The organism is Stenotrophomonas sp. P5_A9 (genome assembly GCF_056400525.1).
The window spans coordinates 1-53,174 of the sequence record NZ_JBFULC010000025.1 but is presented as its reverse complement, the minus strand read 5'-3'; the positions used below and the strand labels follow the sequence as shown (position 1 = coordinate 53,174).

Here is a 53,174-nt window from a genome sequence, read left to right as displayed (position 1 = left end):
CCCTCTATTCAGCCCTATCACCGTCGGTGACTACGACATGCCGGTTTCTTGGACGAGATCAGCGGCAGAAGAGCTAAAGAAACTTCAAGTGAGCTCCACCACTCGAGCTCGGATCCGAGCCCAAGCATCGAAACTGGATCAAGTTGTGCGCTACAGGGCCGGCGTCACGCCAAACACTTATTACTACACCTGTCGCACCGGGAAGCCCATCCTTGGCTACTGGCGATCGGGTGACCGGGTGCGCATCCTCACCGTTATGATGCCTCCGCCGTAGCAAGCACTGGGCCAAGTCAGAAAGATCGCGCTTCATCTTGAAGAGTCAGACTGAAGTGCCCAGTGACTGGATGCGAGCTTGAACTTCAAGCTTCGCAGATTGGAGGCTATGCGTTCCTGCGTTCCCGACGAAAAAGAGTCCACCCAAAATTCATTCCCGCCACGGCCGCCAAGATCGCAACGGCTCCGGCGACCTGCATTGTTCCCATCAGGTGGCCGTACGCCCAGGCATCGACAATGATGGCGACGATAGGATAGACGAACGAGAGAACACCCACCAGCGCGGTCGGTAGCTTCTGGAGCGCGCCATATAGCAGTGTGGACATCAGGCCGGTGTGGATGAAACCGATCGCTAGCAGTAGCCCCCAGACATGCGGCAGAGGTGCGCCGTCGGGCCAGGTCGCGAACGGCGCCAGCAGCACGCTGCCCACAATCATCTGGATGACGACGATCACGTGCGGCGGCACCTCCTTGAGGCGCTTGGTTATGGCCGCGGCGATGGCATAGAAGAACGCAGCCGCCAGCGCCAGGCCTATGCCAGCCAAGTAGCCCGGCGCGTGCGAGCCCGCCTGATGGCCACCGATGACGATGAGCACAACCCCGCCGAAGGCCACACTCAGCCATCCGATCTTGTTAGCCGTCGGCATTTCGCCGAAAAACAGCGCTCCGAGAGCCACCAGCATGAAGGGCTGCGTGTGATAGGTCACGGTGGCGACCGAGATGGAAGCGTGCGCGTATGCCGCAAACAGCAGGACCCAGTTGAGGATCAACGCGACGCCGCCTGCAGCCGCCAGCCCTACCTGCCTTCGATTCAATACGCCCCGGCGTAACAGACCTAAGCCGCCACAGGCCAGCAGCATGGCACCCGCTCCGAAAGCGCAGCGCCAAAATACGACGGAAGCGGGCGGCATCCTGGTTTCGAGCACGAACCAGCCGACCGTGCCGGAAATGACCATCGCGGTGGTCATTTCCAGGATTCCCCGACTTCGGATGTTCATTACCACGTCCTTTTAGGAAGAGGCCGTTCGACATATCGAACGATTGGCCGGTATGATGCCGATACCGATGCTTTTCGTCAAACCGAACGATCGTTCCACATGGAGAACGAAATGCCATCCTCTTCCATAACTGCCCCGCCCTCGCCGATCGGCCTGCTTTCAGCTTCGCTTAGACGGGAGCGCGAGCGCGTGGGTCTGTCCATTTCCGAGTTGGCCAAACGAGCCGGCATCGCCAAATCCACCCTGTCGCAGCTTGAGGCGGGAGTCGGCAACCCGAGCTTGGAGACCCTCTGGACCCTGGCGATGGCACTGGACGTCCAGGTGACCCGGTTGATCGCCCAACCTAAAAGCCACGTCCAAGTCATCCGCGCCAATGACGGTGCCACGGTGGCGTCGGAGCAGTCGCACTACACGGCCACCCTGCTGGCGGTCTGTCCGATGGGTGTGCAGCGCGATCTCTATCGGCTGGCGGTCGAACCTGGCGCACCTCGCCTGTCTGAACCGCATCCGCCGGGAACGATTGAACATGTCGTGCTATGTAGCGGACGTGCCCGGCTCGGACCAACCGAACAGCCCGTCGAACTGTCCGCAGGTGACTATGCGAGCTATTCAGCGGACCAGCCTCACATATTCGAAGCGATCGAGACCGGAACCACCGCCATTATGTTGATCGAGCACACGTGAGGCGCGACGCTGGTCTTAACGTTTTCCCGCGTCTACAGAAGCGCGAATGAGGCCGGCATCATCGCTCCCACATCTGCCAGAATCAGATCGTTGAGGGGCATTACTGGCCTGCACCCGGCACCATCCCCGGTACCAAGCAAAAGGAAGCTGCATGACCATCCATCAAGTGAACATCTGCGGATTCGCGCAGATGCTCCGCGCGCTCAAAGGCCAGCTGGACAAGGCCGAGGCCCATGCGCTGGCGCTCTGCTACGACCCGCGCAACCTGCTCGCAGCGCGTTTGGCGCCAGACATGCACACGCTTGCCAAGCAGATACAGTTCGCCTGCACCCAGGCGCGCGAAGCGGCGTGTCGACTCAGTGGACAGCCGCTGCTATCACTTCCTGCCCCCGTCGACATGGACCAGGCGCGTGCGCTGATCGACCAGACATTGCACCACCTGGCCGGCGTCGACGCGGACGTGATCAATGCCGGCGCCTCGCGCGATGTGGCCATCGAGCTGGCCGACGGCCTTGCCTTCGACATGAAAGGCAGCGAATACGCGGCGAACTGGGCCACCCCGCAGTTTTATTTCCACCTGATTACCGCTTACAGCATCCTGCGCCACAACGGCGTACCACTGGGAAAGGCTGATTACGTGCCGCACATGTTCGCCTGGCGGCGACAAGACGGTTGATCCGGAGCAGGCCGAATCTCAGACCGGCTGACACTCAACAGCCATAGATTTTCGTCCTCTCTTTCTCACCTGCCCCTCCACGCCCGATGACCGGCCCCTCGGCGCCGCCCTACTCTGGGCTAAGTCCTGACCTAGGCCCGCGCCTCGAACCATCCGGCTTCGCCCTCCGCTGCCGGCGTGCTCGGGCGCCAAATCGACGAGTACTTTGGCGGTCAGACACATTCGACGCACGGAGCCATATGTGTTCCGAATCGGGCAGCGTGGATGTCAGCGGCTGGCATCAACCATATCCCAGCTTGACGCGTGCGACCGCTACAGGGCTCAAACGGCCAGATGTACCTTAAGGCTCGCGTGACCACTTTGCCGCCCCTACGATTCAATCACTAGATCAAGGACCTTGGCTCATCAAGGAGTGTCGGATCCTGCGCCTTCGGCCATACCATCGCATTCGGGCGCCGCTACCAGTAGGGGGCCCGATCAGTAGGGGCCCGATGAAGGCTTGCCCTAATCACGGGTTCCTCCATCCCTTGATTACAAACACATGCCGGTGCACGCTCGCGATGGCGAACAGATTGCGGGTCGGAGAAGCGTTCGCTGTTGTCGGAGGGCATCGAAAAAGGACGAAGCGGAAACTCAATTAGAAGCTCGGCCCAGTAGCGTGGCTCGCGTAGAGGTCGCCAACGGGCAGCAAGACCTCGACATGCCGTTAACACATACATAACGATTGCGACTCATTCCCACATGGAGACGTGGCATGTCGACTGTTCCTACCCTTCCGACCGTTCCAGTATTTGCGCCCCCGCAGCCAGACCCCTACTTCGGCTTCGGCGGCGTCCAATACGCAATCGCGTTGAGCTCTCCTATCCTTCAGGAGGACACGCCCCCGCCCATCATCATCCGGGCTCACTTCGCAAATTCGGACGGGATCTGGGCGACCGAAGGCACGGATCAGCTCTATGAGCTCTGCAAAGTGATGAGCAACCGGCCTGGCGATTTCGTGCGCCAGCAAATTTTCCGCTACGGCGCCTACTGCGGCTGGCTCGGTGGGAACAGGGAATGGGCGCTCCCGGGTTCCACTCCAACCTCGCAAAATGGTGTCCCCATTCTCGATCCCGTGCAGGCCTGGGTCGAAGACGGGATGCGCTGGCCTCCCGCTTGGCGCGGCAACCTCTTCGACACCCCATTCCTCGCAATCCAGGGCGTGGCGCATTACATTGGAGTAAAGGAGAGCCGGACCGTCTCCCTCGCTGATCTCGGGCTCTTCAATCAAGTGACTGACTTCTCCCCGATCATGAACATCTTGCGTGATCACAACAACGGGGATGGAACCTATCAGTTCAACGAGGCCTTCTTCGAATACAACACTTTTGATCACGTCACCAATAACGTGCATGTTGCCAGCCTGATTGGACGGGTCGCGGGGACATTGACTGGAACCCTCACCATCACGGGGGGCACTTATGTCTTTGATGGAAACTATGGCCTCAACCCAGACACCTACGATGCCAACCCTTCGAATCGACCTCACTACCAAGAAGCCCTGACATCGTTCCTTCAGGCGATCAGTGATGCGGTAGGCACCACGAACTATCAGATCAACTTCACCGGCCGGAACACCGTTCACTTCCAGGGCAGCCGACCGTGAAGCCGGTATACGCTGCAGCACTACTCGTGGCCGTGTCGCTCTCCGCCTGTTCGCGTGAAGAATGCCCGGACTTGAGCAGCGAAGCACAACAGGAACAAGTCTACCGCTACGTTGTTGGAAACACGCTTCCAGCACTGAAGGACGTGACGCGTAATGATGTGAAGTTTATTGACTCTTCTCGCTACAACGCTGATAGCCGGATGTGGCGGTGGAACTTCCAAGCAAAAGGTCGGGAATACATCGCACTGATCGGTTGTGATGGGAGCGTTGAGCTATCGGTGGCGAAAGAATCACTGACCAGACAGGGCTTGTTCGCACCTAGGTGAACTCGTCTGCAACCAGAGGGACAATCCACCTCTGCCTGACTATCAAGGACGCCCGATGTTTCGCATCGGGCGTCTTCCATTCAGGGTTGATACGGCCCTGTCGCCACTCAGTGCCGCCCTCGCTTCGTCATCTAAAAAGCCGCATGGTCAGGGAACGGGCCTTCCGCACTCCGGAAGGCTTCCCTTCCGCCTCTGCCTGCGTCGTCTCCAGGCACGCTCGGCCAAGGCCGCAAGTCCCAGAAAGCAAGCAAACAGCAAGGCAACTTCAAGCAGGCTGAGAAGCAAGTTCATGTCCGGCGCCTTTGGCAAAAACTCGTCGATTGCGAGGTTCAAGGTGGTCGCGCACCTCGCACACGAGACCAAATGTATTTCAGTCACTCATCAGTAAAACGTGATTGCCATCACCTTTTACCGCATTAAGAACAGTTCTTGCGGGCCACACTGGGAGCCCTCACCCTCACGGCCGGCCGACTCAGCTTTCTTACCTTTGCGAACGTCTTGATACAGGTTAGCTCCAATACATATGAGCTGGCCTTGACTGGCCTATCCTTGAAGCAGTTCCGGACTTCTATCTCACTGGCGTACAGCTCCGGCGTTGTCCAGAATACGCGCTGCATGCGCTCGCTGACGTATCCAGGCAGTGACACGAAAGGAGCGGCGAGATGCGCACCCCATGGTGAACGTGTACGGAAGGGCCGCTTAGTGCTGGGCGAGCGCGTATTTCTTCTCGCCCGCCAGCACCGCCAGTCGCACCCGCTGGCCGTTGGTGTCCTGATCGGCCAGGCGGTTCTCCGGCGGCGGCAGTGGGCAGGTGGCGAAATCCGTATACGCGCAGGGCGGGTTGTAGGCGCGATTGAAATCCAGCGCGACCGTGCCGTCCGCCGCCACGGGGCCGGTGCGAAGATAGCGCCCGACCCCGTAGGTCTGCCGGCCGGTGGTCTTGTCCTGGAACATCAGGTTCAGGCTTTTCGCCGGATCACCCAGTGCTTCCAGCCGCCACTGGCGCCCTTCCTTCTCGAACATCACGTAACCGGGGTTCGGGGTCTCGGCGACGTGACCGATCACGCTCACGATAGGCAAGGTCTTGCCGGCCGGGTGCGGAACGAACCGTGCCTTCACACGCCAGCGCTCATCGGGCGGGAAGAAATCCAGTCCGGTGAACCGGAGCCGCGCCGGTGCATCGGCGTGGCGCACCCGCAAGGCCACGCGCTGGCCGCGCCTGATCACGGTGATCTGACCTTTGCCCTCGTCATAGGCCAGCTTGGTCCCACCTCCCTGTCCCTCAGGCTTCAGGCGCACCTCGCCCTGCACGGGTGTGCCGTCGGAAGTGACGCGCGCGCCTTCAACGGGCGTGAAGTACACGCCGTCCGGGCGCTGCTCCACTTGGCCCAGTCGATCCGGTGCGATGGCCAGCTGGAGGGTGTTGCCCTCGCCCGCGCCCACGCTTTGCGTTCCGGCTTCGATCCAGTGCAACCCGATCAGGCTGATCCAGCCATCGGCCTTGCCCAGGTCCGCCGCACGGCCTTTTACCCATGCGGCATGCTCGCCCGCGAAATCCGGCGCAGCGGGCGCGGTGCCCGACGCCTGCGCCTGCGCCGCGGTGGGGTCGCCCCGGGGGCTGCACGCAACCGCAGCCAAGGCCAGCAGCAGGCAGGTAACACGTGTGTAGGTCTTCATGCGGATCACCAGTTCTTGGAAATGCCAACGTGCAGGTAACGTCCGTAGGTTTCGTGCAACGCGCTCAGGTAATTGCCGAAGGCATTGAGTGGCGGTTCTTCGTCGAACAGGTTGCGTGCGCCCACTTCCACCGAGGTGCCTTTGAGGCGCCCTTCGTTGAAATCCTTCTTCACCGACAACGCCCAGCGCTGGGTGGCCTTGACGACGTAGGGCGTGCGGTCCGAATACGCGCCGGCCTTGACGCTGCCGATGTAATCGTCGCGCAGGCGGACCGTCCAGTCCTGCAGGTTCCACAGGAACGTGGCGCTGCCGCGCCATTCCGGCTTGGCGCCGTTGATGCCGATCTCGTTGGCCGCGCCCAGGTCGGGCGCGATGATGTTCAACTGCCCGTTCGCGATGGCGGCCGCCACCTGCTGGATCTCGGCCGGCTTCTGCTGGGTGTATTCTTTGAGCTGACTGACGCTGAGCAGGACCGCGAAGTTGCCCCACCCCGTGTCGCGCACGCGCCAGTTGAGGTTGTAGTCCACGCCAGAGGCCGTCAGCGGCCGGCGGTTCTGGTAGCGGTTGTAGATGTGGGTCACCACGCCCGCCGGTGCAAGCCCGGACCCTTCAAACAGCGCCGCGTCTTCGGCGGTCACCGCTGCACGCACCACGTTGGAATTGCTGCTGCCTTCCACCACGCGCAGGTAGGCGTCGTACAGCAGCTCCTCGCCCAGGGTGTTGATCGGATTCTCCACTTCCACCCGCCACGCATCCACGCTCAGGCTGACCGCGCCCAGCCGCTCTGGCAGGAACTGCGGCTCCAGCACCGCGCCCCATGACGACTGGCGGGTGGTCTCCGGCTTCACGTCATCGCCGTAGGAGGTAACCGCGCTCACCGACGGTTTGACCGGCGAACCGCTGCTGTAGGCATTCAAGCAGGCGGTGTAATCGGGCTGCGCCCCCCTGCTGATCAACGCATGACAGCGGATCGCATCGCTGTTGAAACCGAACCCGTAGGTCGGCGGCGAGTTCACCAGCTCCAGCCCCGGCGCGCGGAAGCCGCCGCTGACCGAGCCACGCAGCAGCACGCTGTCATTCACCTTCCAGGCCGCCGCCAGTTTCGGCTTGGCCACCTTCCCGGCATCGCTGTAGTCCTCCCACCGGCCCGCGATCTGGACATCCAGCGACTGGACCAGCGGCACCTCATGCGCAGGCGAGACCAGCGGCACCGCCAGTTCGATCAAGGCCGATTTAACGTTGCGGCTGCCGTGCACGTCCGGCCGCGGGCTATGCGTGAAGAAATTGCTGGCCGCAACGGTGCCGGTGTACCAGTCCGTGTACGGACGGCTGCCGTCGATGTTTTCGTCGCGATCATCGGTGCGGCTTTCATAGCGGTACTCGACACCCGCTGCCAGGCCGATGTCACCGGCGTACCAGCTGAGCAGATCCGGACGGTTGACCTTGAAGTCCCACAGGGCCAGCTCGGTCGTGCCTTCGCGGGTCGCCTCGCCAATGAACGCCGAGGTGTCGTACGGCGTGGCATCCCCCACCCGGATGCTAGCCGGATCACCGCCACTGAACGGGTTGTACGCACCGGCGTCGGTACGRTTCACCGCGGCGATGAAGGCGTCGGTCAGCCCGCCCTGCTGCGTGTCGGTGCTGCGGGCGCGCGAGTACAGCAGGGCCGTTTCCCAGTTCCAGCCGCCTTCGGTCCAACCGCGAAGGCCCAGCAGGGCCCGCGACTGATCGTTGTCCACCTTGACCCGGCGGATCCCCGAATCGGCGAACTGGTAGTTCAGCAGCCGGATCGCATCGGCACCGCGCAGGGACTGCGGCACCCAATACGCATCCGGCCGGATGTGCAGCAGGAACCCGTCCCCGCCGAAACCCGACTCGCTGCTCACCCAGGATTCGGAGGTGGCCCGGTAGTAGCCCAGCTCGCCGAACAACTGCATGCTGTCGGTGAGATCGAAGCGGCCACTGGCGAACACATTTCCCTTGCGGATGGACGGTGACGAGGTGATGCCCGGCTCGGCGGCCGAATCGTAGTGATAGCGGGTCGGCACCGTGCCGGAAATCAGCGTGCCGGTGGCCGGATCGACATGCCAGCTGCCGGTGCGCCGGCCATTGGCGTACGTATCGAAATGACCCCACGGCGTTCGCGTGCTGAAGCCGGCCGTGCCGTCGGGATCGGGCACGCTGGTGCCATCGCCCAGCGGCCGGCGACCATCGGTCGCGGTGAACCAGGCATCGGAATTGCGCTGCGCCGTGCGCCTGGAAACGCCATACAGCACCGAGATGTTGCCGCGGCCTTCGGCAAAGTCACTGCCGAAGTAGCCGTCCAGGGAGACATCTTCGCGGTGGCCGTCCGAGACCTTGCCGTAGTTCATCTTGATGCCACCCCCATTCTGCAGGTTGCTCGGCGTCACCAGATCGACCACGCCGGCCACGGCGTCGGACCCGTAGATCGAGGCCGCCCCGTCCAGCAGCAGGTTGACGCGCTCCAGGCCGAAGGTCGGAATCGCATTGGCGTTGTAGGTGGTGTCATCGCCGCTGTTACTGATCGGGTGCTGCACGGTGCGGCGGCCGTTGATCAGCAGCAGCGTGTACTTGGCGCCGAGGTTGCGCAGGTTGATCGAGCCCACGTCGCCGCGGGCGACATTGGAGTTCCGCCCTGCGTTGGTGGTGCCCTTTTCCGTGACAGCGACATCACCGAACTGCGGCAGGCTGCGGAACAACTCGTTGCCGTTGGTGGCCCCGGTGGCATCGATCTGTTCCCGGTCCACGGCCACCACCGGCAGCGCCGCCTGCGCGCCACCGCCGGCGATCTGCGAGCCGAGCACCGAGACCTTGTCCAACAGCCGGGTATCGGTACGCTGCCGTTCCGGATCAAGCGCCGCTTCTTCCGCCGCCTGCGCCCCGGGCGCCAGCAGCGTGCACAGGGCAAGCGCCAGACGGCCGCGACGCGGCAGCAGCCCCTGCACGTCGTACCACGGCTGCTTCACGCCCGGCTGCGAACGAAGAACGCGCGTCATTGAGTATTCCCATGTCGTTTTCTGAGGGCACGGCGGACCCGGGCGTTCCCGCCCACGGTGTCCCCGGGAGAATCGCGGCCCCAAGGCCGCGGCGCGCAGGCGCGCTTAGTCGTTCACTTCTGCATACGCGCCGCGGACGATGCGGCCTTCCAGCTTCTGCTCGTCCTTGACCAGGTTGTAGAGCGGACAGGTGGCTTCGACCGACTGTCGCAGCGCGTCGATGTCTTTTTCGGACGCCGGCGATTCAATCCGCACCTTGTAGCGGATGTCGCTGTAACGGGCCGGCGAGCGGACATTGCTGCCGAAGCGCGGGCTGAGCTGCCCATCAACGGTGAGTTCCAGCGCATCCAGCAGCACGTTTCGTCCCGCCGCCTGCACCTCGAAAATGTGGGTCAGGCAGGTGCCGGTCACGCCCAGCAGGTGTTCCTCCACCGTGGGTGCCAGCCCGTAGCCCAGCAGGCCGGTCGCGCTGTCGTGCAGTTGCTGGTGGTAGCCGTCCTTGCCCAAGAACACGCGACGCAGTCCGGTGCGCGGTTCGACATGGGCACGGGCCACCAGTGGTTCCGGCTCGGATGCTTTTTCCTTGCCGGCGGCCGGCTTGCCTTGCCTGGCGAGCACCGCCGGGCGCTTCTCCTCGGTGATGAAATCCCGCAGGCCTGGCGGAAGCTTTGGATCGCGCACCGGCGCACTATGGATGTACTCAACCTCGGCGTGGCTGACCTGCTGCGGCTTGGTCACCAGATCAATGGCCGAGGAATTGGCGTGCACCGCGCGCTTGAGCGTTTCGAGCTGCGCATCGGTGGCCGGCGAGTCGATGTAGGCCACGTAGGAGAGATTGTTGGGATACGTCAGGGTCTCGCTCTTGCGCTCGGGGATGCTGGTGAACACCACATCCAGCGCATCCAGTTGCACGCCCTGCACCGCCGCCTGCACGATGTACTCATCGGCCACCGAGCTGGCCAGCGTGCCGACCAGCGAATCCCAAGAACCGGCGCCTAGGTTGTAGCCGGCGTAATTGCGGCCACTGTCGCTGATGTACTGGAACTCGCCGGTGGACCCGATGCGCAGGCGGCGTACGCCGGAGCGGCTTTCGGCGGTGACCTTGGCATGGATCTTCGTGGGCGGCACCACCCGCGCCGACTGTGTCTGGATGGCAGCGCGCTTGGCCGTCAGATAATCGCGCAGTGGTGATGCCTTGTCCTGCGCCGCAGAGGTCAGCGGGGCCGCCAACAGTAGTGTGGCAGACAGGAGGGCGGCGACAACTTTGCGCGGCGGCGCATAACGGGCGATGGACATGGGGGGGTGGGCTCCAGAAGCGATCTGAACAAGAGCCCACTCTTTCATGTTCGAACCCCACGTTTAAATAACTGTTGGCAATTCCCATATTAGTGGGGGGGGGTGACAGGAACCATGGCCGACTGGCCCCTGCCCCAGTTCCGAGACGGCGTCGATTGCTGAGAATCGCTGTTCGATGCATCGCACCCATCGCTTAGGCAACTGCGCCCATCGAGCCAGCCCGAGGATGTTCGTCCACTCGATCCCTGGCGCGCGCTTGCAAGCGTCCGCGCCCATCCATCCAATTCGACCCCAGCTCGGACTCCATCGAGCGGGTGCAGCGGGGGGGGGGGCGGCGCGGCTATAGTTCAGCGCTTGCAGCCTAAGCGAGCCATCCGTGGTGACGCAAGGCCAAAGCGCGTTCCAGCAGGGCCTTCGGCATCGCGCTCACGGGAACCCTGAAATGCCGACGCTGGATGCGGGGGCGACCGGCTCTAAGCCAGACGACGAGATAACATTGACATTGGGATCTTGGCACACGCCTACCTGGTTGAACGGCTATGGTCCCGACAGATAAGGCTTGAGGGTGCTCTCGCACCACATTCTGAAGGTTGTGGGCGTGCTGTTCTGTGCTGTCCTCTCCACACCCAAATCAAGTCCCTCACTTTTTGCACGCGCCATCGAAGCCATCCCCTCTGCCATCGCGCGCGAGAAGCCAAAGCGTTCGAACTGGTCCTTGTAGCTGGCAAGGGAAATTTGTTCATAGGCTATGTGACGGCCGAGAACCTCGCTCATCACCCTTGCCATCTGATCGAATGAGATATTCTCAGGACCAAGCACGGGGACCTCGGCTTGGCCTTCCCAAGAATCATCGAGCAGCCACCTCGCCGCCACTGCCGCAATGTCGTCTGTCGAACAGGACGGCAGTTCAAGATCTCGGGGTATCGGTAGAGAGAAGACGCCCCTATCTCGTAGTGGTCGCCCCTGCATGAGCACGTTGTCCATGAATGAGGGCATCGCAAGCGCTCTCTGATGCACGCCCGTACTCGAAATAAGGTCATCCATGGCGAGCGATGCGCTCACATAGCCGGCATCGGCAGCTTGAGGCGTGTTTCGCCCCAAAGCGGTGACCTCCACCACCTGAGTGATGCCGGCCGCTTTGATTTCAGCTGCAGCAGGCCGGGTGAAGCCGACATAGGCTTCAATCACGCTTCCCGCCGCAGGATCCGCGGGGACCAGCCAAAACAGCTTTTGTGCCCCTCGAAATGCTCGCTGCACTGTAGGCGCGTCTGCATGGCTTCCTTGCACGACCTCAACTCGCGAGCGCACTCCGATCGGTAGTTTTGAAGGGTCGCGGACAATCACCCGCACGGGTGCCTCCGCTGCGAGCAGTCTAGGAATCAACCGGCTACCGATCTGACTGGTTGGTGCCGTTACAACAATCATCGGGCGCTCCTAACGAGGTGAACCAGGGAGCGAAGCGGCTGGTTGGCCGCTTCATGTGGAAGCAGCTTAGTCTTGTGTTTCGAACGAATCATTCTTTATAGTTCTAATTATTTGCGCGATCGTTCAGCCCGTGGATCCTCTCTCCGACCTGCTCTCCCTCTTGCATCCGGTCGCAACAGTCTCTTCTGGCTTTCGAGCCGGGGGAGCATGGTCAGTCAAGTTCTCGGATCAACATGGCCAGATCAAGTGTTACGCAATCCTCGAGGGAGCCTGCTGGATGGCCGTGGACGGGGTTAAAGAACCTTGGCGATTGGCAGAGGGTGATTCATTTGTGCTTCCCCGAGGTCGTCCGTTTCGGCTTGCGAGCGATCTCTCCTTACCCCCCATCGACTCATCCACGCTTTTTCCTCCGGCTAACCGAGGGGGCGCGGTAGTTTTGGCGGATGGCGCCGGGTTTTCCTTAGCTGGGGCCCGCTTTGCTGTAACTGGCAGTCAAGCTCCTTGGCTACTGGGCCTTCTTCCGCCGGCGATTCATCTGAGAGTCGCAGACGACCGGGCGGTCCTGCGGTGGGCGGTCGAACGCATGATGCAAGAAATGCGCGAATCGAAGCCAGGAGGAATGCTCCTGGCCCAAAATCTTGCCCAGACCATGCTCGTCCATGCCCTGCGGGCACATCTTAGTGAGGCAGGCGCTAGCGGGGCGGGTTTGCTGGCCGCGCTGGCTGACCCGCGGCTGAGCCGAGCGCTCCGGGCTATTCACGCTCACCCAGCGAGGAAATGGACGTTGCGCAGCCTTGCGGCCGAGGCCGGGATGTCCAGGACTGTCTTCGCCACCCAATTCCGGGCTGCAATGGGGGAGACCGCAATGCTGTATCTGACACGCTGGCGAATGGCTCTGGCCTGCGACCAGCTCGAGCACTCCAGGGAGTCGGTCGCTCAGGTGGGATCTTCGCTTGGATACGATTCAATTAGTGCGTTTTCGACTGCCTTTAAGCGCGTCTTAGGCATCTCTCCACTGAAATATAAGTCGGCCTTGAGCAAGCAGCCAAGGCTCGCCCCCTCAACCCACCCACCATGATGCTGCGCCTCCTTCGGTTTTCTCTCGGCTGTAGACTCTGCTGCCCACCCGTGCGTATAACTCAGAGCAAGCGCATCCAATGATGTGGCCCCTTGGGGATCGTGAAGGGCGCGAGGTGCCGCAAGCCAAGGCCCTAGCTGTCCGGTCGCGCCGGAGGAGCAGATCGGAGCCGGCGCCGACCAGGCCTCTGGACAGCGCTCGAACACAGCCCTCTCTCGCTCGTCGTGCGACTAGCCTTAACGGCCAGCATTTCCGGGGCGCGTTTCGCGTCGCTATGAGAAGACCCAGCGACACCGGGAGAAATAACCATGCCTAGACCTTCGCTCCAGGTGCACTGGGGAGAACGCTGCTATTTGCTTGGATCCTTTTGCCATTTAGGACCTGTCCTCAGGGTCATGAGGAAGGTTCAGCTAAGCGTACAAATCGTCAATAGTGGCTCCATCGCCCTGTCGGTAAAGGTGCCGCCCCCCGCGAAATGCTCGTCCTATCGTCATCCACCACTTCGATGCTGTCTAGTTTGAGCATCAACTGCCTGCTGTCCCTGCCCCGCCAGGAGTCCGGCGGAGAAGGTCGTGGCGTTCGTATTCCGGCGTGCGGAGGATGGGCGCAGCCTTGGCCAGGGCCCGACCGCGACAACGAATTTTCAGCGATATGCTAAGGGCTGCCATCAAGGCAGAGGCGGGTACGCCGATGAAGTGACTGTCAAAGGGCTATCCTATCAATGAGCGCAATGCAGGTAGACGAAGTCATCATGCCCAAACTACCATCTCGCATCCTCTTGGTTGAAGACGAGGACACGATCCGCGACCTCGCCGGCGAGTTCCTTACCGAATGGGGATATGAAGTGGCGACGGCGGCCAGTGCCGAGGACGCTCGGGAGAAGCTGCTGCTGGGACGCCCCTTCGATTTGCTTGTGGCCGACATATGGCTTCCAGGCATGAACGGCCGTGCTTTGGCCAATCACACCCTCGCCCTGCACCCCACGACACGGGTTCTCTTGATCACCGGCTACGCGGGTGGTGGTAATGAGCCATCTTCTCTAAGGAGAGCAGGTATTGAGCTGCTTGGAAAGCCGTTCACCATGAGAGAACTGCTCGTGCGTGTGCAGAGCATCCTATAGATGCAACCGTGTGTTTCCAGAATTGAGCAACCCGCGCGCGGGGGAGTGGCGCGCCCCCTCGTTGGATCCAGGCGGGGCATGATTTTTCAGAGACCTATGAACCGACTCGGATCCTCGCCGAGGGGTTCACGCACCGGCTACGGTAGGTCGCCTCAACTCAAGCACGCTTGGCAGCCTGTAAAAAGAAGCCGCCTTGGATCGCGCTGTCAATATTTCGGATAGACGGCCGATACTTAGAGTTCCACGTGAGATCTCCATAGTGGGGGAGCAGCCGCTGCTTACCTTTTGACAACGAATGAGACAGCCCCAGACCCGTCTTCTAGAGTGCTTTACTGTGGCCACGTCGGTCGGCATCTCGTTGCTGATAGCATTGGCATCCGTACAGGCGGTGCTCTACTACTACGACAGCGAAAGCGCCGAACGAGTCGCAGCGCGCGCGGTGGCTCAGATCGAGGCAATTGCTTCTAACAGCCAGGCAGCGGCACGGCTCGCCGCCAACGCGAGGGACATTTGCTCTCCGGACGATGTCGACAAGCTCAAGGAGATCACATTCCGCTCTGCCTACCTGAGCGATGTTGGCCGAGTAAAGAACGACCAAATCGTTTGTACGGCGCTATGGGGAGTCCTCGCCACCCCCATCCGACTTCCTCCGGCGAACTACCACCGCAAAAGTTTAAGGATTTGGCGTGCCGAAGAGGTCCTTGGATCCCGTTATCATCAGACCAACTTGGTACTCCGCGACGACCTACTTACTGTCAGCTCTCCCTCAGCGTTCGATGACATCGATCCCGTGCATCGCAGTTCGATCATGGTCTTTAGCCAGGACAAGAAACATGTCTTCAAGGCAATAGCAGCGCGGCGGATGACTGGCGGCTTCTCCGAAAGTGTCATTGTGAGGCAGTTGTGTAGCAACACTATCGCGGCCTGCGCGGCTGTGCGGCTTCCACGCAAAAGCCTTTGGCAGCTCAACGCTTGGCTGCTTGGATGTCTAGCGATTGGCGCTGCCGCAACGGGCTCCGCCGTTTCGATCCTGATTCTTAGGCGCCGACACGCCCCGAGGAACCTGGATGAGAAACTTGCGTCTGCACTTAGCAAGGGCCTTATCACCTTGGAGTACCAGCCCTTGTGCGATGGCATCACCGGCCGAGTCATGGGCTGGGAAGCTTTAAGCAGATGGACAACATCCTCGGGAGAAGTCATCTCCCCGGACATATTTGTACCCCTTGCGCAGATCCACGGCCTGAGCACGACGCTGGCGCGCTATGTTGTGCAGCGTGCACTGAGCGAGCTTCGTCCACGGTTGGAAGATCGCGACTACTACGTCTGCGTGAACGTTGAGCCGGAGGACATTGCCGACAACGACTTCCCCTCATACGTGGAGGATGTGGCCGCGCGCAAAGGCATCCGACCCTCTCAGCTGAAGTTCGAGGTGACCGAGCGCACAGACATCGTGCACCCTGACTTTCTGAAGAACATGCAATTTCTCCAGTCCAGAGGGTTCGCCTTCCTGATCGACGATTTTGGCACAGGTAACGCAAATTTCTCGCATCTTGCAAAGACCCGATTCGACGGCATCAAGATTGATCGGCTTTTCACCTCCGCCTTGGCAACGCCCTCACCACTTCGCTCTGTTCTCCCTGCGATCTACGAGCTCGCGATCACGCTGGACCTCGCAGTGACCGTAGAAGGAGTCGAATCCCAGGTGCAGCTTGAAGCAATTCGTCATATCGCTCCGAAAGCCACGGTCCAAGGCTGGCATCTTGGCCGCCCCAGTGCCGCTGAAGCGCTGGAACATTGATCATGCTCCGTCGTTCCTTCGCCCCAGGGACGGGTTTGCAGTGTGGCGGCTCATCGCCCCGCGCCGCGGGAGCCTGCGTTCTTACGTGAGCCGTTCGTACTTGTGGGCGCCTCCCCCGACGAGGCACTCCCCCTACCAAGCGGCGCGGACGCAGTGGCGAAAGGGTCTCGAATGCTGGCGCCCTCCGGTGCTCACATGCTTGTGACCATGCTCCAGCCAAACGCAGTGTCCGCGTTTGCTCACAACGTGGGCTACATCACCGCAGCGGCGGACGCTGAAACCAGAGAACAAGGGTGCTCCGCCTTGGAGCTGCGGCGACGGGGAAACGTAGCTTTTCCGTTGGCGAAGCGGCCGAGCCACACGCAGCTCTGGAAGGCTCGGACTCTAGGCTTCGTTGCCTTGGGGATATGGCGGTCGCTAGAGGTGCGTAGACGACCGCTCTTTACCAGCAACATGTCATCGTGAAAATATGGCCTTCTCTAGTCAGAAATGCCCTTATGCTCTCATCTGCCTTTGAGGCGAGATGAGGAAACCCGGGCTATAAAGCAAGCGGACCGACAGGCGCTCCAAAGTACTTGCCTTCGTACGACGCAACTGCTCGTCTCTGCGGCTTCGGACCATGCAGACTTCGACCTTTGGACCAATGGACCGGCCGTTGGGCAGGCGGAAACTGAGCCAGCGAACCTCCATCTGATTGCCACGGTTAACGCCATTTCTACTGTCCTTGCGATTCCTTACTACCCTGCGTCAGCCTTGGCCCATAAATCACCATTTGAGAGGGCGTTCGCCTGCAGCAGACTCTAACAAGTGGGGCATTGCAATAAGCTCAATCAGCCGTGAAGAGGCTGTGGGCGCTAATTTTCAGCGGATCAATTTTGGCGCACTGGGCAAAAATTAGACCGGGACGGAGGGGGTAAGGCCCGACGCTCACGGACAATTTTTACATTTTTCGGCTTGGTGCAAAATGTGACGCCCATCACCGCTTATAGCTAACCTGATTTATCGACCCTCCGGCACGGCCCGCTCCTGCCGGCGTCCCTTTTTGCTAGTAAAACAAGTCCATATCTTCAGCCCTCTGGCCCCAACCTTAGATGCATTAAGGCATAGATGACACTCCGCTACCGGCCGCCATGCGCTTAAAGCGAGACATGTGTCATGGCCCACATCTTGAGAAATTCCGGATCATATGGCGCTTAGCGATTCGAGGCCTATCCCGGTCCTGCGGGGTCACTTACTCTCGACGCCCCTAAAGTCGCAGCGCATGGAACTCAATACCATCGAGATGATTCATATCCCCACCCTCCTCGGATACAGTGCAGCCTTACTCGGGTCCATTGCTCTTCTAATGGTGGCCATACGTCCGCCGGGACGCCGGTTCGCATGGTTTGCCGCCCCTTTCGCCGCAGGTGCTTTGGGATGCATGTTCCTCGTGAGCCCGGCCTGCCTTCCTGAAAAGGCTGGACTACACTTCGGGGCGTTCTTTATTTCCTTAGCTTTCGCTTTCGGCTGGCAAGCTGTCCGTGCGTTCTTCGACCTGCCGGCACGATGGGTATCGCTCATCGCCCCGTCTACCGCGTGGTTGATCGCTGCTTTTCTCCTGTTTGATCCATACGGGCTTGAAGAGCTCAATGCGGCCGTACGAATTGGGTTGGTTGCTTTTTACTCCGGTCTCCCGGCGCGTCTGCTATTGCAGAAAGCAGATGAATCCTTACCCTCTAAGCTTCCCTTAGGCGTCATCTTTGCTGTCTCCGCTTTACTCGCGGGCATTACGCTGCCCTTTGTCACTTGGCTTCCCCAACCACTGGGCGCGGCCCAGCCGCAGGCCTGGGCTGTTGCGCTTTTTAACGGCCAGATCGTTCTCGAGGTACTCCTTGCGAGCGCGCTCATGGTGTCGATGAGCAAGGAGCGCGTATCGCGGGAATTCTATGAGGCCTCGATACGCGACCCCCTAACAACTCTGTACAACCGACGCTTCCTTGACCAAAGGAAAGTCTCTTGGCAGCGGAGTGATCGTCACGAAGCGCGGCAACGCGCTATCATCTATTTTGACATAGACCATTTCAAACAGATCAACGACAAGCACGGTCACGCACTGGGGGACGACGTTATCGTCATTGCCGCTCGTGTGGCCCAAAAAGCAGTGCGGAAGAAGGACTGGGTGTTTCGCATCGGGGGAGAAGAATTTCTCTGCGTCTTGCCTGACTGCAGTGCGCCAGAGGCTCTAGCCGCTGCGCAGCGCTTGCGCACAGGCTTTCAGGAGGCTGCCCTAACTGTTAACGGGCAGCGTATTGAGGCTACGTTGAGCGCTGGCATCGCCGTGGGTATCGCCGGACAAACGAACTTCGATGAACTGATCCTTGAGGCTGACCGTCATCTCTACATGGCCAAGCAGCAGGGACGAAATCGCGTCATTGCCTAGACTCTAGTCCGGAGATCGCAGTGTTGCTCTTCGTTCTGTTCGTACCCGCGCCAGCCTGACACGCGGATAAGTCAGTCGAGAGGCACACACCATGCTGCGTGACAACGCTACATCGTCGTCTACCGTCGCAGGCAATTTATGCTCGACGAACTGTTGGGCGGCGCGGCTGCGGCCAGCTTGGCTCTGGTCGCCAGTCCGACCGCAGCACCGCACAGCGCCGCCGGTCGGTTGCGAAGTTGATGTGGTCCAGCCCGTGAAGATTCTTTGTAACCACGTCGTCACACGCAGATACTACGCACGTGCCGGAGGTTTGAAGTTTGGCATTGAGGTCCCCTCCGTGTCCTCATAGCGACACCGTTCCTAGGAGCACACAGCAAGAGCCACCCTCAAGTATCTACGCCATGGCCAGGAAAGAACGCACGTAATTCCGCACCCGCGCGCCAGTTACCCCAACCTTCTCCCGTGTTCCCGTGCATTCGGCACYTCTCCTCGATATCGTCGACGGCAGACTGGGGATGAGAGCTGACTTAGACGTGGCATATCAGCGCCCGCTCTCCCCACGGCCATTTATGGGGAAGCTCTAGCAGCCTCAGAAGCTATATTTGACGTGAGTGTGCAGCCGGTTCAGATCGCCAGCCTCCCCATTCTCCAGACGGCGCTGGGCGTGACTCAGCTCTGCGCCGAGGTCCAGCTTCGGGAACGGCGAGTAAATCAGGTTGACGCGCCAGGACTGTGCGCGCTCGGTAACCAGCGCGCCGGTCCATTGCGCATCGTTGTCCAGCCAGGCACCGGAGTAGACGAGGTTGCCGCGCAGCTTGGGTGAGAAGGCGTGGCGCCACGCCACGAAGCCGCCATAGCCGTCCTGGGAATGCAGCTCCCCTTCGGCGTCCAGCACGCTGTCGGCACCGAGTGCGAAGCCGAGATAGCGACCAATGCCCTGGCCGCCGCTGACCATGTAGCGCAGGTCGTCATTGCTGCCGACGTTGACGCGCCCGGACAGGCTTGCCGCAATCCCGGTATCGGTACGGCCGTCGTAACGCAGGTTGCGCACCATGGCCGCCACCGTGACGTGGCCCCAGGCACCGCGCTGCGCCCAGCGGGCGGAGATGTCTGGCACCGTGTCATCGCCACTGTTGAGGCGGGTGCCGTTGCCCCGGTAGGTCGCCACCGTCGTTTGCGGATTCTCCAACGAGAACGACCACGGGCCGCGCGTGTAGCGAAGCTGCGCCTGACGGTTGAAGATGGTGCCCTCGGACGGACCGGTGAAGTCCACCGTGTCCGGCAGTGCCGCTACATCCTGGAAGTTGGACCAGGTCTGGCCAGCCAGCCAGTGGTTCCAGCTGACATAGGCCTGGCGCAGGGTCAGCGCGTAGGTGTTGGTGATCACTTCATTCCCGGCGAAGGCGTTGTTGCCGCCGCCATACATGTCTGCCTCGATATACGCTTTGAGCGTGTCGCCACGTTCGGTGACGGTGTCGGCGCCCAGCCAGAACCTGGAGAACTGGGCATGCACGTCGGTGTAGCTGGCGCTCTTGCCGTTTCCATCCCCGGCGACCGGGGTGGCGGCCGGGAAGTAGAACAGACGGCCGGCCGAGCCATCGGCGATGGCGCCGTCGCTGGTCCGCGTGGTCATGGCATCGAGTTTGATGAAGCCGCCTGCCGTGAAGCGGGTGCCGGGCATCGCCCCGGGCAGGATCGGCGTTGACGCTTGCGCGGGCGGTGTTGCAACGGCCACCGCGGGGGTGTTCTCGGCCGCTTTGGCATCGCGCTGTTGGTACACCTGCAGCAACCCTCGCATCTGCTGCATCTCCGCTTCCAGCTCGGCCATGCGCGCCTCCAGCGTGGCGGTATCCACGGCCTGCGCCAGCGCCGTCTGCGGTAGTGCGGACAAGGCCAGCCACAACGGCACCGAGGCCGCCGTTCTCCTCTTCATTCCAACCATGATTCCCCTCCCAGGGCATAGCGATGCCGTCACGGCCTGGGTGAACAGGCCGCGTGGCGTTGACGAACGGGGTGGAGCGTTCTAGATGAAGCGCATGGCGACGGTACCGATGCCGTCGCCGCGGACCAGGACGTTGTCGCCGGCCTGCACGGCAATTGCCGCAGTGATGGCGCCGGACAGCACGACCGCGCCCGCTTCCAGCGGCTGGCCATGTTCGGACAACATGTTGACCAGCATGGCCACTGCAGCGGCAGGGTCGCCGAGCACGGCCGCACCGGCCCCAACCTCGGCGACCTGGCCGTTCTTCTCCATCACCACCCCCAGCGTCTGCAGATCGAGCGTGGCCGGGTCCGTCGGGCGCGACCCCAGGACGTAGCGCGACGCCGAGGTGTTGTCGGCGATGACGCTGGGCAGGTCGAACCGGAAGTTCTCGTAGCGCGAGTCGATCAGCTCGATGGCCGGCACCACGTAGTCGGTGGCAGCGAGCACATTACTGGCGGTGCAGCCTGGGCCACGCAGTGCATCGCGCATCACGAAAGCGATCTCGGCCTCCACCTTGGGATGGATCAGCACGCGGGTGTCCACCGCCGCGCCATCATCGACGGCGTTATCGCTCCCGAGGAACCCGTAAATGGGCGTGTCCACGCCCATCTGCTGCATCTTCGCATGGGAGGTCAGGCCCATCTTCATGCCCACGATGCGTACCCCTTCGGCCTGCTTCAGCGCACACAGGCGTTGCTGGATCCGATAGGCGTCAGCCACATCCAGTCCGGGATAGGTGTCGGTCAGTTTGACCACCTCACGCACGTCGCGTTCGGCTTCGCGCAGCAGGCGGGCGCAACGATCAAGGATTTCGTTATCAAGGCTCATGCGGGTTCCTTCACTGCGGCCGCATCACGACGGCGCAGCATGTCCAGGGCGACGTCGACAATCATGTCTTCCTGGCCGCCGACCATGCGGCGCTTGCCCAGTTCAACCAGGATGTCGACGGTATTGATGCCAAAACGTTGCGAAGCGGCCTCGGCGTGGCGCAGGAAGCTGGAATAGACGCCGGCATAACCGAGCGCCAGCGTTTCACGGTCCACGCGCACCGGGCGGTCCTGAAGCGGTCGCACGATATCGTCGGCCGCGTCCATCAGGGCGTAAAGGTCGCAACCATGCACCCAGCCCAGGCGCTCGGCCGCTGCAATGAACACTTCAAGCGGCGCGTTGCCGGCACCGGCGCCCATGCCGGCCAGGCTCGCATCGATGCGGATCGCACCGGATTCTGCCGCGACGATGGAGTTGGCCACGCCCAGCGACAGGTTGTGGTGGGCATGGATACCGATCTCGGTGTCCGGCTTCAAGGCCTGGCGCAGGGCCTGCACCCGGTCACGCACGTCATTCATGCCCAGCGCACCACCGGAATCGACCACGTACACACAGGACGCGCCGTAGCCTTCCATCAGCAGCGCCTGCTCGGCAAGCGCGGCGGGGGCAATCATATGGCTCATCATGAGGAAGCCGACCGCATCCATCCCCAGGGCATTGGCTGCTTCAAGGTGCTGGCGCGAGATGTCCGCCTCGGTGCAGTGGGTGGCCACACGCACGATCCGTGCGCCCGCGGAATAGGCGTTCTTCAGGTCGTGCACGGTGCCGATGCCGGGCAGCAGCAGCGTGGCGATGCGCGCATGGCTGACCGACTCGGCCGCTGCTTCGATCCATTCCAGGTCGCTGTGCGCGCCGAAGCCGTAGTTGAACGAGGCGCCTTGCAGGCCGTCGCCGTGGGCCACCTCGATGGAGTCCACGCGCGCCTTGTCTAGTGCGCCTGCAATGGTGCGCACCTGCGGGAGGCTGTACTGGTGACGCACCGCATGCGAACCATCGCGCAGGGTGACATCGGAGATGTAGAGTTTGTGTTGGGTCATCGGAGTCTCCTCAGGCGCCTGCCGGCTGGGCCAGCAGCGATTCGGCCATGCGCTCGGCAGTGGCCAGTGCGGCCGAGGTCATGATGTCGAGGTTGCCGGCGTACGCTGGCAGGTAGTGAGCAGCGCCCTCCACTTCCAGGAAGATGGAGGTCTTCAAGCCCGTGGTGGGGCCGATGCCGGGGACGTTGAGCGGTTCGTCGATGACGTCGAACTGGACCTGCTGCTTGAGACGATACCCAGGCACATACGCAGCCACCCTCGCCACCATCTCGCTCACCGCGGCTTCGACCTTCGCCGTATCGACGGCCTCGGACAACACATACACGGTGTCGCGCATCAGCAGCGGAGGATCGGCCGGATTCAGCACGATGATCGCTTTGCCGGCGCGGGCGCCACCGACGCTCTCGATGGCGCGCGAGGTGGTTTCGGTGAACTCATCGATGTTGGCGCGGGTTCCCGGGCCTGCCGACCGGCTGGCAATGGACGCCACGATCTCGGCGTAGTGCACCTTGGCCACCGAGGCGACGGCGGCCACCATTGGGATGGTGGCCTGCCCACCGCAGGTGACCATGTTGACGTTCAGCGCGGCCAGGTTGGCCTCCAGGTTGACCGTGGGCACGCAGTACGGCCCGATGGCCGCAGGGGTCAGGTCGATGACCCGGATCGACGGCCGCGCCTGGCGCAGCAACGCATCATTGCGGACATGCGCCGACGCGGACGTGGCATCGAAAACGATGTCGATGTCGGCAAATACCTCCGATGCGATCAGCCCTTCTACGCCGGTGGCGATGGTCGGGACGCCGAGCCGGGCCGCACGGGCCAGGCCGTCGGAGGCGGGGTCGATGCCCACCAGCGCGCCCATTTCCAGGTGCCTGCCGTTGCGCATTACTTTGATCATCAGATCGGTGCCGATGTTGCCGGGACCGATGATGGCGACTTTCAGGGTCATACCGCACTCCTGTGGGGATACTTGGGGGGATGAAGCGGGATCAGGCAAAGTGCACGTCGGCGCTGCCCAGGGCGCCCATGCGTACGCGCATGTGGTCGCCGCGCTGCACCGGGATGAGTGGCACCAGGGCACCGGAAAGGATCACCTCGCCCGCCTTCAGCGAGGTGCCGAGGCGGCCGAGCGTATTGGCCAGCCACACCACACAGTTGATCGGCGACCCCAGCGCAGCCGCGCCGGCGCCGGTCGCGACGAGCTCACCGTTTTTTTCCACCACCATGCCCAGCGTGCCCAGGTCCAGGCCCTTGGGTGGCACGCGCTGGTCACCCAGGACGAAAGCGGCAGCGGAGGCGTTGTCGGCCACGGTGTCGGTGATGCCGATCTTCCAGTCCCGAATGCGCGAATCGACGATCTCGAAACACACCGAAACCGCCTCGGTAGCCGCGATCACTTCGTGATGGGTAATGCCAGGCCCGCACAGGTCGCGCTTGAGGTGGAAGGCGATCTCGCCCTCCGCGCGGGGTGCGATCAGACCATCAAGCGACAGCGTGCCGCCGTTGCGCACTTCCATGCGGTCGGTGAGGAAGCCAAAATCCGGCTGGTCCACCTTGAGCATGCGCTGCACTGCCGCGCTCGTTGCGCCGATCTTCTTGCCCACCACGCGCTCACCGTCGGCCACGCGCCGGGCGAGCAGGTTGCTGGAGATCGCGTAGGCGTCCTCGATACGCAGCCCGGCAATGCGCTCGCTGAGCGGGTCCAGGGGCGCGCCTTCTCGCAGCGCACGGTACAGCTGCGCGGCCTGCTCGCCGATGTCGGCCGGGGTCAGGGCGGCGCTCATGCGGATGCCCCGGTCGGGGAATCGCTCTTGAGTACATCGCCCACCGCGAAGCGCTGCGGCGGCACTTCATTGACCATCACACGGATGGTCTGCATCGGCGCGTCCAGCTGTTCATGTGCAGCGCGGGCTACCGCGCGGATGAAGGCCTGCACCTTCTGTTCGTCGCGCCCCTGCACCAGGGTTACTTGGATGATTGGCATGTCAGTCTCCAGGGTGAATCAAGTCAGTTCCGCGCCCTTGGTTTCAGGCAGGAACAGCAGCACGATCAGACCGGCTAGCGCGAAGAAGCCGGCGGTAGCGAGCAAGCCGCTGCCCACGCCATGCTGGTTGGCCAGGTAGCCGATCAGCGCCGGTGCGATCGCGGCGATGGCACGGCCGCCGTTGTAGACGAAGCCCTGCGCGGTGGCGCGGATGGACGTCGGGAACATTTCGGCGAACGTGGGGGCAAAGCCGCTGTAGAAGCCGGTGCCGAAATAGGCCACCACGATGCCGAATGCCATCAACAGCCCCGGCGTGTGGATCATCACGAACAACGGCACCGACAGCGCCGAGCCGGCGAAGAAGATCAGGAAGGCCTTCTTGCGCCCCAGCCGATCGGCGATGTAACCAAAGGTGACGTAGCCCAGCGCCGCACCCACCTGCATGATCACGATCCACACCGTGGACTTGACCAGGTCCAATCCCGGACCGCCCTCGGCGACCGGCGTGGCCAGGTAAGTCGGGATCCATGTGAAGAGGCCCCAGTAGCCGCACATGGCTGCCGTGGTGAACGCCAGGCCGATCAGCGTGTTGCGCCGATGGGCACTGAACAGGGCGCCCAAAGTCTCAGTGAAGCTCAACCGCCTGGTCTGGTTGACCCAGATCTCCGGCTCCTTGACATGGCGGCGCACGTAGAAGGCCAGCAGTGCCGGCAGCAGGCCGACCGCGAACACCCAGCGCCAGCCGTACATCGGCACCACCACAGCCGCGACGATGGCCGCCGCCGCATAGCCTGCCGCGAACGCGCTCTGGATCCACGCCATCACCTTGCCGCGGTGCTGGGCCGGCCAGGTTTCGCTGACCAGCGCCGAACCGGCCGACCATTCGCCGCCGACACCCAGGCCGACGATGACCCGGAACAGCATCAGCTGGCCAAGCGTGTCCGAGAGCCCACACAACGCAGTGCCGATCGAGTAACAGATGATGCTGAGGATCATCGACTTGGCGCGCCCCATGCGGTCGGCCAGGAACCCGAACAGCAACCCGCCGGCGGCGGTCGCCAGCAGGGTGGCCGACATCACCATTCCCGCGTCGGACTTGTCGAACCCCAGGTCGGCACTGACGTGCTTGATGACCATGGCGAACAGCATCAGATCCATGATGTCCAGCGCCCAGCCGAGATAGGCCGACCGGAAGGTGCCCCACTGCTGCTGGGTGGCGCCTTGCCACCAGCGTTTGTTGCTGGCGTCGCCTGATGGCGACGTGGACGTACTACTGGCCATTTGTTCCCCCTCCGGAATTTTTGGCGGTTGCGATGTATCGGCAATCGATACCGATGGGCGACTATAGACCACAATTTTGGGAAACGGAACATATACGATACGGCGGTATCGCTATACGATACGTCCACACTTCCGAAGGTTTACGCCCATGTCCGATCTCATCCTGCGCCTCCACGAAGACCGCCTGCCTGCGGGCTGCCCGCCGATCCACCTCCCGGCACTGCCGCGTGCGGTGTATGTGCGCTCGGGTGGGTTGGCCGTCGACGGGCACGATCAAGGACAGTGGCTCGGCGAAGGCCACGCCTCCGTCGCGCAGGAGGAGACCACCCTCATCAATGGCGCCGAAGAGACGGTCTTGTGGCGCTGGGAACTGAGCGATGCCGTGGCATCCGGCCCGGGCGCCCTGCCCTCTGCGCCCGCGGCCGCCAGCACGTTGAAGCTGGAAGCGCCGGTACAGTTGGACCCGCGCTTCAGCTGGCTGATGCGGTGCGACCGGGTCGAGTTCCCGCCGGCCGGGGTAGCGCTCACCCACGTGCATCAAGGGCCGGGAATTCGCATCTGCCTCAGCGGCGAGATCCATATCGAAACGCTCGGCCAAGCGCATGCCTATCCTGCCGGGGAAGCCTGGTTCGAACTGGGGCACGCCCCGGTGCTGGCGCCAACCACAGAGCGCGAACCGACCACCTTCATCCGCTGCTTCCTGCTTCCCCGTCAGGTGAAAGGCCGCAGTTCCATCCGCTACGTGCATGCCGCGGACGCCGCGGCCAAGAAGGTTCAGCAGTACCGGGTTTTCGCAGAGCGATACATCGACCTGCCGTGAGCCGGTTGACCGTGAGGTAATCTAGCGCCTGCCGCACGTCCCTCGAGTTCGCCAGAAGGTTCCCATGCCCCGCCAGACGCCCAGTGCCATCAAGGAAATCAACGCCAGCGACGGCGCGGACGTCATCGAATCGGGGGCGTCCGAGCTGGGCGCGGAACTCGGGCTTCCCACCGCCATCGTCTCGCTGAAAGTCATCGAGGCGCTGGCTGCCGCCCCTGCCGGGCTGGGCGTCACCCGTCTCGCCGAGATGCTCGGCATGCCTAAGGCCCGCATCCACCGCCACCTCAGCATGCTGCGCGAGCACGGCTATGTCGGCCAGGACCCGCGCACGAACCAGTATCGGGTCGGCTGGCAGATGTTCCTGCTYGGGCGTGCCTGCACCAGCCGCTTCGACGTGATGTCGCTGGCCAAGCCGGTGCTGGAGCGCCTGCGCGACCAGGTCGGGCAGACCGTGGTCATCGCCACCTACTCGGACAATGAGGTGGTGGTGATCGACTTCCTGCGCGGCACCGCGCCGGTGGAGATTAGCCTTCGGCCCGGGACGCGGTTCCATCTGAACACCGTCGCCCAGGGCAAGGTGGTACTGGCCTTCGCACCGGAGAGCGTTCGACAGCAGTTCCTGGATCAGCCGCTGCAGTCCTGCACGCCTCGAACCATCACCGATCCTGATCGACTGCGCGCCGAGATCGAGCTGGTGCGTCGCCGCGGCTGGGCCGACGCGCCGGAAGAGCTCTACATCGGCGTCAACGCGCTGGCCGCGCCACTGCTGCAGGCCAACGGCGAACTGTTCGGCACGGTGGCGATCATCGGTTCGATCCACTACCTGCCCGGAACGCCGGAGCCGGCGCATGTGCAGGCGTTGCTGGAGACCTCACGAAAGATCTCCGAACTCATGGGACTTCGCGGCCCGGCTCACTACTGACCCACAGAGTTCCGTGCATAGCTTGCCGATCCGGCGCCGCCTCTCCGGCTTGGAGCCATATCTGAGGGGCAAGGGAATCCCGACAGCGGCTAGCGACCCGGTGGCGCTGAGCGCGAGGACTTTAACCGCCTAGCAGCCTGTGCCGGGGGCATATCACGATACGGAACGAGGGCGGCTCCCCGGGCCAGCATTCTCACCAACAATGCGCCTCCCGAACGCAAGCGGAATCCTCTCAGCTGCGGGAGGGACCTTATCGGCTCAGGCGTCATGTCAACAGCCGCGCAGACCAGTAGCCTTTGAATCCAGCGTAGCGGCGCCGGAAGTATGGGTGCAGTGGACATGATAGAAATGAATTCGGCCAGGATGTCCGAACCTTCAAGCCCTGGCACTGTCCTTGTGTAAAGTGCCTCCCACTCCACCCACGATCTGGGTGCGCCAGTTGCGCCATAAAGCTTCGCAGCGGGCTCGGCCTCGACGAAGGCCGCGGCCTTCTCAGTCGGCGACAAGGCCCGAACATAGAGGTGGTACGCCTCGGTGAACCCGAATGTCGCGGTCGCCTGCACCCAGTCGAGCAACCGGGGGTCATTGGCGCGGTAGGAAACACCGCCCGGCGTGGTGCCCCGCACCCTGCCGTGAACGCGAACAACATGAGCGATCATCTCCTTTGCCACCGTGCGCGGCCCATACACAGTCACCATCGCAGCGAACCCGGTCCGGTGCAGCCGCAAAGCGGGGTCGCGCCGAAAGCCACTGTGATCCCAGACACCCGATCGAACAGACGGCTCGGCCAACTCGAGAATCACGGCCGCCACACCACCGATGTAAAGCGAAATAGGATTGGCGAATATGCGCCAAGAAACCCCGTCTGCGGGCGCAAGCGCCCGCTCACCCTCCGGTCGGCTGAAATCGAAGTCCAGTCCCGCAGGCGGGCGCATAAATCGCCTAACATTTCCCATCATCATCAATCCTCCTCAATGATTGTCAGGACCTCTTAGATCCCATATCAGAGTCGCAACTCGCGCCGCCGGATAAGAAGTGTTTACCAAGGTCTTTCCCACTTCCTTCAGGGCTACGCTCGCAAACAGACGTGATGCAAGCATGTCAGTATCGTCCGACGAGAAGCGTGAGGGCGCCCACATGGCACGAGTGGGGCGGCCGCGCACAGTCATTCGGCCGGCCTGCACATTCAGCTTCGCGCGCGGATAGGCGGCATCACAGTCGCATCGGTGGGGAAGCACCTTGGCGTTGCTGCCGGCTTTGCGCCGAGCAAGGTGAATAGCGCCCAAGTTCCGGGTGACTGGGAGATCGCTGCGCTGCTGGCCTCTCAGGACGATTTTTTCCGACGCACCCTGGTCGAGCGTCACCGGAATCTACCAATCAGACTGCGAATGGCAAACGTGGACCGAGGATTCTCAGTTCATCAACAGCCACACCCGAAGTCATCCGCTCGGCGCTCGCGCTGAGGTTTCTGTACCTGTTCCCCACCGGCGCCATCAACAGCGGTGAGCGCCTCGCTGCTCAAACGAATCAGTCGCGACAAGAGCCGGGACCGCCGTTTTCCTTGGGTGCGCCATCTCATTTACATCATCAGGGCCTTTCTGCGCCTGGGCTCACTGCCGGATGCAAACGCCGGCCCATATGGCTTATAACCAACGCCGGTCGCCACCATCTTAGCTGGCGCCGTGTCACACCCTACCGGGCAAGCGGTCGAAAAAAGAACGGTACACCGGAGTGCCGGGCTACCGGAGCAGCAAACCGGTCCCCATGGGCAACGCCGCCGTAGATCATTTGAGAACCTGCGCCTACGGTGACGTCCTGGAAATGGGCAGCCGGATGATCGATGCGGGCCACATCCTCGACCCCAACACTGCCCGGCTCTTGCTCGAACTGGCTGACGAATGCGCCGACAACTGGATGCGCAAGGACAGCGGCTTCTGGGAACTGGGCGACGCGCAGCACTACACGATGTCCAAGGTGGAATGCTGGATGGCGCTCCGCCGAGCCTGCGAACTCGCCGAAGCTGGCCACATCACCACTGCCCGTCTGCCGCGCTGGCAGCGCGAGAAGGAACGCATCCTGGACTGGATCGACGAGCACTGCTGGCATGAGGCAAAGCAGAGCTACGTGATGCATGCCGGCAGCGGCCGGCTGGACGCGAGCCTGATGCTGGCTTCGCGCTTCGGCTGGGCKAGGTGCGCCGGGAGCGTTTCACCGCTACTCGGGAGGCCATGCGGCGCGAACTGACGGATGAAAGCGGCGATCTGCTTTGGCGCTACAGCGGCATGCAGGACTGCGAAGGGACGTTCATCAGCTGCGCGTTCTGGATGGTGGAAGCTTACGGCCTGCTGGGCGAGACGGAAGAAGCCAATCGCTTGTTCGGCGCCCTGCTGGCCCGCGTCCAGAATGACCTGGGCCTTATGCCGGAGATGTGGAATCCCCAAGCCAACGGGGGGCTGGGCAACACGCCGCAGGGCCTGAGCCACTTGGCCTTGGTGCATGCTGCTGATGCGGTGGATGGCGAGTAGCGCCGCGCACCCACTTAGGCCGATGTTCCCCGGGGCGTTGAAAGGGCCGGCGCGAGAGTTGGCTCTATCCCAGGTTGCTACCGCTTCGGGTATGCACTGCCCCTGTTCGCACTCACCTAGCACCTATGCAGCCGTTGGTGGCTGGCCTCGCCCCGCCTCCTCTAGGTAAATTGCGAAGGGCCAGTCTCCCAGTTGCTGTGCCAACGAGAGGGCATCCCCTTCCTCCACATCCGCGCCATATCGAATGAGGACGGACGCAACAGATATCTTCGCGTCAATCTTCATCTCTTCTGCCATCACCAGCCAAACCAGAGGCGGCTCATCGCCTTCGTCTTCCGTGAAAGGATAGCTGTTAGGCCCTACACCTCGGCTTAGCAACGCTTCGACCAGCTCGATGTCGCCCTGAACACAGGCGTGATGCAACTGCGGGTAGGCCAAAGCCCTGCCGCGGTCAATGACGGCCTTCGGGAGCTGCTCGACCGCTTGGCACATTTGTCTAAAAGCTTCTCGAAACTCAGGGAGGGTCACATAGAGTTTGCCCCGCCCGTCAGCTATCGCCTTCGGCAGCAGTTCCATGGGTATCTCCTTTCAATCCCGGCTGGCGTGCTCGGACCCGCGCCCAACCATCCTATACCCACCGGCTTCCCAGTCACAGAAGTAGAGGCCAAGTCATCGTCGCTGCCATCTTGGCTGGCCAATGAACCAACATGAGGATTCACTAGGCACCGCGAAGCGCACGGACCACGCCTGGACGCGCTCAGTCCACCAATCCTTTGATGATCTCCAACCCGAACCGTCCGATCGCCGCAGCTGCCAGCTCTTCGTGGCACCTCTGATCCGCGAGCGGTCTGATATGCAGCTAGGCGCAACGCCGGCGAGGCGGTCCGGACCGGTGACCCGCCGCGGAATTCGAAAATTGCATCCTCATCCATCCTGCCACTGCCGGGCGCGGTGCCCAATTTATCCACCCTCGACTCGCATCCAGTGACGTATCGATGTGCCGTGCGAATATTCTCCTGGGCTCAATCTAGTATTGAGCGACTGAGTCCCGAGAACGCCTCGGCGGCAGCGCGCGCAATGCCCCCAGCCGAGCGCTAAAGCGTTTGGCTACCATAAACCGAGTATTGAGCCCTATGCCTGGGGCGCTCTTGTCAGTTCGAACATCCGCCCCACCGAAGCTATTTGAGCACTTTGGCGCTCTTCCCTACAGGCAGGTCTAGTGCAGGCCTGCCCTCCTCATCCCAATGCACTGGCTGCACGCGCGGCGAACGTTCGGGCGTACAACCCATTTCAGGGCCCGGATTGGCGTGATACACGATCCATGGCGTTCCGTCACTCATCTGGAAGAACCCGTTATGTCCCGGCGCATATACATTGCCGGCCGGGTTCTTCGCCAAGATAGGGTGCTTTTCCTTAGACCACGCTTTTGCATCCAAGGGGTCGGCGCCTGCTTTGGCGTGCAGCAGGCCAATGGCGTAATCATCGGACCAGCAGGCGCTGCCTGAGTAGGTCAAGAACAGGTCACCGTTAGGGCCCTCCAGGAATTCGGGACCTTCCAGGATCTGCCGTCCACCCTTCATCTCCCAAGTCTGGTCGGGGCGCGCGATGATGGTTTCCGCTCCAGTCAATGTCCAGGGATTGGACATGGCCACGATGGCCAGCACGCTGTCCGGGCCAACATAGGGGGAGTAAACGAAATAGCGCTTTCCCCCGGTGCTAAAGGTCGTGCCATCTATTCCAGGATGGGCAGTGGCCAGGCGGCCGCGGTCGCGCCATTCGCCGGTGGTGGGGTCCCCGCTGCTGTTCTCCAGCACGAACACGCCGCGGTGTGCGTCTTCCTGCCCTCCGGCAATGCCGCTGGCGGCGGCCGTGTAGTAGATGTACCACTTGCCCTCGATGCGGTGCAGTTCCGGGGCCCAGATCGAGGTGGCGTTGGGTCCGGTCGCCGGTGGCCGCCACACCGTGATTTCCTGTGCCGCATCAAGCTTGGCAAGATCGGTGGTGGCGCGGATCGCCAGCCGGTCGCCGTGTGTGCCCATGTAGTAGAAAATCTTGCCCTCGCGGGTGATCCAAGGGTCCGGCCCGGACAGCAGAAGTGGATTGTCCGTTGCCGGCGCKATGGCGGATACGCCGCCAGATGCCTGCAGGAGCGCCGTGACTACCAGCGCACGAAGCGTGCCATTGAACATCTTCCCCTCCCGTGGAATGCCGCGCTGACAGGCTTGCCAGCGCCGCACAACCAAATCATATAATCGGACAATAGGCAACACTCCGTCCGCCTTGAGGATTCGCCATGCAGCAGCGTCACACGGACAGCATCATTGGCATCAACTGGGGCAGCTCCAATCTGCGGGCCTACCTGATCGGGGCCGATGGACGAAGGCTGGACGCATACGAGATGCCCGTCGGAGTGGCACTGCTGCAGCGCGAAGGCATGGCCGCCGCCGCCGATGCGATCCGGGCACGGTGGCCCGACGCGGGCCATGCCTATGCCGCCGGCATGATCGGTTCCAACGTTGGTTGGATCGATGCCGGCTATGTGGATTGTCCTGCGGGCGTGGAGGCGGTCGCGCTAAGCCTAGTATCCGCCCGCATCGGTACGCTGGATGTGAGCATCGTGCCCGGCATGGCATGTGTGCGCCCCGTCGACGGTGCGCCCGATGTCCTGCGTGGTGAGGAGACCGAATTGCTGGGCTTGCTCAGTGGTGGAAACATCGGCCTTGATGCCATTGTCGCCCTGCCGGGTACGCACACGAAGTGGATACAGCTCATCGATGGGCGTGTGGACAGTTTCATGACCTCGATGTCGGGTGAACTGTTCGACCGTTTGGCCAGCGCCGGCCTGCTGGCATCCGTGCTTGAGGGGCCCGGCACACCCGGGGCGGCCTTTGCCGAAGGCGTGCGCGCGGCGGCAAACGGTCCGCTCGGGTTGGGCGCCCTGCTCTTCGGCGTTCGCGCGAAGATGATTCGGCGTGCGCTGCCTCGCGACCAGACCAGTTCGTACCTGCGCGGCCTGCTGGTCGGCGCGGAGATCGCCGACGCGCTGGCGCTGTTTCCTTCCCTGAGAGATGCGTCGGTGCCCTTGGTCGGTTCCGGTCCGGTCAACCTGCTCTACCAGGCGGCATTGGCCGAACTGGGCATCGCAGCGCGGCCGACCGCGTCACCGGACGCTGTGGTGCGCGGCTTTTCGGCCATCCATGCGATGACTGCCGCAACGCAGTGACGGTCCGCATTGAGCGCTTGTTGCGTCGCAACGTGCGTATTGTCTGATTATATGTTTTTGTACGCTCCACGACATCGAGAGGGGTCTTGAGCAATGCGTGCTGGCAAGGGGAAAACGGCAGGATTGATCGGCGTATTGGCACTTTCCGCAGCGGGTGTCGCCGAGGGCCAGGAGCGGACGGTGGTGGGCAAGTTGCCGGATGGAACCAAAGTGGAATCCATCTTGCTGCGCGATGGCAGCGGCATGCAGGCCCGGGTTCTGACCCTGGGCGCGGCACTGCATTCGCTGGAAGTCCCGGACCGCGATGGTGCGTTCGCCGACGTGCTGCTGGGCGACAAAGATCTGCAAGCCACGCTGGACAAACCGCAGTACTTCGGCACCATCGTCGGCCGGTTCGCCAACCGGATTGCCAAGGGCCGCTTCACCCTCGATGGGAAGACCTACCAGGTCCCCGTCAACAATGGTCCCAACAGCCTGCACGGTGGAAGCCGGGGATTCGACAAGGTGGTGTGGCAGGTCGTGGACGTCACACCGGACCACGCCACCTTGCGGCATGTCAGTCCCGATGGCGACATGGGCTTCCCCGGCACACTCACGGTCACCGCGACCTATGCCTTGAAGGGCAATGGCCGGCTGGAGATCGACTACAGCGCCACCACCGACGCGCCCACCATCGTCAATCTCAGCAACCACTCCTACTGGAATCTTTCCGGTGAGGGATCGGGCTCGGCGATGGGGCACGAGCTAACCATTCCGGCCAGCGCCTATACGCCGGTGGATGCGACGTTGATTCCCACTGGGGTGCTGCAGCCGGTGGCAGGGACCGCGTTCGATTTCCGCACGCCCAAGGCGATCGGTCGCGACCTGCGCCGGGGCGACGAACCGCAACTGCTGCACGGCCAGGGCTACGATCACAATTGGGTCATCAGCAAGGCGCCGGTGCGTGAACTGCGGGAAGTTGCCCGTGTCCACGACCCGCGCTCCGGTCGCGTGATGACGCTGCTCTCCACTCAGCCAGGGCTGCAGTTCTATTCGGGCAACTTCCTGGATGGCAGCACGGTGGGCAAGAGTAGCCGCGTGTATCGCCAAGGCGATGCGATCGCGCTGGAACCGCAGTTGTTCCCCGATACCCCGAATCAGCCGGCCTTCGGCTCGGCACGACTGGCGCCGGGTGAGACCTATCTGAACCGGATCGTCTACGACTTCACTACGGACCGCGCTGCCAACCAACGCCGCTGATCCCGCGCCCTGCGCACCTGCCGGTCTCTGTGCCGGCACCACCACCACGTAGCGCCCGCCTCCCGGTTTCCGCCAGGACGGGCAGCTCATGATCCAAGGAGATGCATCTGATGCGAAAGTGGCCTTCCCTCTTGCTGGCGACGTTGCTCGCCGTTGCGCCCATGGCGCATGCGACCGAAGCCGCACGCTGGACGCCGGCGCAGGCTGAAAGCTGGTATGCGAAGCAGGAATGGCTGGTGGGGGCGAACTACACCACCTCCAACGCCATCAACCAGCTGGAAATGTTCCAGGCCGACACTTTCGACCCGGAAGCCATCGACCGCGAGCTTCGTTGGGCGCACGAGCAGTTCGGCATGAACACCATGCGCGTGTACCTCCACGATCTGCTCTGGCAGCAGGACCCGCAGGGCTTCATCAAGCGCGTGGATACGTTCCTGAGCATCGCTGAAAAGCATGGCATCCGCCCGATGCTGGTGCTGTTCGACAGCTGCTGGGACCCGGACCCGAAGCTGGGCCCGCAGCACCGCCCCATTCCCGGCGTGCACAACTCCGGCTGGGTGCAGAGCCCGAGCCGCCACATGCTGGTGGACCCAGCCAACGACAAGCACTTCCGCGAGTACGTGGAAGGCGTGGTCGGCGCATTCGCCAAAGACAAGCGCGTGCTGGCCTGGGACCTGTGGAACGAGCCGGACAACCCCGGTGGCGGCAACTACATGGACAAGCAGTTGAAGGGCGAGCAGGAGCGCATCGCCGGGCTGTTGCCCCAGATMTTCGATTGGGCGCGTGCCCAAAAGCCGGTGCAGCCGCTCACCAGCGGCGTGTGGATCGGTGATGACTGGTCACCGGGCGCCGCCTCCCTCACCTCGATCCAGCGCACGCAGTTGGAGCGCTCGGACGTGATCACCTTCCACAACTACGAGCAGCCTGAAGCATTTGTGTCCCGCATCGAGCAACTGCGCAAGTATGGCCGCCCGCTCATCTGCACCGAGTGGCTTGCCCGCGGCGCCGGCTCCAATGTGGACACGATCCTGCCGATCGCCCGCCGCGAGAACATCGGGATGATCAACTGGGGCTTCGTTGACGGCGCGATCCAGACCCGCTTCCCTTGGGACAGCTGGCAGCGCCCGTACACGATGGAGGCACCGACCGTGTGGTTCCACGACCTGCTCAACGCCGATGGCACGCCGTATCGCGCTCGAGAGGCGGAGCTGTTCCGCACCCTGGCAAAAACGCCGCGCAAGTCCGTTCCTGCCTTCTGACACCTGACGGCCCGCCATCGACCGATGGCGGGCCACCCGCCGCGCTCGCTTTCCGGAATCCGGAGATACCGCCATGACTCGCCATTCCTCCCGCACCCTGCTCTCCCTGGCCATCCTGTCCGCCCTTGCCCTGCCCGCCCTAGTGCAGGCGCAGACTGCGGGTGCGGTAAATGTGGCCACGCCTGACCCGGCTGCGCAGCCCACCGCCGTTGACCTGGATACCGTCACGGTTACCGCGCTGCGCCAGAGCCTGCAGACCGCCCAGACGATCAAACAGGAGGCGGCGATGGTGGTCGACTCGATCGTCGCCGAGGACATCGGCAAGCTGCCCGACAACAGTGTGGCCGATGCGCTACAACGCGTAACTGGGGTGCAGATCGCCCAAGGCAGCCAAGGCGAAACCACCGGCGTTGTGATCCGCGGACTTCCCAACGTGATCAGCACGTTAAACGGCCGCGAGATTTTCAGCAGTTCCGGTCGTGGGTACGCGTTCCAGAACTTGCCGGCCACCGCCATCAAGAGTCTGAACGTCTACAAGAGCAGCGAGGCCAGTTTGCCGCTCGGCGGCATCGCCGGCCTGGTGGATATCCAGCTGCGCCGCCCACTCGACTTCGATGGCGCTGAAATTGCTGGCACTGTCACCGGCACCCACAGTAAGTACGCCGGCGATATCGATCCCTCGGCCAGCCTGCTGTTGAGTAACCGCTGGGATACCGATGCAGGTGAGATCGGTGCGATGGTCAACTTCGGCTATATCGGCAAGCGTTACGCATACGACGCGGTCTGGGGCGACTTCCCTAAGGTGCTGGAGAACCCCGGCGGCTCGCCGATGCGGACCGATGACGGCAACCTGATCGCGGCGCCCAACGGCTGGGGCACCAACTACAACCATGGCGACCGCAAGCGCAGCGCATTCAACTATGCCCTGCAGTGGAAGCCGAGCGAGAACACCGAGGTCTACGTCGAAGGTCTTTACGACTACGTGCGCGACGACTATGACCAGGCGTTCCTCTTCAGTTTCCCGGTCGGCGTGGTGCCGCCCACCGGGCTGCAGGTGGGCAGCAACTGCTATCCCAACCAGCTGGCGGGCCCGCTCTCGGGTCAGACCATCTGCGATGCCACCAGTGGTTCCTGGACCGGTGATACCTACGCGGCCAGCAGTACCCAGGCTCACAAGCAGCGCGGCCAGGACATTCAGAACGCGCTCGGCTTCAAGTGGAATGGCGACCAGCTGCACCTCTCCACCGAGGTCGCGCGCACGTCCGGCTATTACCGCGATGAGAACTTCATCATCGATACGTTCTTGAGCGGTCCGATCACAACGGTGTGGGATGGCACGGCCGGCAATCATCAGAATTGGTACCTGGCGGGCGACCCGGCCATGGATCCGTCACGGTTCTATCTGAATGGTCTCTTCCAGACTTGGGGCGAATCCCGCGGTGAAGAGAACAGCTGGCGAGGAGATGGCAAGTTCGATTTCCTGGACGGCCCGATCGCATTCCTGCAATTCGGCCTCCGCTACGCAGACCGCAACGCCAGCGCCAAGGGCAGCGTGGAAATCAGCACGCCGCCGCCGGGTGGCGCAGGCACCGGCAACATCACCGCGAACCCGAACCCTGCCAACCAGGTGGTCGGGCTGTTCCCGGCTAACAGCTTCTTCTGCAGCAAGCGTGGCAACTCGGCACTGAGCCAATCCTTCCTCACGCCCTGCTACGACTACCTGATCAACAACGCGGATCAACTGCGCGCTTATTACGGCCTGCCGGATGGCCTGGCTGCCGAAAACCCCGGTCGCTTCTTCGACATTCAAGAACGCAAGTCGGCTGGCTACGTGCAAGCCAAGTACGATTTCGATGTATTCGGCCTGCGTGCCGATGGATTGGTGGGCGTGCGCGCAGAGAAGATCAAGCGCGACCTCAATGCCTTCTCGTTCGATGCCAGCACCGGCGTCTACAGCGCTATCACGCGGAATACGCAGGACACCAATACGCTGCCCAATGCCAGCTTGAATTTGCACTTCAATGATGCCTGGCAGTTACGCGTGCTGGCCGCGAAGACGCTGAGCTACCCGGACTTCGGTGCGCTGAACCCGTCGATCTCGCTGAACCCGGGCACTGTCAATCGTGCGGGTGTGGCCAGCAGCGGCAACCCGGACCTGAGCCCTATCAAGTCGACCAACTACGACGTGTCGCTGGAGTGGTACTTCTCGCCGGTGGGTTATGCGAGTGCCGGCGTGTTCTATCGCGATATCGATGGCTACATCCAGAACTACATCACCAATGTGGTCATCGCCGGTGAGGACTATGAGCTCTCCTCGCCCCAGAGCGCCGGCAGCGGCCATCTGCAGGGCGTGGAACTGGCGTATCAGCAGACCTTCGACTTCCTGCCGGGTGCATGGAGCGGCCTGGGCGCGCAGCTGAACTACACCTACATCGAGGGCGACACCAAATCGCCGGAGTTCATCGGTGGCCCGGTGATTTCCCGCCCGCTGCAAAACGTATCCAAGAACAACTACAACGCCGTGCTCTTCTACGAGAACTTCGGTCTATCAGCTCGCTTGGCCTACGGCTATCGCAGCCGCTACATCGACTTCTTCACCCAGCCGACCGTTGCTGGAACCGAAGACCAGGTCGAGCCGGCCAGCTCGCTGGACTTCTCGATCAGCTACGACGTGACCCCTCGCGCCACCGTGGTGTTCTCGGCGACCAATCTGCTGGGCAACAATCTGCACCAGTTCTGGGGCAGTGGCGATACGCGGCCGCGCGACATCCGCTACCAGGATAAGACTGTGGCCATGGGCTTCCGGTTCAAACTGTGATGACGGCCGCCCCCATGTCAAAGCAAGCCACCCTGCCGAACCCCTTTTGTCGGATAATAGGAGTGACCGCGCTCAGCGGAGCACCAAGCCAAAGGGGTGTCTGTGAAACGGATCGAGCTACGCAACCTTCACGATCAGGTTACCCAGGAGATCGGGCAGCGCATCGTCAGTGGCACGATCAAGCCGGGCGAGTACCTGCCCAAGGAAGAGCTCTTGGCACAGACCTTGTCGGTGAGCCGCTCGGCGCTTCGCGAAGGGTTGAAGGTGCTCGGCTCCAAGGGGCTTATCGAAACGAAGCAGAAAACCGGTTCGCGGGTGCGCGAGCCCCGATTCTGGAAGCAGCTGGACAGCGACATCCTGGCGTGGCGCTGCGCGCTGATGCCAACCCAGGACTTCGTGGACAAACTGGTGGAAATGCGCGAAGTGATCGAACCTGCGGCGGCCGCCTCGGCAGCGCAGCGGCGGTTGCCCGCGCAACTGGCCAAGATCAAGGCGGCCTACCTGGCGATGGCCGACGCGCCGGACCAGGACGCGTGGGCCAAGGCGGATCTCTCCTTCCACGAGAGTGTGCTGGAGGCCACCAACAACGAGCTGCTGAGCTCGCTGTTCTCGGTGATCGACGCCGCGCTGGGCACGTTCTTCCTGCTCTCGGCGCAGACTGCCAAGGACTTCAAGTACTCGCTGCCGCGCCACTTCGACGTGTACGACGCGATCCGGCTAAAGCAGCCGGAGGCGGCGCGCGCGGCCATGTTGGACATGATTGCCGATTCCCGCGCCAACCTGAAGGGAATTCGCGCCCCACGCAAACCACCACGCTGAAGGATTTCCCATGAGCACCGCCTGGATGCAACCCCTCCCATTGGTTGCCATCCTGCGCGGACTCACCCCGCAGGAGGCGCCCGCCGTCGGTGCCGCACTTGCCGATGCCGGGTTTCATATCCTGGAAGTGCCGCTGAACTCTCCACAGCCACTGGAGAGCATCGAATTGCTGGCCAGGCAGCTCGGTGACCGCTGCCTGGTCGGGGCGGGCACCGTGCTCACCACCGCCCAAGTGGATGACGTGGCCAATGCAGGCGGCCGCATCATCGTGATGCCGCATGCCGACGTTGAGGTCATCGCTGCCGCGCACGCCAAGGKCATGCGCTGCACCCCCGGCGTGGCCACGCCCACCGAGGCGTTCGCCGCATTGCGTGCCGGTGCTGATGCATTGAAGCTGTTCCCTGCCGAGCAGTTGCCGCCGCCTGTGCTGAAAGCCTGGTCCAGCGTACTGCCCGCCGGCACCGCGCTGCTGCCCGTGGGCGGCATCACCCCCGAACGCATGGCGGCCTACCGCCAAGCGGGCGCGGCCGGGTTCGGCATCGGCTCGGCCCTGTACGCCCCCAAGACCCCGCCAGCAGAAGTGGCGCGCCGCGCGCGCGCGTTCATCGACGCTTGGAGCAGCACCAACACGGACCCCCATGCATGAAGATCACTGCCATCACCACCTACCTGGTGCCCCCGCGCTGGCTGTTTGTCCGGATCGAAACCGATGCCGGCATCATCGGCTGGGGCGAGCCAATCGTAGAGGGCCGCGCGCATACCGTGGCCGCTGCGGTGGAAGAGCTTTCCGATTACCTGATCGGCAAGGATCCCCGGCACATCGAAGACCACTGGAACGTGCTCTATCGCGGCGGATTCTACCGTGGCGGCCCGATCCTGATGAGCGCGCTGGCCGGCATCGACCAAGCGCTGTGGGACATCCATGGCAAGGCGCTAGGCGTTCCCGTGCACGCCCTGCTGGGCGGCCCCGTGCGCGACCGCATCCGCGTGTATTCGTGGATCGGCGGTGACCGCCCGGCCGATACCGCACGTGCGGCCAGCGAAGCGGTGGCACGCGGTTTCACTGCGGTGAAGATGAATGGCACCGAAGAAATGCAGATCGTCGACACCCATGACAAGGTCACGCGGGTGCTGGAAAACGTACAGGCCGTGCGCGATGCGGTCGGCCCCGATATCGGCCTGGCCGTGGACTTCCACGGCCGCGTGCACAAGCCGATGGCGAAGGTGCTCATGCGTGAGCTGTCGCCGTTTGGTCTGATGTTCATCGAAGAACCGGTGTTGTCCGAACACTTGGAGGCGATTCCGGAACTGGCGGCCCTCTCCCCCGCCCCGATCGCACTGGGGGAGCGCCTGTACTCCAGGTACGATTTCAAGCGGGTGCTGCAGGCGGGCGGCGTGGACATCCTGCAGCCTGACCCCTCGCATTCGGGCGGCATTACCGAAACCCGCAAGATCGCAGCTATGGCAGAAGCGTATGACGTTGCCATCGCCCTGCACTGTCCCCTCGGCCCGATTGCTCTGGCCGCCAATCTTCAGCTGGATGCGGTCTGCTACAACGCCTTTATCCAGGAGCAGAGCCTGGGCATCCACTACAACGCCAGCAACGACCTGCTCGATTACCTGGTTGACCGCTCGCCCTTCGATTACAACGAGGGGTTCGTCAAGATTCCCAATGGCCCCGGCCTGGGCATCGAGATCAACCAGGTTTACGTCGACGAGCGAGCCGCTGAAGGCCACCGCTGGCGCAACCCGATCTGGCGCCATGCCGATGGCAGCGTGGCCGAGTGGTGAGCGCGGTGAAGACCATGACCCATTACCCCAGTTTAAAGGGCCGCGCGGTATTGATCACCGGYGGCGCTACCGGCATTGGTGCCGGTTTTGTGGAGCATTTCGCCCGGCAGGGCGCAAAGGTGGCGTTCTTGGACATCGATGACAGCGGCGCCCAAGCACTGCTCGATGAGCTGCGTGACGTTGAGCCGGTACCGCATTACCTGCGCTGCGACATCACGGATATCGAGGCCTTCCGAGCCACGGTCGCCGAGGCCCGTGGCTTGGTGGGGCCGTTTTCAGTGCTCATCAACAACGCGGCCAACGACGCACGCCATGCCTTGGCCGACACCGGCGTGGCCGATTTCGAGCGCAGCGTGGCGGTCAATCTGCGCCACCAGTACTTCGCGATCCAGGCCGTGTCGCCGGACATGCGGTCGCTGGGCGGTGGCTCGATCATCTGTCTGGGGTCGACCGGCTGGATGATCAAGAACAGTGGTTACCCGCTGTACGCCATGGCCAAATCCGCGGTACACGGGCTGGTGAACGGGCTGGCCCGCGAGCTGGGCCAGGACCGTATCCGCATCAACGCGCTGGTCCCCGGCTGGGTGATCACCGAGAAACAGCAGCGGCTGTGGCTGGATGCGGAGGGTGAAGCGCAGCTGCGGCGCTCGCAATGCCTGCCGGGCTACCTGCGTGCGGACGATCTTGCCCGTGCCGCACTGTTCCTGGCCGCCGACGACAGCCGCATGTGCACCGGCCAGGACTTCATCGTGGACGGAGGCTGGGTGTGACCGCCGCGATGAGCGTGGCGGTTCCCTCGGGAAACACCCTGGGCGAAGGCGTGCTGTGGTGCGACCGCGAGCAGGCGGTGTACTGGACCGACATCCAGCAGTCGAAGTTGTGGCGCTACCGTCCACAGGACGGGGCAATCACCCGCTGGCCGATGCCGGAGCGTCTGGCCGCGATGGCGCTGTGCGAAGCGGACGGTTGGCTGCTGCTCGCCCTTGCCTCCCGGCTGGCGTTCTTCCACCCCGAACGCAATGAATTCCGCGACCTGCAGGACCTGCGTGGGTTGGCAACCACCGATACGCGTGCCAATGATGGCGCTTGCGACCGTCAAGGCAGATTCGTGTTCGGCATGCTGCATGAGCCCGCCGAAGGCCCAAAGCAGGCGGTAGCACCGTTCCTCCGCCTCAATGCGGACCTTACTTTGGAAACCCTGCCGCTGCCGCCGGCCGCCATTTCCAACAGTATTACCTTCAGCCCCTCAGGCGACACGATGTACTTCTGTGATTCGCTACAGAAGCAGATCCTGCGATGTGATTACGGCAAGACGCTCGGGCCGGCGCAGCTGTTCGTTGACCTGCAGGCCGAACCCGGCGAGCCCGACGGCAGCACCGTCGATGCCGAAGGCGGCCTCTGGAACGCCCGGTGGGGCGATGCACGCGTGGTGCGTTACCTGCCCGACGGTACCGAGGATCGCTCGATTGCCACGCCGGTCAGCCAACCGACTCGCCCGGCCTTCGGTGGGCCTGGACACCGCACGCTGTTCATCACCAGTGCGCACGAGGGGCTGGATGCCGCCGCGCGTGCAGTTGACCCCCTTGCCGGGCACCTGCTCTCCATCGAAAACGCCGGTATCGCCGGCCTTCCCGAAGCCCGGTTCGCCGGCGACCCCACCAGCTTGCCGCCCCGCGCACCGCGTGGGACTTCCGCGGAGATTCCATGAGCCTTTCCACCCTTGATATCAGCATCGTGCTGGCCTACCTGGCGGGCATTTTCATCCTTGCACAGTGGGTATCGCGCGAGAAAGCCGGCCAGCAGAAGTCTGCGCAGGACTACTTCCTGGCCAGCCGCAGCCTGCCGTGGTGGGCCATCGGCGCCTCGCTGATCGCAGCCAACATCTCGGCCGAACAAATCATCGGCATGTCCGGTTCGGGCTATGCGATCGGCCTGGCCATCGCGTCGTATGAGTGGATGGCCGCGATCACCCTACTGATCGTCGGCAAATGGTTCCTGCCGATTTTCCTGCGCAATGGCATAACCACCATGCCGCAGTTCCTGCAAGAGCGTTACGGCAACCGCATCCGCACCCTCATGGCGGTGTTCTGGCTGGGCCTGTATGTGTCCGTCAACCTCACCTCGATCCTGTGGTTGGGTTCGATTGCCATTGCCGGTGTTGCTGGCCTCAACCAGGATGTTGCACTGGTGCTGCTCGGCGCGTTCGCGCTGGCTTACCAGCTGTACGGCGGCCTGAAGGCGGTGGCGCTGACCGATATCGTGCAGGTGTGCCTGCTGGTGCTGGGGGGCCTACTGGTAACCGTGATCACACTAAGCAAAATCGGTGATGGCAGCGTCAGCGACGGTTTCATGCACCTCTGGCAGCAGCACCCGGAGCGGTTCGAGATGATCCTGAGCAAGGACAACCCGTTCTACAAGGACCTGCCGGGCCTCTCGGTGTTGCTGGGCGGCATGTGGATCGCCAATCTCAGCTATTGGGGCTTCAACCAGTACATCATCCAGCGGGCACTGGCGGCCAAGAACCTGCGCGAGGCCCAGAAAGGGGTGGTGTTCGCCGCCTCCCTCAAGCTGCTGATCCCGGCCATCGTGGTTCTGCCCGGCATTGCCGCGGTGATGCTGGCGCCGGATCTGGAGCGACCCGACGCCGCCTACCCCACCATGCTGGCCCTGTTGCCCAGTGGCATCCTCGGGCTGGTCTTCGCGGCGCTGGTGGCGGCAATCGTCGCGTCGCTGGCCTCGAAGATCAATTCGGTGGCGACCATTTTCACCCTGGATTTCTACGCCAAGCGCGCGCCGGACGCCTCGCAGGCGAAGCTGGTGCGGGTGGGCCGCATTGCCGCCTCCATCGCCATCATCGTCGCGGTGATGACCGCACGCCCATTGCTGGGCGGGTTCGACCAGGGCTTCCAATACATCCAGGAGTTCACCGGCTTCTTCACGCCCGGCATCGTGGTGATCTTCCTGCTGGGTCTGTTCTGGAAGCGCGCCAATGAGGCCGGCGCGCTGGCCGCCGCAGTGGGTTCGTTCTTGCTATCGCTGGTGTTCAAGCTGCTGTGGCCGTCGCTGCCATTCCTGGACCGCATGGGCGTGGTGTTCTTGGCGACCCTGCTGCTTGGGGTCGGTGTTGCGCTGGCTACCCGCGCCAGTGGCGACCGCGACCGCATCCGTACCGATGACGTGGGCTATGCCACCTCCCCGTCATTCAACGTCGCCTCGCTTGCGGTACTGGCGATCCTGGTGGCCCTGTACGCAACTTACTGGTGATGGACATGCAACTGATGCTTCCCCTGCGCACCCTGATGCTGGCCGTGCTGACAGCCGTGGCGCTCCCTTCGCTGGCGGCCGAGGTGACCTGGACCGATACGGCCACGGTCGATGCGGAGAATGCGGGCTGGGGCCGCCTGGCACGCCTGCCCGACGGACGCTGGCTGGCGGTGACGACGCGCTATCCCGGTGGCGAGACCACCACGCTGCAGCTCTCTGTCAGCGACGACAAAGCCCGCACGTGGGCGCCGCTCTCCCGGGTGGAAGAGCCCAAGCGAAAGCTCGACAACGGCGAGCTGATGGTCCTGCCCGAAGGTCGCGTTCTGCTGGCGATGCGCTCGCTCATCGATGGCGTGTCTTACCGATTGAACGTGTATGCCAGCGACGACCAGGGGCGCAGCTGGCGGTTCCTCAGCACCATCACACGCAACGAATCCCCTGCCGGTCGCAAGGACCGGGGGGTGTGGGAGCCGGTGTTCACGTACCTGGAAGATGGCACCTTATCGGTGGTCTACGCCGACGAAACCCGGGCGGACGAGCAGCCCTCCTATAACCAGGTGGTATCGCAGCAACTGTCCCGCGACGGAGGGCGCACCTGGAGCAAGGCGGTGACGATCGCCAACCAACCCGGTGGCGGTCTGCTCCGGCCTGGCATGCCTGTGATGGCGCGGCGTCCGGACGGAGGTTACCTGATGGTGCTTGAGACCTGCGGGGATGACCCGCAGTGTCCGGTTTCCTACAAGACTTCCGCCGATGGCCACACTTGGCCGGCAGGCCTGGGCACTCCGCTGGCGGACCAGCGCTGTGGCCCCCACGTCATGACCACCCAAAGCGGCACCATGTTTGTCACCTCCTGCTCCAACGAAGTGAGCGCAAGCGAGGATGGCGGTGTCAATTGGAAGACAGTGAGGCCGCCCGCATGGCCGATCGGCTTCCGCCACTCCTGGCCGGCAGTGGTCRAATTCGGCCCGCAGGAAATTGGCGTGGTCAATGTGGTCGACGGAAGCGTGAAAGTCCGATTTGGAACTTACACGTCAACGGATCGCAACTGAGTACCGCTAACCCTGGCTAGTGACCACATAGGTCAGCGCGTCGTCGGCTTCAACCGGCCAACGGCGGAGATGCTACTCAGTTCACCCACCTGACCAAGGTGACCCAGCGAAAAAAACCCCGTTCGGCTACTGCTTCTATGGCGGCAGCCATTGCGTCACAATACTCGCACCTGTTCCCTCATGCTCTTCCATTCCAATGAGCAATCGAATCCTCTGGCTCCTCACTCTGACAGCTGCCGGGCTTGCGATTTTCGACTCGTCCGCCGCCTCTTGGCCTGAAAGCCGTAGCGATGCCGTAAAAGTGGTCGCGGAGATCCGCCGAGTGGTTGCGGACGACGGCGTGGAGCGGCTGGAGAAGGTCCGCATCGGCGGCATCGATCAGTGGGTATCGATCCGTGGGTCGAATCGTCGCAATCCAGTGCTTCTCATGCTCCACGGCGGGCCGGGCTGGGTATCGATGCCCACCAGTTGGTATTTTCAACGCGGCTGGGAAGAGTATTTCACGGTCGTCCAGTGGGACCAGCGCGGCGCTGGCAAGACCTACGCCGCTAACGAACCGTCCGTGATAGCACCCTCCATGACGCGCGAACAGATGGTCGCCGATGCGGAGGAGATGGTTGCATGGCTGCGGCGGGAGTTCGGAAAGGAGAAGATCTTCCTGCTGGGCCACTCTTGGGGCAGCTACCTCGGCCTGGAGGTCGCGCAACGCCATCCCAATTGGCTGCATGCCTACATCGGCATCGGACAGATATCCAACGCCCCGGAGAGCGAGCGGCGCGGGTGGGCGTGGACCCTTCACCAAGCCAAGGAGGACGGAAACGCGAAAGCAGTAGCCGAGCTCCAAGAGCTAGCCCCGTATGCGCAAGGCGCCGCGCCGGTTCCCTTGCAGAGCCTCTTCAAACAGCGCAAGTGGCTCAACCACTACGGGGGCATGGTTCACAACCGCCGTGGCGGCGATGCGGAAGCTGCAGCGATAAAGCTCTCCCCGGAGTATTCGGATGCCGACGTCGCGGCCATCTGGAACGGCAACGACTTCTCGATGGAGCACTTGCTGTCGGAGGTCTTATCCCTGGACATGTCATCGGTGCGTCGCATCGACACACCCGTGTTTCTGTTCTTGGGCCGTCATGACCACAACGTGTCTTCGGAACTGGCCGCCGAATGGGCCGACAAGCTCGCCGCTCCCGAGAAGCAGATCATCTGGTTTGAACAGTCTGCTCACGAGGTCATGATTGAAGAGCCGGGCAAGACACTGCTTACCCTCGTCCAACAAGTTCGCCCCATTGCAGAACGCGCAGGCGATACAGCACCTTAAATGAGGGGGCCCGCCAGAGAGTAAGTTCCACGCACTTTTATGCCCACAAAACCAGCCATGGAAGGGCTACCAGCCCTTGCGCGATTGCGTGGAGTTTGGCCGCCAGCTCAGGCCGATCGACGCTAGCAGTGAATTCCTGCAGATCCATCGCGGGACCAATAAAGGCCGATGTCAGACGAGCGCCGTCCAAATCCAAATGGATCCACGTGCCCGCGCGATTCATGGAAAAACTGCGAAGGGCGCCCCGCCCGCTTTCCGAGAGCCTGACCCTGAACTGCGGGTGCCCACTGGCGCCGTAGCCAAGAAATCGAATCGCGCTGAGCTCGACACGAGGTTGTATCAATTGTTGGATCTTCTATTGCCGTGATGGGTCGGCCTCTTCCCGATGCCTCCCCGCCTGAAACGAATTTACCCGTGTCTCTCCTGCCACGGACCGCTCAGAGTCAACTGCAAGCCAGTTTACGTCGAGATCATCCGTGCACCACCTAACTTGCTGACTCATTCATTGACCGGATGCAAGAGAGACGCAAGACGTGGGTAGGAAGAGGGAGGGGACAAAGAGAGGGCGAAAGCGACAGAGCGCTGCCATCTCGCAGCCGAATGTAAGCGCGCGGCCGGTATCGGTGACCAAGCAGCACGCCTTGCTCCGGTCGCTCAGATATTGCCCGGACTGGAAGCCGGGCAAGCTGCAGCCCCGCCCAGATCCACCCCGCCGTCACCAGCACCAAGAATGGCAAGGCGAAGCTGAGGCCATGGCGGGCGCTGCGTCGATTGCATGCCAGCGGCAAGCATCACCGCTACGCACAGCATCGGGACCCACCAACCACAGCAGCCGCTATGCAGGTGGGCGGGCTACGGCCCAATCCGCGACCATCGCCGTCCAAACCTTCATCGCTGTGCCTCAATCCACTGTGCCACGTCGTCCACAAGCTGCGGAAGGACGTTGCCGGGCGTGTTGTATTCCTGCAGCGAACCCGGGCCTTGGCCGGCGACGCCCAGGTGGTTCACCGCCGGATAGTGTTTGAAGCTGACTTGGCGCTGGCGAGCCAAGCCGTGTTGCCACAGCTGCCAGTCCGTATCCACGACTTGGAAGTCACGGCCGCCTTGGAGCAGCAAAATGGGCAGTGCTGAGGCCTTGGCGTCGGCGACCGGATCAATGTTCTCGAACGCGCGCCAGTAACTCGCCGGCACGCCCAGTGGCAGGTCCTTGGCAGCAACCGGTGCCGTGCCCCGTGCGGCGGCGATCTGCCCGTCCAGTTTGTCCAGGATGGCCTGGTCGTCGGCGCTGATGCTCCCATCCAGGCCCAAGAGGTAGCGGTTCTGTTCCGGCAACACGGTCAGCAGCGAGCGGGCCGGCGCTGACCACAGGACCAGCCCCGCCACCTTGCCCGAGCGCTGCGCAATGCGGGGCGCCAGCATGCCGCCCTGACTGTGCCCCATCACATAGACGTGGTGCGCGTCGATGCCCGGGGCCTTGGCCAGGCCGGCGACGGCGGCGACGGCATCGTTGGTGGTTTCATCGTCCATCGTGTAGTCGTTGCCGCTGAACTCCTGCGGCCGTGCCTTGGTACGCTTTTCGTAGCGCAGCACCGCGATCCCGTGGGCGGCCAAGCCGCGCGCTACGTCCAAGAACGGACGATTCGGTCCAATCGTTTCATCGCGGTCCTGTGGACCGGACCCGTGCACCAGCACTACCGCGCGGAACGGCCCTTTGCCCTTGGGCAGGGCCAGCGTGCCCGGTAGGGCGCCCTTGTCAGACACCACGTCGAAAGGCAGCTCTTGGAAACTTGCATCAGCTGGCACTGGGGGCGCTGGCGGCGCTTGTGCGGTCGCCGGTTTGAAGTTCAGGCCGGCAACGCGGCCGCCGGCATCTACCGCTACTTGCGTGTCGATGTCGCCCACCGCAAACCTCAGCCGCTGTGTCACCACGCTCACCTCGCCGCGCGCAGTGACCTGTGCCGCGCCGCGATCTTGCAGCGCGCCGAACGATTGCCACAGGGCCTGCAGCTGCGCCGCCGGCACGGCCTTTGCCATCTCTGGAGTGAACATCGCCTCGGCCGCGGTAGCCTCACCGGCCTGAAGATGATCGAGCAGGGCGGCAGCGGTCTGTGCCGGCGGCGCAGCTTGGGCGAGCGTGGCGGTGAAAAGCAGCATCATGCCCATGCCCCAACGTGTCAGCGCGCGCATCTCGCACCTCCTTCTTGAGAATCCGCACCGCCGGCGCCGACGGCAGGTGGACCGCGTCGTTCAGTTCCGAGCGCGGCCGCCCTTGCCGATTCACTTCGTCTCGGAGCGCCCTTCGGTTCGCCTATCGGATTCGTTTCGATTTGAACAGTCAGGTAGCTCCAGCGTGTGCTCATGGCTTGATCTCCAATTTGGGGTTGAGATTAGGCAGACAGGCTGCCAAACGCTGCTGGCCTCTCATTCCAATGCGTCGGAATTCCATGCAGGAGGCCAGCCTCGGGCGTCACAGTGTCAACCAGCATGGCTTGCCCACCAGGCAAAGTTCATTCTGGACACCGGCTGCGCTTCGGAGCCTATTGCACCCTCGCCAGTCCCGTTTCCGCCTCTGGCGCCAGCGTGTGAATTACCTCCCCTTTTGCATTGAGGAACTCGATGGCGCCGTACCCCTCTTCGGTTACGGTCAGCCGCAGGCGTGTCTTGTCCGCTTTGTCGTTCAATGCGATCGCAGGGGCACCGTCTGCACCCACCACCATTCGGATGCGCGTGGACGTTTTAACCCCGGGAACCAAGCGGTTGTCGAGGGCAGGCTCACGCAGCAGCGGCGGTGCTTGGTTGATCGAGAACGCCACCTCGCCGTCCGGCGAGACGCGCCAGCCGATGGCATCCATCGCCGGGTGATCCAAGGCCAGAACGGCCATCCCCCCGGCCACGTCGGCGGTTCCGAAGCCGCCCCGCTCGCTGCCCTTGTCGTCGTAAAGCACCAGCCCGGCGACGTTGAACGCCCGGCGGTATTGGATCCCATCGATGATCGGCGCCGGCGTCCGGCCTGAAAGGGTCATGCGGATGACCCCGTTCTCATCGACGATATCGATGCGCTGTGCAGTGATCCGATCATGGTCGGGCTTAGCGACCTTTGTCTCCGGACTGCGGGACTCAATGATGCGCTGCAGCGCGTCCAGAGAGGGTCGGGACGGGGCTGAATCCTCCGTCGCATTTGAGAGAGGAGAGACAAACATGGAAGCAAGGAAAACGGCGAAGGCAAGTTTCTTCATACAAGTTCCCGTGACGGTTAATGCTTCTGGCGTAGCGCTTTGACGCTTCAGCAAGACCTCACCTCCACGTCACCCACGCCCCCGGCTGCACTGACTGGACGTCGATGGCAGTTCCCCGCGCCACCCTGACCAGAGCGCCCAGAGGATCGTCTACTTCCTGATACTCATCAACCCCCGATATGCCGTAGTGGATTGGGACGAGAAGCCGCGCGCCCAGGACGGTTGCGGCGGCGATGGCCTGCTCGGGCGTCAGAACGCCCGGCTGTCCGCTGRCAGGCTTGCGCCATCCGAACGTGGCGCCGTTGATCGGCAGGAACGCCACATCGAAGGGTCCGAGCTGACGGCCGATCTTCCACCAGTGGCCGTGCCACATCGTGTCTCCCCCATGGAATACCCGCCGGCCCGCGGCCGACACTACCCAGGACACCTGAGTATCGCCGTATCCGTCCGAGGCGGGCACCGCCGTGGCGGTGAAGTCACCTAGCAACTGCGGCTCCCAAAGCGTTGCGGGACGTGCCCGGGCGCCTCCAGGGACGGGAAGCGGATGGGTCCCCTCGGGGTAAATCAAGCTACCGCCGTTCCGCAGCGCCTGGACCACCGCACCGGCGTCGAAGTGGTCCGAGTGGACGTGCGTCAGCAAGACCGTCGTGTCGCCCACCCCGCCCTCAACGGGAACCAGGACGTCCGGCAGTGCCCTGCCCCACTCCGCAGCATTGGTCAGGGGGTCGATCAGCAAGGTTGAGCCTGGCAGCTGCAGGCGAATGCCCGCCCAGGCAAGGCGCTGAATCCGCAGGTCGTCCGACGCTGGCCGTGCGACGGCGTGGGAGACCGGCAACAGCGCGGCCGTGGCGCCAGCGGCGAGGCCGGAAAGAAAGACGCGACGGCCCATGCGTGCGCCATCTGTCACGTCGCCGCTCATGCGACATCCGCCGAACGGGCCAGGTAGGTGTCCAGCTCAAAGATGCCCTGGGATTCGATGGCCTCCAGGTTGTGCAGATGCCACGCCGTTTCGAACGCGCTTGCCTCGACGCCGGGCGCCAGGCAATCCCCGATCCGAAGGGTGGCCAACCGGGACGCCAGCGATGCACCCTCGCCTTGCGCGCGTATCGCCACCACGTTCTGGCGGATCCGGTCCAGGTAGTGCAGTGCGTTGTCGAGCACGGCGGCGTCAAAGCGGCCCATGTGCCCACCGATGACAGTGCCGCGCCCGAACTGCTTCACCCGACCAATGGCCGTTCGAATCTGGACCGGATCGGCCTTTGAGAGGTAGACGATGTTGCCCACGATGTTGTCGCCCACGCAGACCAAGTCGGCGGTGGGAACATCCACGCTGATGTGATCCATCGTCTTGCCGGGATTGTGCAGCAGGCGTAGCTCATGGCGGCCCCAGCGGATGCGCATCGCGCTGTCGAACACCACCTGCGGCTCGCAGTAAAACGCGTCGACACGGCGGTTCTGTGACAGGAAGGTGTGGCGGTAGTTGCGGTGCGCGATGACCATGGCATCGGGGAAGGTCGAGAGCCCCGCGATGTGGTCGCTCATGAAATGGGTGGCGACGATGACGCGCACCGTTTTCCCCAGCTCGTCGCAGATCAGCACGCGCAACGCAGCCGCGTCGGCCGCACTTCCGAGTGCATCCACCAGCAGCGCGTCATTGCCATCGAGGAACACGGTTGCAACGGATTGGTGGTCCTCGCCGACGCACAAGAACACGTCCGGACCCAGCGGTTTCAGATGCATGTCGGCTACCCTTTGAATGGAGGCCGCCATGATTGACGGACGGACAGACGCCGACAAACGAGAAGATTTGACCTTCAGATTAGTAAAACTAACCTGATAAGATCGGCCATCCGTGCTGGCAGGAACCCCCTGATGAAGCCGCGCCACGCCCCTCCCCTCACTGCGTTGAGAGCGTTTCAGGCCGCTGCACGTTCCTTGAGCTTCCAGAAGGCGGCCACCCAGCTCTTTGTCACACCGGCCGCGGTGAGCCACCAGGTCAAACGCCTCGAGGCCCACCTGGGCACCGAGCTCTTCGAGCGTGGCCATCGTACGGTGACGCTCACCCCGCAGGGCGCCGCCCTTGCGGCGTCGCTCACTGAGATTTTCGGGATGCTCGATCTCGCACTGGACCGAGCCGCACCGGCTGAACCCGGCCACCTGCGCGTCAGCACCATGGAGTCTTTCGCCGCGAAGTGGCTGGCGCCCCGGCTTCATCGGTTCCACGACGCCCACCCGGATATCCACGTTCGGCTTTTGACGACCGATCAGCTGGTCGACGTTGGCCAGGACCAAGTTGATGTCGCGATCCGATACGGCCTGGGGACATACCCGGGCGTGCAGGTCGAGAAGTTGATGGACGCCCCGGTGTTTCCGGTGTGCGCCCCGGGCACGTCACGGAAGGATGGCAAGCCGATTGCATCGCCCGCCGATCTCGCCGATGTCGCGTTCATCCATGATCAAAGCGCTGAAGGACGTCCGGGCGTTCCCGATTGGGCGGCGTGGCTGCAGGCGGCTGCCTTGCAGGGCGTATCCGCTAACGCCGGCCCCTTGTTTCCCAGTATCTATCTAGCCCAGGAGGCAGCGGTCAACGGGCACGGCGTTGCGTTGGGATTGGCTCCCCTGGTAGAAGAAGATCTGCGGCGAGGACGGCTTGTTAGGCCCTTCGACGGCAGCCTGCCTAATGCGTATGCGTTCTGGGCGGTCCGCCCGCTCGCCGCACGTCGTAAAAGCGCAACAGACGCCTTCTGTCACTGGCTGCAGACGGAAGCCACCGGAACTCTTTCCTCACCCGCCTTGCAGCGGACCGGTGTCCCTTGACCCCTCGACGAATCAAGGGCCGGTCCGAAGCCGGTGAGCAGGCTCGGGGGCGCCAGAGCCAGGGAGCCGGGGCATCCGCTGCGGAGAGGAGGTGGTCCGTCACTACAGCCCCATCACGCTCCGGCGGAGATGCTGCGTTTCAGCCCCCCCTGTTCAGGAGCAGCGATGCCCACGTCAGCATCCTTCGTTATCCGCTCCTTTGAAGCGATTTATGCCTCGTCGGGCGATGTGGAGCGCATCCTCGCCCTGACTATGGAGTGTGGCAAATGCAAGGCGACCTCATCCTCAGGAACGGGCTCCTTGGTTCAATTGTCTGGCGGTGCACTGTTCCGGTGCGCCCATTGCGGTTGCCACCAAGCCGTCAGCAACGCTCGGCTGTCGGCCATCCAAGGCCCCACCGGCGGGGGGACGTCGGCGTCGAAGCCGCTTCCCCGAGAGGCGACTTCGGCACGCAAGCCCATCTGCGCCAGACCGCCGTCGCTGCCGCTTGCAATGACGAGGTAGCCACCTCATAGGGTGACCACAGCC

44 protein-coding genes are annotated in these 53,174 nt (G+C 63.0%); 25 read left to right on the top strand and 19 right to left on the bottom strand.

The genetic code is table 11. The features are described from left to right. Window positions 1-380 precede the first annotated feature (380 nt). The gene (locus AC1DR7_RS09975) at window positions 381-1,271 is read right to left on the bottom strand and encodes a DMT family transporter (protein ID WP_478052184.1); all 891 of its coding nucleotides are present in this window, start codon (window positions 1,269-1,271) and stop codon (window positions 381-383) included. Between the two features lie 99 nt (window positions 1,272-1,370). Between AC1DR7_RS09975 and AC1DR7_RS09970 the strand changes: the two genes are divergently transcribed. The 4 genes from AC1DR7_RS09970 (at window position 1,371) to AC1DR7_RS09955 (ending at window position 4,602) form a co-directional block, all read left to right on the top strand. Further along, the gene (locus AC1DR7_RS09970) at window positions 1,371-1,955 is read left to right on the top strand and encodes a helix-turn-helix domain-containing protein (RefSeq protein WP_478052183.1); all 585 of its coding nucleotides are present in this window, start codon (window positions 1,371-1,373) and stop codon (window positions 1,953-1,955) included. Window positions 1,956-2,106: 151 nt separating this feature from the next. Further along, window positions 2,107-2,631, top strand: coding sequence for a DUF1993 domain-containing protein (locus AC1DR7_RS09965; protein WP_457321460.1), 525 nt, complete (start codon window positions 2,107-2,109; stop codon window positions 2,629-2,631). A gap of 754 nt (window positions 2,632-3,385) precedes the next feature. Then, on the top strand, window positions 3,386-4,276 hold the full coding sequence (locus AC1DR7_RS09960) for a lipid II-degrading bacteriocin (RefSeq protein WP_478051946.1): 891 nt from the start codon (window positions 3,386-3,388) through the stop codon (window positions 4,274-4,276). After that, window positions 4,273-4,602 (top strand): hypothetical protein, encoded by a 330-nt coding sequence (locus tag AC1DR7_RS09955; protein WP_457489194.1) that lies wholly within the window; start codon window positions 4,273-4,275, stop codon window positions 4,600-4,602. Before AC1DR7_RS09960 ends, AC1DR7_RS09955 begins: the two co-directional genes overlap by 4 nt. 699 nt (window positions 4,603-5,301) lie before the next feature. Here the strand turns inward: AC1DR7_RS09955 and AC1DR7_RS09950 are convergent. The 4 genes from AC1DR7_RS09950 to AC1DR7_RS09935 all read right to left on the bottom strand — a co-directional run bounded on the left by AC1DR7_RS09950 (window position 5,302) and on the right by AC1DR7_RS09935 (window position 12,017). Then, window positions 5,302-6,279, bottom strand: a complete 978-nt coding sequence (locus AC1DR7_RS09950; protein WP_457321021.1) for a DUF1684 domain-containing protein — start codon at window positions 6,277-6,279, stop codon at window positions 5,302-5,304. A gap of 5 nt (window positions 6,280-6,284) precedes the next feature. Beyond that, on the bottom strand, window positions 6,285-9,296 hold the full coding sequence (locus AC1DR7_RS09945) for a TonB-dependent receptor domain-containing protein (protein ID WP_478053029.1): 3,012 nt from the start codon (window positions 9,294-9,296) through the stop codon (window positions 6,285-6,287). Between the two features lie 105 nt (window positions 9,297-9,401). Beyond that, window positions 9,402-10,592, bottom strand: coding sequence for an OsmC family protein (locus AC1DR7_RS09940; RefSeq protein ID WP_478053030.1), 1,191 nt, complete (start codon window positions 10,590-10,592; stop codon window positions 9,402-9,404). A 537-nt stretch (window positions 10,593-11,129) separates the two neighbouring features. Continuing rightward, window positions 11,130-12,017 carry an NmrA family NAD(P)-binding protein gene (locus AC1DR7_RS09935; RefSeq protein WP_457321879.1) on the bottom strand — a complete coding sequence of 296 codons (888 nt, stop codon included), beginning with the start codon at window positions 12,015-12,017 and terminating at the stop codon, window positions 11,130-11,132. A 130-nt stretch (window positions 12,018-12,147) separates the two neighbouring features. Here AC1DR7_RS09935 and AC1DR7_RS09930 point away from each other — a divergent pair, with 130 nt between their 5' ends. The 4 genes from AC1DR7_RS09930 to AC1DR7_RS09915 all read left to right on the top strand — a co-directional run bounded on the left by AC1DR7_RS09930 (window position 12,148) and on the right by AC1DR7_RS09915 (window position 18,432). After that, window positions 12,148-13,095, top strand: a complete 948-nt coding sequence (locus AC1DR7_RS09930) for an AraC family transcriptional regulator (protein WP_478055011.1) — start codon at window positions 12,148-12,150, stop codon at window positions 13,093-13,095. A gap of 721 nt (window positions 13,096-13,816) precedes the next feature. Next, a complete protein-coding gene (locus AC1DR7_RS09925; protein WP_159496190.1) occupies window positions 13,817-14,215 on the top strand; it encodes a response regulator in 399 nt (132 codons plus the stop codon). 334 nt (window positions 14,216-14,549) lie between these two features. Continuing rightward, window positions 14,550-16,013 (top strand): EAL domain-containing protein, encoded by a 1,464-nt coding sequence (locus AC1DR7_RS09920; RefSeq protein WP_478052163.1) that lies wholly within the window; start codon window positions 14,550-14,552, stop codon window positions 16,011-16,013. 1,261 nt (window positions 16,014-17,274) lie between these two features. After that, the gene (locus AC1DR7_RS09915) at window positions 17,275-18,432 is read left to right on the top strand and encodes a GGDEF domain-containing protein (RefSeq protein ID WP_457322058.1); all 1,158 of its coding nucleotides are present in this window, start codon (window positions 17,275-17,277) and stop codon (window positions 18,430-18,432) included. A gap of 589 nt (window positions 18,433-19,021) precedes the next feature. On the opposite strand, the gene AC1DR7_RS09910 is transcribed toward AC1DR7_RS09915, so the two are convergent. From AC1DR7_RS09910 to AC1DR7_RS09880, 7 genes are all read right to left on the bottom strand, one after another. Then, window positions 19,022-20,365, bottom strand: a complete 1,344-nt coding sequence (locus AC1DR7_RS09910) for a DcaP family trimeric outer membrane transporter (protein WP_478051940.1) — start codon at window positions 20,363-20,365, stop codon at window positions 19,022-19,024. Between the two features lie 90 nt (window positions 20,366-20,455). After that, window positions 20,456-21,244, bottom strand: coding sequence for a 2-oxo-3-hexenedioate decarboxylase (gene dmpH, locus AC1DR7_RS09905; RefSeq protein WP_457320979.1), 789 nt, complete (start codon window positions 21,242-21,244; stop codon window positions 20,456-20,458). Continuing rightward, window positions 21,241-22,281 (bottom strand): 4-hydroxy-2-oxovalerate aldolase, encoded by a 1,041-nt coding sequence (gene dmpG / locus AC1DR7_RS09900; RefSeq protein ID WP_478051939.1) that lies wholly within the window; start codon window positions 22,279-22,281, stop codon window positions 21,241-21,243. The genes dmpH and dmpG overlap by 4 nt, the downstream gene beginning before the upstream one ends. A gap of 10 nt (window positions 22,282-22,291) precedes the next feature. Continuing rightward, on the bottom strand, window positions 22,292-23,230 hold the full coding sequence (locus AC1DR7_RS09895) for an acetaldehyde dehydrogenase (acetylating) (protein ID WP_346482324.1): 939 nt from the start codon (window positions 23,228-23,230) through the stop codon (window positions 22,292-22,294). A gap of 40 nt (window positions 23,231-23,270) precedes the next feature. Further along, window positions 23,271-24,065, bottom strand: a complete 795-nt coding sequence (locus tag AC1DR7_RS09890) for a fumarylacetoacetate hydrolase family protein (RefSeq protein ID WP_346482323.1) — start codon at window positions 24,063-24,065, stop codon at window positions 23,271-23,273. Next, complete coding sequence (locus tag AC1DR7_RS09885) at window positions 24,062-24,265, bottom strand: tautomerase family protein (protein ID WP_350469436.1); 204 nt, start codon at window positions 24,263-24,265, stop codon at window positions 24,062-24,064. Before AC1DR7_RS09885 ends, AC1DR7_RS09890 begins: the two co-directional genes overlap by 4 nt. 18 nt (window positions 24,266-24,283) lie before the next feature. Then, complete coding sequence (locus tag AC1DR7_RS09880; RefSeq protein WP_478052241.1) at window positions 24,284-25,546, bottom strand: MFS transporter; 1,263 nt, start codon at window positions 25,544-25,546, stop codon at window positions 24,284-24,286. 148 nt (window positions 25,547-25,694) lie between these two features. On the opposite strand from AC1DR7_RS09880, the gene AC1DR7_RS09875 reads away from it, so the two are divergent. Then, window positions 25,695-26,366, top strand: coding sequence for a hypothetical protein (locus AC1DR7_RS09875; RefSeq protein ID WP_457321693.1), 672 nt, complete (start codon window positions 25,695-25,697; stop codon window positions 26,364-26,366). 64 nt (window positions 26,367-26,430) lie between these two features. Beyond that, window positions 26,431-27,288 (top strand): IclR family transcriptional regulator, encoded by an 858-nt coding sequence (locus AC1DR7_RS09870; RefSeq protein WP_478052958.1) that lies wholly within the window; start codon window positions 26,431-26,433, stop codon window positions 27,286-27,288. Window positions 27,289-27,377: 89 nt separating this feature from the next. Here the strand turns inward: AC1DR7_RS09870 and AC1DR7_RS09865 are convergent, their stop codons facing one another. After that, a complete protein-coding gene (locus AC1DR7_RS09865; protein WP_478076470.1) occupies window positions 27,378-28,223 on the bottom strand; it encodes an oxygenase MpaB family protein in 846 nt (281 codons plus the stop codon). 829 nt (window positions 28,224-29,052) lie between these two features. On the opposite strand from AC1DR7_RS09865, the gene AC1DR7_RS09860 reads away from it, so the two are divergent. Together AC1DR7_RS09860 and AC1DR7_RS09855 are read left to right on the top strand one after the other, a co-directional pair. Next, the gene (locus AC1DR7_RS09860; protein WP_457321663.1) at window positions 29,053-29,532 is read left to right on the top strand and encodes a glycoside hydrolase family 15 protein; all 480 of its coding nucleotides are present in this window, start codon (window positions 29,053-29,055) and stop codon (window positions 29,530-29,532) included. Continuing rightward, entirely contained in the window at window positions 29,517-29,813 is a 297-nt protein-coding gene (locus AC1DR7_RS09855; RefSeq protein ID WP_457321661.1) for a hypothetical protein, read from the top strand. Before AC1DR7_RS09860 ends, AC1DR7_RS09855 begins: the two co-directional genes overlap by 16 nt. Before the next feature lie 123 nt (window positions 29,814-29,936). Here AC1DR7_RS09855 and AC1DR7_RS09850 read toward each other — a convergent pair whose 3' ends face one another. Together AC1DR7_RS09850 and AC1DR7_RS09845 are read right to left on the bottom strand one after the other, a co-directional pair. Beyond that, entirely contained in the window at window positions 29,937-30,389 is a 453-nt protein-coding gene (locus AC1DR7_RS09850) for a hypothetical protein (RefSeq protein WP_478051899.1), read from the bottom strand. A 602-nt stretch (window positions 30,390-30,991) separates the two neighbouring features. Further along, a complete protein-coding gene (locus tag AC1DR7_RS09845; RefSeq protein ID WP_478052957.1) occupies window positions 30,992-32,002 on the bottom strand; it encodes a glycoside hydrolase family 43 protein in 1,011 nt (336 codons plus the stop codon). 104 nt (window positions 32,003-32,106) lie between these two features. On the opposite strand from AC1DR7_RS09845, the gene AC1DR7_RS09840 reads away from it, so the two are divergent. The 12 genes from AC1DR7_RS09840 (at window position 32,107) to AC1DR7_RS09785 (ending at window position 46,593) form a co-directional block, all read left to right on the top strand. Continuing rightward, complete coding sequence (locus AC1DR7_RS09840; RefSeq protein WP_457320086.1) at window positions 32,107-33,036, top strand: 2-dehydro-3-deoxygalactonokinase; 930 nt, start codon at window positions 32,107-32,109, stop codon at window positions 33,034-33,036. A gap of 93 nt (window positions 33,037-33,129) precedes the next feature. Next, on the top strand, window positions 33,130-34,275 hold the full coding sequence (locus tag AC1DR7_RS09835; RefSeq protein WP_457320088.1) for an aldose epimerase family protein: 1,146 nt from the start codon (window positions 33,130-33,132) through the stop codon (window positions 34,273-34,275). Between the two features lie 110 nt (window positions 34,276-34,385). Next, window positions 34,386-35,534 carry a cellulase family glycosylhydrolase gene (locus AC1DR7_RS09830; RefSeq protein WP_159496173.1) on the top strand — a complete coding sequence of 383 codons (1,149 nt, stop codon included), beginning with the start codon at window positions 34,386-34,388 and terminating at the stop codon, window positions 35,532-35,534. 73 nt (window positions 35,535-35,607) lie between these two features. Then, entirely contained in the window at window positions 35,608-38,352 is a 2,745-nt protein-coding gene (locus AC1DR7_RS09825; RefSeq protein WP_478054687.1) for a TonB-dependent receptor, read from the top strand. Window positions 38,353-38,448: 96 nt separating this feature from the next. After that, a complete protein-coding gene (locus tag AC1DR7_RS09820) occupies window positions 38,449-39,171 on the top strand; it encodes a FadR/GntR family transcriptional regulator (protein WP_457321292.1) in 723 nt (240 codons plus the stop codon). A gap of 10 nt (window positions 39,172-39,181) precedes the next feature. Next, window positions 39,182-39,817, top strand: a complete 636-nt coding sequence (locus tag AC1DR7_RS09815) for a 2-dehydro-3-deoxy-6-phosphogalactonate aldolase (protein ID WP_478076469.1) — start codon at window positions 39,182-39,184, stop codon at window positions 39,815-39,817. Continuing rightward, entirely contained in the window at window positions 39,814-40,962 is a 1,149-nt protein-coding gene (dgoD, locus tag AC1DR7_RS09810) for a galactonate dehydratase (protein WP_159496169.1), read from the top strand. Before AC1DR7_RS09815 ends, dgoD begins: the two co-directional genes overlap by 4 nt. A gap of 14 nt (window positions 40,963-40,976) precedes the next feature. Then, a complete protein-coding gene (locus AC1DR7_RS09805) occupies window positions 40,977-41,732 on the top strand; it encodes an SDR family NAD(P)-dependent oxidoreductase (RefSeq protein WP_478051982.1) in 756 nt (251 codons plus the stop codon). Beyond that, entirely contained in the window at window positions 41,729-42,670 is a 942-nt protein-coding gene (locus tag AC1DR7_RS09800; protein ID WP_457320986.1) for an SMP-30/gluconolactonase/LRE family protein, read from the top strand. Before AC1DR7_RS09805 ends, AC1DR7_RS09800 begins: the two co-directional genes overlap by 4 nt. Continuing rightward, window positions 42,667-44,226, top strand: a complete 1,560-nt coding sequence (locus tag AC1DR7_RS09795) for a sodium/sugar symporter (RefSeq protein WP_478051981.1) — start codon at window positions 42,667-42,669, stop codon at window positions 44,224-44,226. The genes AC1DR7_RS09800 and AC1DR7_RS09795 overlap by 4 nt, the downstream gene beginning before the upstream one ends. Window positions 44,227-44,231: 5 nt before the next feature. Continuing rightward, window positions 44,232-45,278, top strand: a complete 1,047-nt coding sequence (locus AC1DR7_RS09790; RefSeq protein WP_478076468.1) for a sialidase family protein — start codon at window positions 44,232-44,234, stop codon at window positions 45,276-45,278. 196 nt (window positions 45,279-45,474) lie between these two features. Then, window positions 45,475-46,593, top strand: a complete 1,119-nt coding sequence (locus AC1DR7_RS09785) for an alpha/beta fold hydrolase (protein ID WP_478076467.1) — start codon at window positions 45,475-45,477, stop codon at window positions 46,591-46,593. Window positions 46,594-47,481: 888 nt separating this feature from the next. Here the strand turns inward: AC1DR7_RS09785 and AC1DR7_RS09780 are convergent. From AC1DR7_RS09780 to AC1DR7_RS09765, 4 genes are all read right to left on the bottom strand, one after another. Further along, window positions 47,482-48,780, bottom strand: a complete 1,299-nt coding sequence (locus tag AC1DR7_RS09780; protein ID WP_457319643.1) for an alpha/beta hydrolase — start codon at window positions 48,778-48,780, stop codon at window positions 47,482-47,484. A gap of 350 nt (window positions 48,781-49,130) precedes the next feature. Continuing rightward, complete coding sequence (locus tag AC1DR7_RS09775) at window positions 49,131-49,829, bottom strand: hypothetical protein (protein ID WP_152153247.1); 699 nt, start codon at window positions 49,827-49,829, stop codon at window positions 49,131-49,133. Window positions 49,830-49,887: 58 nt separating this feature from the next. After that, window positions 49,888-50,748, bottom strand: coding sequence for an MBL fold metallo-hydrolase (locus AC1DR7_RS09770; protein WP_478076466.1), 861 nt, complete (start codon window positions 50,746-50,748; stop codon window positions 49,888-49,890). Beyond that, a complete protein-coding gene (locus tag AC1DR7_RS09765; RefSeq protein ID WP_457319641.1) occupies window positions 50,745-51,716 on the bottom strand; it encodes an MBL fold metallo-hydrolase in 972 nt (323 codons plus the stop codon). The genes AC1DR7_RS09770 and AC1DR7_RS09765 overlap by 4 nt, the downstream gene beginning before the upstream one ends. Between AC1DR7_RS09765 and gcvA the strand changes: the two genes are divergently transcribed. Then, on the top strand, window positions 51,702-52,646 hold the full coding sequence (gcvA, locus tag AC1DR7_RS09760; protein WP_478052299.1) for a transcriptional regulator GcvA: 945 nt from the start codon (window positions 51,702-51,704) through the stop codon (window positions 52,644-52,646). The genes AC1DR7_RS09765 and gcvA overlap by 15 nt on opposite strands. Window positions 52,647-53,174 lie beyond the last annotated feature (528 nt).

Bases quoted from the DNA above. Each gene is read 5' to 3' on its own strand.
- AC1DR7_RS09925 (WP_159496190.1), top strand. From the start codon at position 13,817: ATGAGCGCAATGCAGGTAGACGAAGTCATCATGCCCAAACTACCATCT.
- AC1DR7_RS09775 (WP_152153247.1), bottom strand. From the start codon at position 49,829: ATGAAGAAACTTGCCTTCGCCGTTTTCCTTGCTTCCATGTTTGTCTCT.
- AC1DR7_RS09940 (WP_478053030.1), bottom strand. From the start codon at position 10,592: ATGTCCATCGCCCGTTATGCGCCGCCGCGCAAAGTTGTCGCCGCCCTC.
- AC1DR7_RS09850 (WP_478051899.1), bottom strand. From the start codon at position 30,389: ATGGAACTGCTGCCGAAGGCGATAGCTGACGGGCGGGGCAAACTCTAT.
- AC1DR7_RS09890 (WP_346482323.1), bottom strand. From the start codon at position 24,065: ATGAGCGCCGCCCTGACCCCGGCCGACATCGGCGAGCAGGCCGCGCAG.
- AC1DR7_RS09935 (WP_457321879.1), bottom strand. From the start codon at position 12,017: ATGATTGTTGTAACGGCACCAACCAGTCAGATCGGTAGCCGGTTGATT.
- dmpH (WP_457320979.1), bottom strand. From the start codon at position 21,244: ATGAGCCTTGATAACGAAATCCTTGATCGTTGCGCCCGCCTGCTGCGC.
- gcvA (WP_478052299.1), top strand. From the start codon at position 51,702: ATGAAGCCGCGCCACGCCCCTCCCCTCACTGCGTTGAGAGCGTTTCAG.
- AC1DR7_RS09970 (WP_478052183.1), top strand. From the start codon at position 1,371: ATGGAGAACGAAATGCCATCCTCTTCCATAACTGCCCCGCCCTCGCCG.
- AC1DR7_RS09835 (WP_457320088.1), top strand. From the start codon at position 33,130: ATGCGTGCTGGCAAGGGGAAAACGGCAGGATTGATCGGCGTATTGGCA.
- AC1DR7_RS09865 (WP_478076470.1), bottom strand. From the start codon at position 28,223: ATGCGCCCGCCTGCGGGACTGGACTTCGATTTCAGCCGACCGGAGGGT.
- AC1DR7_RS09960 (WP_478051946.1), top strand. From the start codon at position 3,386: ATGTCGACTGTTCCTACCCTTCCGACCGTTCCAGTATTTGCGCCCCCG.
- AC1DR7_RS09780 (WP_457319643.1), bottom strand. From the start codon at position 48,780: ATGCGCGCGCTGACACGTTGGGGCATGGGCATGATGCTGCTTTTCACC.
- AC1DR7_RS09795 (WP_478051981.1), top strand. From the start codon at position 42,667: ATGAGCCTTTCCACCCTTGATATCAGCATCGTGCTGGCCTACCTGGCG.
- dgoD (WP_159496169.1), top strand. From the start codon at position 39,814: ATGAAGATCACTGCCATCACCACCTACCTGGTGCCCCCGCGCTGGCTG.
- AC1DR7_RS09895 (WP_346482324.1), bottom strand. From the start codon at position 23,230: ATGACCCTGAAAGTCGCCATCATCGGTCCCGGCAACATCGGCACCGAT.
- AC1DR7_RS09880 (WP_478052241.1), bottom strand. From the start codon at position 25,546: ATGGCCAGTAGTACGTCCACGTCGCCATCAGGCGACGCCAGCAACAAA.
- AC1DR7_RS09910 (WP_478051940.1), bottom strand. From the start codon at position 20,365: ATGAAGAGGAGAACGGCGGCCTCGGTGCCGTTGTGGCTGGCCTTGTCC.
- AC1DR7_RS09785 (WP_478076467.1), top strand. From the start codon at position 45,475: ATGAGCAATCGAATCCTCTGGCTCCTCACTCTGACAGCTGCCGGGCTT.
- AC1DR7_RS09950 (WP_457321021.1), bottom strand. From the start codon at position 6,279: ATGAAGACCTACACACGTGTTACCTGCCTGCTGCTGGCCTTGGCTGCG.
- AC1DR7_RS09840 (WP_457320086.1), top strand. From the start codon at position 32,107: ATGCAGCAGCGTCACACGGACAGCATCATTGGCATCAACTGGGGCAGC.
- dmpG (WP_478051939.1), bottom strand. From the start codon at position 22,281: ATGACCCAACACAAACTCTACATCTCCGATGTCACCCTGCGCGATGGT.
- AC1DR7_RS09855 (WP_457321661.1), top strand. From the start codon at position 29,517: ATGCGGCGCGAACTGACGGATGAAAGCGGCGATCTGCTTTGGCGCTAC.
- AC1DR7_RS09885 (WP_350469436.1), bottom strand. From the start codon at position 24,265: ATGCCAATCATCCAAGTAACCCTGGTGCAGGGGCGCGACGAACAGAAG.
- AC1DR7_RS09975 (WP_478052184.1), bottom strand. From the start codon at position 1,271: ATGAACATCCGAAGTCGGGGAATCCTGGAAATGACCACCGCGATGGTC.
- AC1DR7_RS09875 (WP_457321693.1), top strand. From the start codon at position 25,695: ATGTCCGATCTCATCCTGCGCCTCCACGAAGACCGCCTGCCTGCGGGC.
- AC1DR7_RS09825 (WP_478054687.1), top strand. From the start codon at position 35,608: ATGACTCGCCATTCCTCCCGCACCCTGCTCTCCCTGGCCATCCTGTCC.
- AC1DR7_RS09965 (WP_457321460.1), top strand. From the start codon at position 2,107: ATGACCATCCATCAAGTGAACATCTGCGGATTCGCGCAGATGCTCCGC.
- AC1DR7_RS09915 (WP_457322058.1), top strand. From the start codon at position 17,275: ATGGAACTCAATACCATCGAGATGATTCATATCCCCACCCTCCTCGGA.